Annotated in this window: 60 protein-coding genes (2 of these 60 running past the window's edge); 47 read left to right on the top strand and 13 right to left on the bottom strand. The window is 69.6% G+C overall.

Going from position 1 to position 56,302, the window contains the following annotated elements; all coding sequences use genetic code 11:
• Positions 1–475, bottom strand: partial view of a LuxR family transcriptional regulator gene (locus DMC61_RS04445; RefSeq protein ID WP_016330911.1) — the 5' portion only. It extends 173 nt beyond the left edge of the window; the window shows 475 of its 648 coding nt (coding positions 1–475); the start codon lies at positions 473–475; its stop codon lies beyond the left edge, outside the window.
• 272 nt (positions 476–747) lie between these two features.
• Between DMC61_RS04445 and DMC61_RS04450 the strand changes: the two genes are divergently transcribed.
• The 11 genes from DMC61_RS04450 to DMC61_RS04500 all read left to right on the top strand — a co-directional run bounded on the left by DMC61_RS04450 (position 748) and on the right by DMC61_RS04500 (position 11,284).
• On the top strand, positions 748–1,980 hold the full coding sequence (locus tag DMC61_RS04450; RefSeq protein WP_199749883.1) for a cell wall metabolism sensor histidine kinase WalK: 1,233 nt from the start codon (positions 748–750) through the stop codon (positions 1,978–1,980).
• On the top strand, positions 1,977–2,666 hold the full coding sequence (locus DMC61_RS04455; RefSeq protein ID WP_005167072.1) for a response regulator transcription factor: 690 nt from the start codon (positions 1,977–1,979) through the stop codon (positions 2,664–2,666). Before DMC61_RS04450 ends, DMC61_RS04455 begins: the two co-directional genes overlap by 4 nt.
• Positions 2,667–2,928: 262 nt before the next feature.
• Positions 2,929–3,918, top strand: a complete 990-nt coding sequence (locus DMC61_RS04460; protein WP_125686959.1) for a Ppx/GppA phosphatase family protein — start codon at positions 2,929–2,931, stop codon at positions 3,916–3,918.
• A 105-nt stretch (positions 3,919–4,023) separates the two neighbouring features.
• On the top strand, positions 4,024–5,571 hold the full coding sequence (locus DMC61_RS04465) for a hypothetical protein (RefSeq protein WP_125686961.1): 1,548 nt from the start codon (positions 4,024–4,026) through the stop codon (positions 5,569–5,571).
• A 22-nt stretch (positions 5,572–5,593) separates the two neighbouring features.
• Positions 5,594–6,391, top strand: a complete 798-nt coding sequence (locus DMC61_RS04470; protein ID WP_125686963.1) for a sugar phosphate isomerase/epimerase — start codon at positions 5,594–5,596, stop codon at positions 6,389–6,391.
• A gap of 141 nt (positions 6,392–6,532) precedes the next feature.
• Positions 6,533–7,363 carry a thioesterase family protein gene (locus DMC61_RS04475; RefSeq protein WP_125686965.1) on the top strand — a complete coding sequence of 277 codons (831 nt, stop codon included), beginning with the start codon at positions 6,533–6,535 and terminating at the stop codon, positions 7,361–7,363.
• Positions 7,364–7,387: 24 nt separating this feature from the next.
• On the top strand, positions 7,388–8,203 hold the full coding sequence (gene proC, locus DMC61_RS04480) for a pyrroline-5-carboxylate reductase (RefSeq protein WP_125686967.1): 816 nt from the start codon (positions 7,388–7,390) through the stop codon (positions 8,201–8,203).
• A gap of 193 nt (positions 8,204–8,396) precedes the next feature.
• Positions 8,397–8,612, top strand: coding sequence for a helix-turn-helix domain-containing protein (locus DMC61_RS04485; protein WP_016330918.1), 216 nt, complete (start codon positions 8,397–8,399; stop codon positions 8,610–8,612).
• 145 nt (positions 8,613–8,757) lie between these two features.
• Positions 8,758–8,859 carry a 30S ribosomal protein bS22 gene (locus tag DMC61_RS04490; RefSeq protein WP_007030867.1) on the top strand — a complete coding sequence of 34 codons (102 nt, stop codon included), beginning with the start codon at positions 8,758–8,760 and terminating at the stop codon, positions 8,857–8,859.
• A gap of 287 nt (positions 8,860–9,146) precedes the next feature.
• Entirely contained in the window at positions 9,147–10,196 is a 1,050-nt protein-coding gene (locus DMC61_RS04495) for an NAD-dependent epimerase/dehydratase family protein (RefSeq protein WP_125686969.1), read from the top strand.
• Complete coding sequence (locus DMC61_RS04500; protein ID WP_016330920.1) at positions 10,193–11,284, top strand: lysophospholipid acyltransferase family protein; 1,092 nt, start codon at positions 10,193–10,195, stop codon at positions 11,282–11,284. The genes DMC61_RS04495 and DMC61_RS04500 overlap by 4 nt, the downstream gene beginning before the upstream one ends.
• 74 nt (positions 11,285–11,358) lie before the next feature.
• Here the strand turns inward: DMC61_RS04500 and DMC61_RS04505 are convergent, their stop codons facing one another.
• The 3 genes from DMC61_RS04505 to DMC61_RS04515 all read right to left on the bottom strand — a co-directional run bounded on the left by DMC61_RS04505 (position 11,359) and on the right by DMC61_RS04515 (position 14,264).
• Entirely contained in the window at positions 11,359–12,261 is a 903-nt protein-coding gene (locus DMC61_RS04505) for an HAD family phosphatase (RefSeq protein WP_016330921.1), read from the bottom strand.
• Between the two features lie 96 nt (positions 12,262–12,357).
• Positions 12,358–13,446 (bottom strand): DUF5667 domain-containing protein, encoded by a 1,089-nt coding sequence (locus tag DMC61_RS04510; RefSeq protein ID WP_125686971.1) that lies wholly within the window; start codon positions 13,444–13,446, stop codon positions 12,358–12,360.
• 110 nt (positions 13,447–13,556) lie between these two features.
• Positions 13,557–14,264, bottom strand: a complete 708-nt coding sequence (locus DMC61_RS04515; protein WP_125686973.1) for a sigma-70 family RNA polymerase sigma factor — start codon at positions 14,262–14,264, stop codon at positions 13,557–13,559.
• 292 nt (positions 14,265–14,556) lie between these two features.
• Here DMC61_RS04515 and DMC61_RS04520 point away from each other — a divergent pair, with 292 nt between their 5' ends.
• The 8 genes from DMC61_RS04520 (at position 14,557) to DMC61_RS04555 (ending at position 23,256) form a co-directional block, all read left to right on the top strand.
• Positions 14,557–16,041: an AMP-binding protein gene (locus DMC61_RS04520; RefSeq protein WP_125686975.1), complete on the top strand. Its 1,485-nt coding sequence runs from the start codon at positions 14,557–14,559 to the stop codon at positions 16,039–16,041.
• A gap of 49 nt (positions 16,042–16,090) precedes the next feature.
• On the top strand, positions 16,091–16,327 hold the full coding sequence (locus DMC61_RS04525; protein ID WP_038520134.1) for a glutaredoxin family protein: 237 nt from the start codon (positions 16,091–16,093) through the stop codon (positions 16,325–16,327).
• Between the two features lie 58 nt (positions 16,328–16,385).
• The gene (locus DMC61_RS04530; RefSeq protein ID WP_125686977.1) at positions 16,386–17,921 is read left to right on the top strand and encodes a molybdopterin-dependent oxidoreductase; all 1,536 of its coding nucleotides are present in this window, start codon (positions 16,386–16,388) and stop codon (positions 17,919–17,921) included.
• Positions 17,922–18,099: 178 nt separating this feature from the next.
• The gene (locus DMC61_RS04535; protein WP_370456384.1) at positions 18,100–18,927 is read left to right on the top strand and encodes a redox-sensing transcriptional repressor Rex; all 828 of its coding nucleotides are present in this window, start codon (positions 18,100–18,102) and stop codon (positions 18,925–18,927) included.
• A 1-nt stretch (position 18,928) separates the two neighbouring features.
• Positions 18,929–20,236: a glutamyl-tRNA reductase gene (locus DMC61_RS04540; RefSeq protein WP_037332986.1), complete on the top strand. Its 1,308-nt coding sequence runs from the start codon at positions 18,929–18,931 to the stop codon at positions 20,234–20,236.
• A gap of 7 nt (positions 20,237–20,243) precedes the next feature.
• Positions 20,244–21,191 carry a hydroxymethylbilane synthase gene (gene hemC, locus DMC61_RS04545; RefSeq protein ID WP_199749884.1) on the top strand — a complete coding sequence of 316 codons (948 nt, stop codon included), beginning with the start codon at positions 20,244–20,246 and terminating at the stop codon, positions 21,189–21,191.
• Positions 21,192–21,251: 60 nt separating this feature from the next.
• The gene (locus tag DMC61_RS04550) at positions 21,252–22,784 is read left to right on the top strand and encodes a bifunctional uroporphyrinogen-III C-methyltransferase/uroporphyrinogen-III synthase (RefSeq protein WP_005151748.1); all 1,533 of its coding nucleotides are present in this window, start codon (positions 21,252–21,254) and stop codon (positions 22,782–22,784) included.
• A gap of 127 nt (positions 22,785–22,911) precedes the next feature.
• Positions 22,912–23,256, top strand: a complete 345-nt coding sequence (locus DMC61_RS04555) for a hypothetical protein (protein ID WP_233594691.1) — start codon at positions 22,912–22,914, stop codon at positions 23,254–23,256.
• Between the two features lie 378 nt (positions 23,257–23,634).
• Here the strand turns inward: DMC61_RS04555 and DMC61_RS04560 are convergent, their stop codons facing one another.
• A complete protein-coding gene (locus tag DMC61_RS04560; protein ID WP_043847868.1) occupies positions 23,635–24,921 on the bottom strand; it encodes an Nramp family divalent metal transporter in 1,287 nt (428 codons plus the stop codon).
• A gap of 121 nt (positions 24,922–25,042) precedes the next feature.
• Here DMC61_RS04560 and hemB point away from each other — a divergent pair, with 121 nt between their 5' ends.
• The 4 genes from hemB to DMC61_RS04580 are packed head-to-tail and all read left to right on the top strand — an operon-like array spanning position 25,043 to position 27,377.
• The gene (gene hemB, locus DMC61_RS04565) at positions 25,043–26,014 is read left to right on the top strand and encodes a porphobilinogen synthase (protein ID WP_125686981.1); all 972 of its coding nucleotides are present in this window, start codon (positions 25,043–25,045) and stop codon (positions 26,012–26,014) included.
• A 10-nt stretch (positions 26,015–26,024) separates the two neighbouring features.
• Positions 26,025–26,576, top strand: a complete 552-nt coding sequence (locus DMC61_RS04570; RefSeq protein ID WP_125686983.1) for a hypothetical protein — start codon at positions 26,025–26,027, stop codon at positions 26,574–26,576.
• Positions 26,573–27,025 (top strand): hypothetical protein, encoded by a 453-nt coding sequence (locus DMC61_RS04575; RefSeq protein ID WP_125686984.1) that lies wholly within the window; start codon positions 26,573–26,575, stop codon positions 27,023–27,025. The genes DMC61_RS04570 and DMC61_RS04575 overlap by 4 nt, the downstream gene beginning before the upstream one ends.
• Positions 27,003–27,377 carry a hypothetical protein gene (locus DMC61_RS04580; protein ID WP_125686986.1) on the top strand — a complete coding sequence of 125 codons (375 nt, stop codon included), beginning with the start codon at positions 27,003–27,005 and terminating at the stop codon, positions 27,375–27,377. The genes DMC61_RS04575 and DMC61_RS04580 overlap by 23 nt, the downstream gene beginning before the upstream one ends.
• On the opposite strand, the gene DMC61_RS04585 is transcribed toward DMC61_RS04580, so the two are convergent.
• Positions 27,374–27,865, bottom strand: coding sequence for a tryptophan-rich sensory protein (locus DMC61_RS04585; protein ID WP_125686988.1), 492 nt, complete (start codon positions 27,863–27,865; stop codon positions 27,374–27,376). The genes DMC61_RS04580 and DMC61_RS04585 overlap by 4 nt on opposite strands.
• Positions 27,866–27,987: 122 nt before the next feature.
• Here DMC61_RS04585 and hemL point away from each other — a divergent pair, with 122 nt between their 5' ends.
• The 7 genes from hemL to DMC61_RS04620 all read left to right on the top strand — a co-directional run bounded on the left by hemL (position 27,988) and on the right by DMC61_RS04620 (position 35,397).
• Positions 27,988–29,292 carry a glutamate-1-semialdehyde 2,1-aminomutase gene (gene hemL, locus DMC61_RS04590; RefSeq protein ID WP_125686989.1) on the top strand — a complete coding sequence of 435 codons (1,305 nt, stop codon included), beginning with the start codon at positions 27,988–27,990 and terminating at the stop codon, positions 29,290–29,292.
• Positions 29,289–29,921 carry a histidine phosphatase family protein gene (locus DMC61_RS04595; protein ID WP_016330937.1) on the top strand — a complete coding sequence of 211 codons (633 nt, stop codon included), beginning with the start codon at positions 29,289–29,291 and terminating at the stop codon, positions 29,919–29,921. The genes hemL and DMC61_RS04595 overlap by 4 nt, the downstream gene beginning before the upstream one ends.
• Positions 29,918–30,499: a TlpA disulfide reductase family protein gene (locus DMC61_RS04600; RefSeq protein ID WP_125686992.1), complete on the top strand. Its 582-nt coding sequence runs from the start codon at positions 29,918–29,920 to the stop codon at positions 30,497–30,499. Before DMC61_RS04595 ends, DMC61_RS04600 begins: the two co-directional genes overlap by 4 nt.
• A 174-nt stretch (positions 30,500–30,673) precedes the next feature.
• A complete protein-coding gene (locus DMC61_RS04605) occupies positions 30,674–31,447 on the top strand; it encodes a cytochrome c biogenesis CcdA family protein (RefSeq protein WP_016330939.1) in 774 nt (257 codons plus the stop codon).
• Positions 31,444–33,024 carry a cytochrome c biogenesis protein ResB gene (locus DMC61_RS04610; protein WP_125686994.1) on the top strand — a complete coding sequence of 527 codons (1,581 nt, stop codon included), beginning with the start codon at positions 31,444–31,446 and terminating at the stop codon, positions 33,022–33,024. The genes DMC61_RS04605 and DMC61_RS04610 overlap by 4 nt, the downstream gene beginning before the upstream one ends.
• 5 nt (positions 33,025–33,029) lie before the next feature.
• Entirely contained in the window at positions 33,030–34,001 is a 972-nt protein-coding gene (ccsB, locus tag DMC61_RS04615; protein WP_016330941.1) for a c-type cytochrome biogenesis protein CcsB, read from the top strand.
• Positions 34,002–34,080: 79 nt separating this feature from the next.
• The gene (locus tag DMC61_RS04620) at positions 34,081–35,397 is read left to right on the top strand and encodes a MinD/ParA family protein (RefSeq protein ID WP_125686996.1); all 1,317 of its coding nucleotides are present in this window, start codon (positions 34,081–34,083) and stop codon (positions 35,395–35,397) included.
• On the opposite strand, the gene DMC61_RS04625 is transcribed toward DMC61_RS04620, so the two are convergent.
• Together DMC61_RS04625 and DMC61_RS04630 are read right to left on the bottom strand one after the other, a co-directional pair.
• Positions 35,394–35,576: a hypothetical protein gene (locus DMC61_RS04625; protein WP_016330943.1), complete on the bottom strand. Its 183-nt coding sequence runs from the start codon at positions 35,574–35,576 to the stop codon at positions 35,394–35,396. The genes DMC61_RS04620 and DMC61_RS04625 overlap by 4 nt on opposite strands.
• Positions 35,577–35,725: 149 nt before the next feature.
• A complete protein-coding gene (locus tag DMC61_RS04630) occupies positions 35,726–35,938 on the bottom strand; it encodes a BldC family transcriptional regulator (RefSeq protein ID WP_016330944.1) in 213 nt (70 codons plus the stop codon).
• A gap of 247 nt (positions 35,939–36,185) precedes the next feature.
• Between DMC61_RS04630 and DMC61_RS04635 the strand changes: the two genes are divergently transcribed.
• The 3 genes from DMC61_RS04635 to DMC61_RS04645 are packed head-to-tail and all read left to right on the top strand — an operon-like array spanning position 36,186 to position 38,028.
• Positions 36,186–36,659, top strand: coding sequence for an Lrp/AsnC family transcriptional regulator (locus DMC61_RS04635; protein WP_016330945.1), 474 nt, complete (start codon positions 36,186–36,188; stop codon positions 36,657–36,659).
• Positions 36,660–36,670: 11 nt separating this feature from the next.
• Positions 36,671–36,949 (top strand): DUF4229 domain-containing protein, encoded by a 279-nt coding sequence (locus tag DMC61_RS04640; RefSeq protein ID WP_016330946.1) that lies wholly within the window; start codon positions 36,671–36,673, stop codon positions 36,947–36,949.
• Positions 36,946–38,028, top strand: a complete 1,083-nt coding sequence (locus DMC61_RS04645) for a PLP-dependent cysteine synthase family protein (protein WP_125686997.1) — start codon at positions 36,946–36,948, stop codon at positions 38,026–38,028. Before DMC61_RS04640 ends, DMC61_RS04645 begins: the two co-directional genes overlap by 4 nt.
• Positions 38,029–38,342: 314 nt before the next feature.
• Here the strand turns inward: DMC61_RS04645 and DMC61_RS04650 are convergent, their stop codons facing one another.
• The 4 genes from DMC61_RS04650 to DMC61_RS04660 all read right to left on the bottom strand — a co-directional run bounded on the left by DMC61_RS04650 (position 38,343) and on the right by DMC61_RS04660 (position 41,651).
• Positions 38,343–39,212 (bottom strand): 1,4-dihydroxy-2-naphthoate polyprenyltransferase, encoded by an 870-nt coding sequence (locus DMC61_RS04650; RefSeq protein WP_016330948.1) that lies wholly within the window; start codon positions 39,210–39,212, stop codon positions 38,343–38,345.
• A gap of 84 nt (positions 39,213–39,296) precedes the next feature.
• Positions 39,297–39,455: a hypothetical protein gene (locus DMC61_RS41345; RefSeq protein ID WP_167337758.1), complete on the bottom strand. Its 159-nt coding sequence runs from the start codon at positions 39,453–39,455 to the stop codon at positions 39,297–39,299.
• A 62-nt stretch (positions 39,456–39,517) separates the two neighbouring features.
• Positions 39,518–40,642, bottom strand: a complete 1,125-nt coding sequence (gene menE / locus DMC61_RS04655; RefSeq protein WP_199749885.1) for an o-succinylbenzoate--CoA ligase — start codon at positions 40,640–40,642, stop codon at positions 39,518–39,520.
• An 85-nt stretch (positions 40,643–40,727) separates the two neighbouring features.
• Positions 40,728–41,651 carry a 1,4-dihydroxy-2-naphthoyl-CoA synthase gene (locus tag DMC61_RS04660; protein WP_007030899.1) on the bottom strand — a complete coding sequence of 308 codons (924 nt, stop codon included), beginning with the start codon at positions 41,649–41,651 and terminating at the stop codon, positions 40,728–40,730.
• 57 nt (positions 41,652–41,708) lie between these two features.
• On the opposite strand from DMC61_RS04660, the gene menD reads away from it, so the two are divergent.
• The 3 genes from menD to DMC61_RS04675 all read left to right on the top strand — a co-directional run bounded on the left by menD (position 41,709) and on the right by DMC61_RS04675 (position 45,483).
• Positions 41,709–43,385: a 2-succinyl-5-enolpyruvyl-6-hydroxy-3-cyclohexene-1-carboxylic-acid synthase gene (menD, locus tag DMC61_RS04665; RefSeq protein ID WP_199749886.1), complete on the top strand. Its 1,677-nt coding sequence runs from the start codon at positions 41,709–41,711 to the stop codon at positions 43,383–43,385.
• A 108-nt stretch (positions 43,386–43,493) separates the two neighbouring features.
• A complete protein-coding gene (locus DMC61_RS04670; protein WP_125687001.1) occupies positions 43,494–45,008 on the top strand; it encodes a M1 family metallopeptidase in 1,515 nt (504 codons plus the stop codon).
• Between the two features lie 22 nt (positions 45,009–45,030).
• On the top strand, positions 45,031–45,483 hold the full coding sequence (locus DMC61_RS04675; protein ID WP_125687003.1) for a DUF3592 domain-containing protein: 453 nt from the start codon (positions 45,031–45,033) through the stop codon (positions 45,481–45,483).
• Between the two features lie 179 nt (positions 45,484–45,662).
• On the opposite strand, the gene DMC61_RS04680 is transcribed toward DMC61_RS04675, so the two are convergent.
• Positions 45,663–46,493, bottom strand: a complete 831-nt coding sequence (locus tag DMC61_RS04680) for an inositol monophosphatase (RefSeq protein ID WP_043847870.1) — start codon at positions 46,491–46,493, stop codon at positions 45,663–45,665.
• A gap of 110 nt (positions 46,494–46,603) precedes the next feature.
• On the opposite strand from DMC61_RS04680, the gene DMC61_RS04685 reads away from it, so the two are divergent.
• The 11 genes from DMC61_RS04685 to nuoF all read left to right on the top strand — a co-directional run.
• Positions 46,604–47,722, top strand: coding sequence for a glycosyltransferase family 1 protein (locus DMC61_RS04685; protein WP_199749887.1), 1,119 nt, complete (start codon positions 46,604–46,606; stop codon positions 47,720–47,722).
• Positions 47,723–47,724: 2 nt separating this feature from the next.
• A complete protein-coding gene (locus tag DMC61_RS04690; RefSeq protein ID WP_125687005.1) occupies positions 47,725–48,828 on the top strand; it encodes a glycosyltransferase family 1 protein in 1,104 nt (367 codons plus the stop codon).
• Between the two features lie 69 nt (positions 48,829–48,897).
• A complete protein-coding gene (locus tag DMC61_RS04695; protein WP_063272803.1) occupies positions 48,898–49,668 on the top strand; it encodes an AfsR/SARP family transcriptional regulator in 771 nt (256 codons plus the stop codon).
• A gap of 68 nt (positions 49,669–49,736) precedes the next feature.
• A complete protein-coding gene (locus DMC61_RS04700; protein WP_063272804.1) occupies positions 49,737–50,435 on the top strand; it encodes a class I SAM-dependent methyltransferase in 699 nt (232 codons plus the stop codon).
• A 2-nt stretch (positions 50,436–50,437) separates the two neighbouring features.
• On the top strand, positions 50,438–51,724 hold the full coding sequence (locus DMC61_RS04705) for a geranylgeranyl reductase family protein (RefSeq protein ID WP_125687007.1): 1,287 nt from the start codon (positions 50,438–50,440) through the stop codon (positions 51,722–51,724).
• A gap of 507 nt (positions 51,725–52,231) precedes the next feature.
• Positions 52,232–52,639, top strand: a complete 408-nt coding sequence (locus DMC61_RS04710; protein WP_037335926.1) for an NADH-quinone oxidoreductase subunit A — start codon at positions 52,232–52,234, stop codon at positions 52,637–52,639.
• Positions 52,640–52,645: 6 nt separating this feature from the next.
• On the top strand, positions 52,646–53,194 hold the full coding sequence (locus tag DMC61_RS04715) for an NADH-quinone oxidoreductase subunit B family protein (RefSeq protein WP_005151847.1): 549 nt from the start codon (positions 52,646–52,648) through the stop codon (positions 53,192–53,194).
• Positions 53,195–53,199: 5 nt separating this feature from the next.
• Positions 53,200–53,964 (top strand): NADH-quinone oxidoreductase subunit C, encoded by a 765-nt coding sequence (locus DMC61_RS04720; protein WP_016330961.1) that lies wholly within the window; start codon positions 53,200–53,202, stop codon positions 53,962–53,964.
• The gene (locus DMC61_RS04725) at positions 53,961–55,331 is read left to right on the top strand and encodes an NADH-quinone oxidoreductase subunit D (protein ID WP_016330962.1); all 1,371 of its coding nucleotides are present in this window, start codon (positions 53,961–53,963) and stop codon (positions 55,329–55,331) included. The genes DMC61_RS04720 and DMC61_RS04725 overlap by 4 nt, the downstream gene beginning before the upstream one ends.
• Positions 55,328–56,200 (top strand): NADH-quinone oxidoreductase subunit NuoE, encoded by an 873-nt coding sequence (nuoE, locus tag DMC61_RS04730; protein WP_038520068.1) that lies wholly within the window; start codon positions 55,328–55,330, stop codon positions 56,198–56,200. Before DMC61_RS04725 ends, nuoE begins: the two co-directional genes overlap by 4 nt.
• Positions 56,200–56,302 carry the 5' portion of an NADH-quinone oxidoreductase subunit NuoF gene (nuoF, locus tag DMC61_RS04735; protein WP_016330964.1) on the top strand. It continues 1,178 nt past the right edge of the window, so only the first 103 of its 1,281 coding nucleotides appear in the window; the start codon lies at positions 56,200–56,202; its stop codon lies beyond the right edge, outside the window. Before nuoE ends, nuoF begins: the two co-directional genes overlap by 1 nt.

The following is a 56,302-nucleotide window of genomic DNA, read 5'->3' on the forward strand; positions in this document are numbered from 1 at the left end:
CCTCCATCCGGATGTCGGCGAACCGCGCGTCGAACGTCTCCAGGGTGGTGGACGCGCGCCAGGCGGTTTCGAACAGCGACAGGATGCCCTGCACCAGCTCGGGGCGCGAGATGACGCTGTACGAGCGCACCGCCTTGCCCTCGTCGCCCGCCATGATCGCGACCCGCTCGTCGAGCAGGATCGTCTCGTTGATCTCCTCGGTGCCGATCCGGATCTGCGCGCCGAGACCGGACAGATGGTGCAGGTGCTGCGCGGTCTGCTCGTTCAGCAGGACGCCGGGGCGGTACAGCTTGCGGATCCGCTTGTCGTGCACCAGCCGTTCGCCCTGCCGCGTGAGCGACGGCCGCGAAAGCGCCCAGGTGTAGAGGTCGTCGGCCGCGCACGCGATGTCGGTCGCCGCGACGAACAGATGAGCCGTCCGGTCGAACAGCTCTTCTTCTCCGCGAATCAGGGAGATGTCACTGACGAGTTCCACGGCGACAGTCTTCCAACATTCCCCTGGGGCCGTGACGGGAACGTCGCTATTCGCCCGCGGATAATCACGACGAAAGTCGGGATCCGGGCATCACACGGCGACGATGTCCCCGGTTCGGGTGACCCGCCTCACCCAGGAGATCTCGGCCAGGGATCGGCCACGTGAACGGGGGCTGACCTGCAGGCGAACAGGGTGTCCCCAGGTGTCATAGGCATCACGAGTACGCGGCCGGGACTAGGCCAAAAGACTACCCGCGCGCTTACGATTCCCCTGTGACCACGCCTGTTGCACTCGCCCTGGCCGTCGGCGGACTGATCGTCGGTGTGGTTTTCGGCTTCCTGATCGCGAGGGGCCGCGCCCGCCGCGAGGAACGACGACCGACCGGTCCCACCGTGGCCGAGCTGCTCGAACGCCTCGTGCGGTCCAGCAACAACGGCGTCGTCGTGCTCAACAAGTTCGGCGACATGGTCCTGCACAACCCGCGCGCCTACGAGCTGGGACTGGTGAAGGTCAACCAGGCCGATCCGCGGGCCCGCAAGGCCGCCGAGCAGGTGGTCGAGACCGACGAGCCGATGGAGATCGACCTTTCCCCGCTGGAGGCGAGGGGCCGCCAGCCCGAGGCCGTCACCGGCGAGGTCCGCCCGCTCGGCGACGGGTTCACCGTGGTCGAGGCCGTCGACCATTCCGAGGCGATCCGGCTCGAAGCCGTCCGGCGTGACTTCGTCGCGAACGTGAGCCACGAGCTGAAGACGCCGGTGGGCGCGATCGCGCTGCTCACCGAGGCCGTCCTCGACGCCGCGGAGGACACCGAGGAGGTCCGCCGCTTCGGCGGCAAGATCCTCCGCGAATCGACCCGGCTCGGCCAGCTGGTCACCGAGCTGATCGCGCTGTCGCGGCTGCAGGGCGCCGAGCGGCTGCCCGACCTGAACGTCGTCGAGGTCGACGCCGTGGTCCGCGAAGCGCTCGGCCGGACGACGCTTTCGGCGGAATCCGCCGAGATCACCATCACCACCGACGCGGCCAGCGGGCTGCTCATCGAGGGCGACCGGACGCTGATGGTCACCGCGCTGTCGAACCTGCTGGAGAACGCCGTCGCGTACTCGCCGGCGGGCAGCCCGGTGTCGATCAGCAGGCGGCTGGTCGACGGCAAGGTCGAGATCGCGGTGACCGACCGCGGCATCGGGATCGCCGAGGACGAGCAGCAGCGCGTCTTCGAGCGGTTCTACCGCGCGGACAAGGCGCGGTCGCGGGCGACCGGCGGCACCGGGCTGGGCCTGGCGATCGTCAAGCACGTGGCCGCCAACCACGGCGGTTCGGTCGGCCTGTGGAGCCGTCCCGGCACCGGATCGACCTTCACCCTGCGCATCCCCGCGCACATCCCCGCCGAACCGGCCGCGCCCGTGAAACAGGCTCCGCCGGTGTCACGGCCGGAGAAGACCCCCGAGCGGACACCCCGTCTCGTGGCAACAGGGCAAGAAAGCCCCGACCATGGAGGAAACCTGTGACGAGGGTTCTCATCGTCGAGGACGAAGAGTCGTTCGCCGACCCGCTCGCGTTCTTGCTCCGCAAGGAGGGCTTCACCGCCGCCGTCGCCGTGACGGGGCAGCAGGCGCTCGAGGAGTTCGACCGCAACGGCGCCGACATCGTCCTGCTCGACCTCATGCTCCCCGGCATGAGCGGCACCGACGTCTGCAAGCAGCTCAGGCAGCGTTCCGCGGTGCCGGTGATCATGGTGACCGCGCGCGACAGCGAGATCGACAAGGTCGTCGGGCTGGAACTGGGCGCCGACGACTACGTCACCAAGCCGTACTCGGCCCGTGAGCTCATCGCGCGGGTGCGGGCGGTGCTGCGCCGCGGCGGCGAGCCGGGCTCCGAAGGCGACCTGGCCCCGCTCGTGCTGACCGCCGGGCCGGTGCGGATGGACGTCGAGCGGCACGTGGTGACCGTCGACGGCCAGGAGGTCTCCTTGCCGCTCAAGGAGTTCGACCTGCTCGAGTACCTGCTGCGCAACGTGGGCCGTGTGCTCACCCGCGGGCAGCTGATCGACCGGGTGTGGGGCGCGGACTACGTCGGCGACACCAAGACGCTCGACGTCCACGTGAAGCGGCTGCGGTCGAAGATCGAGCCGGATCCGGGCTCGCCCCGGCACCTGGTCACCGTGCGCGGCCTGGGCTACAAGTTCGAGACGTGATTCGCCGGCCGACGGCCTTGGGCTGACCCGGCCACGAGGTCTTCCCAAGGGCGCTCCGCGCCCGGCGAAGACTTCACCGTCGAGCGCCCTCTTTGGGCCGGAGGCCACGGAAACCTGATGAAGGGGCGCGCCCGCACACCTGGCTTGACCTGGTGCGCGGTCCGGCGCCCCTTCGGCAGGTTTCCGTCAGCGCTCGACCGAGAGACACAGATCACGGTTACGGTTTCGTGACCTGATGTGGGGGCGGGTACCGTAGACGCTCGTGCGCCTAGGGGTACTCGACGTCGGTTCCAACACCGTCCACCTGCTCGTGGTCGACGCCCACCGTGGCGCCCACCCGACCCCGATGCATTCCGAAAAGGCCGTCCTCCGCCTCGCCGAGCAGATCACCCGCAACGGCGACCTGAGCCGCGCGGGCGCGGACAGCCTCGTCCGCGCGGTCGAGTCGGCGAAGGCGGCCGCGGCCCGGCTGGGCTGCGAAGAGGTCATGGCGTTCGCCACCTCCGCGGTCCGCGAAGCCAAGAACGCCCCGAAGGTGCTGGCGAAGGTCCAGGAACAGACCGGAGTCGAACTCCAGGTGCTTTCCGGGATCGACGAGTCCCGGCTCACCTTCCTCGCCGTCCGCCGCTGGTTCGGCTGGTCGGCGGGCAAACTGCTCGTGCTCGACATCGGCGGCGGCTCGCTCGAGGTCGCGATGGGCCGCGACGAGGAGCCGGACCTGGCCGAATCGTTGCCGCTGGGCGCGGGCCGGACCACCCGGACGCGGTTCCAGCACGACCCGCCGTCCCGCTCGGAGCTCATCGCGACTTCGGTGTGGCTCGAAGAACAACTCGCCCCGCTCGCGAAGAAGGTCGCCAAATTGGGTGAACCCGATCGTGTCGTGGCGACCTCGAAGACGTTCCGGTCGCTCGCGCGGCTGACCGGAGCGGCGCCGTCGGCCAGCGGGCCGCATGTGCGCCGTACCCTGACCGACACCGCGTTGCGCCAGCTCATCGCGTTCATCTCTCGGATGACCGCACACGACCTGGCCCAGCTCGAGGGGGTCAGCGCGAGCAGGTCGCATCAGCTGGTGGCCGGCGCGCTCGTCGCACAAGCCACCATGCGGGCGCTTTCCCTGGAAGAACTGGAGATCTGTCCGTGGGCGCTGCGAGAAGGTGTCATCCTTCGACGGCTGGACCATTCGAACGGTGCGGACGAGACTGTGGGCGGCAGCGCCCGACTGGACTTAGTCGACGGAGAACGGGCACGGTGAAGAGGTGACGGAAATGCGGATGACGGTGGATAGCGCGCGCGACGCCGCCGATGCCCCGTCGCGTGCCGGTTCGCAACGGCTGGAGCGCGCATTGGACAGCACGGTATGACGGACGAGACAGAGAGCGGCCAGCCACAGAAGACCGTGGCGGAGCTGCTGGCGCAGCATGGAGCCCAGCCCGAAGGCGGGCGCCGCAGGCGACGCCGCGCGGCCGACGACGAGGACGACGCTCCCGAGACCACTCGCGGACGGCGCGCGCCGTCGGTGAGCGACACCGCGCCGCAGGCGATCATCGACAGGGTGTCCGGCGACACCCCGCCGCCTGCCAACCGTCCTCCGCGCCGGGCGCGCCCGCAAGACTCCGGCGCGCGTCCGCTCCCGCAGCCGCAGCAGGACTCCGCGCCGCTGCCGGTGCCGCCGAACGCCCCGACCAGGCAGACGCCGCCGGTGCGCCCGCCGCAGGAGCAGAGCGGTTATCAGCAGCGCCCGCCGCAGCAATCCGGTCAGTTCGCGCGGCCGACGCCGCCGCAGGAGCAGAGCGGTTACCAGCAGCGTCCGCCGCAGCAGTCGGGTCAGTTCGTGCGGCCGACGCCGCCGCAGGAGCAGTCCGGCTACCAGCAGCGTCCGCCGGACTCGGAGGGCCTGCCCCCGCGCGGCCGTCCGCGGCCGCCGGGCCCGGAGGAGACCCGCGGCGCGGTGCCGCCGGTCCGCCGCCGTCCCGAACCACCTGGCCCCCCGACAGCGTCTCCAGCGGGGCTCTCCGCGAGGCTCGACGGTGGCCTCGAAGCCCCGGCAGAAGACGTCCAGGACCAGCCGGGACCGATGGCCAGCGGTGCTTTCGCGACGCCGCCCGCCCAGCCGGCGCGGCGCCGTCGTCCGGCCGCCCGGCCACCCCAGCCGAAGGCCGAGCCGAGCACCGAGCAGTTCGCCGCGGTCGGCGAAGAGGCCGCGCCCGAACCCGAGGCGCCCGTGGAATCCTCGGCGCCGGCGGCACCGCCCGCCGGGCTCGCCGGCTGGCGCAAGCGCAGGCAGAAGGTGCAGTCCGAGGACACCGAGATCGGCGGGATCCCGCCGGTGCCGCCCCCGGTCGCGCCCGTCGAGCCGGACCCCGAGCCCGAACCGGACCCGTTCGACGGCGGCCCCCCGACCATGGGGCATCCCGCGCCGATGCCGTTCGTGCCGCCGCACTCCCTCGACGACCGTGACCGTCAGGACAACCTCGACGAGTACGAGCGCGAGTTCGCCGACCCGGCGTATCCGGACGGCGGGCCGGACTTCGGCCGCGACGACTACGGCTACCGCGCCGACGAGTACGAGGACGACTACGACGACGACCAGGCCGAGGAGGTCGCGGAGGACCACGAGCCCGCGGCGCCCGCCGAGAAGGCCTCGCCGGGGAAGCAGTGGCTGGCGCTGGCCGGTCAGCTCGCGCTCGGCGTCGTCGGCGGCGCCGGGGTCTGGCTGGGCTTCAACTGGCTGTGGGTGAACCTTCCCGCCGCCGCGCTGGTCGCCGCGTTGCTGGTGATCGTCGCGCTGGTGTGGATCGTCCGGAAGATCCGCAAGGCGGAGGACCTGCAGACCCTGGTGCTCGCGGTGCTGGTCGGACTGGTGGTGACGGTCTCACCGGCCGCACTCCTGCTGGTCGCCCGGTAGCGGCCTCGGGAAGAATGCCGGGATGGTTCAGCAGGTTCCGGTAGGCCTCTCGACGGCGTCCGTCTGGCCGTTGCGGGCGGGAGTGGCGTTCGAGCTGGCCGCCGACCTCGGCTACGACGGTGTCGAGGTGATGGTCTGGGCCGATCCGGTCAGCCAGGACGTCTCCGCGTTGCGCCGGTGGTCGCGCCGCACCGGGGTGCCGGTGCTGTCGATCCACTCGCCGTCGTTGCTGATCACCCAGCGCGTGTGGTCGCCGGACCCCGTGGTGCGCCTGCGGATGTCGGTGGAGGCCGCGCAGGAGCTGGGCGCGCGCACGGTCGTGGTGCATCCGCCGTTCCGGTGGCAGCGCCGCTACGGCGACGCGTTCGGGGACCTCGTCGACGAGCTCGAAGAAGCCAGCGGCATCGAGATCGCGGTCGAGAACATGTTCAAGGTCCGCCCGCCCGGTGGCTCGCGGACGTCGCGGGTGTCGGCGTTCCGGCCCTCGATCGACCCTACGGACGTAGGGTTTCGCCACTACACGCTCGACCTGTCCCATACAGCGGCAGCCGGGATGGACGCCCTCGCGCTCGCCGACCGGATGGGTTCCGGGCTCGCGCACGTCCATCTGGCGGACGGCACCGGACTCCCGAAGGACGAGCACCTGGTGCCCGGACGCGGCATCGAACCCTGCGCCGAACTGCTGGAAAAGCTCGTGAGCAGCGATTTCTCCGGGCAGGTCGTGCTGGAGATCAACACTCGGCGGTCGCCGAGCGCGGCGCGACGGTCGCGAGACCTCGCGGAGTCACTCTTGTTCGCGAGGCTGCACCTCGGTCAGTGACAAAGATCGTCTCCAGGTGCGGAGATTCATTCCTCCCTGCGCTCGAGGCGCTGGTACACGTAAAGTTCCGACCGTGAACCAGCTGCGCTTGTTGATCTCCCGCACCCCGATGGATCGGCTCGTGGCCTGGGTCAGTGCTCGGTGAGCGCGACCGACGAAACGAGCACCTCCTTCGACGAGGCATGCGCGACGAGATCACTGGGTGACGGCACGTTCACGGCGGTACTCCGAACCGAATGGTCGATCGGTGGACACCCGCACGGCGGCTTCCTGATGGCCCTCATGGCACGGGCCGCCCTCTCGTTCCTTCACGAACGCGGAGAGCCGCCGTCCGAGCCGCTCGCGATCAGCGCGGAGTTCCTGCACCCGCCGGCGGTGGGGCCGGTGTTGCTGCGCATGGACGTCCGGAAGGTCGGCAGGCGCGCCTCGGTCGTCGGGGTCCTGCTGGAGCAGCGGGGCCGAAGCTGTGTCGAGGCCAGGGTGACCACCGGACGGCTGCCGATGCGGCGGCCGGAATGGACCGACGTCCCGGCCATGGCCGCCGAGCCGCCGCTCGGCGCGGTGCCCGTGACCGGTGAGACCTCCGAAGGGCTTTTCAATCTCGCGAAGGGCTGCGAGGTCCGGCTCGACCCGGCGAGTGTCGGCTACCTGCACGGCCGGATCGGCGATCCGCCGCGGATACGGCTGTGGGTCCGGCCCCGGCACGGGCTCGCGGACCCGTACTTCGCCCTGCTCGCGAGCGACGTGAACCCGCCGGTGGTCTACAACCTCGGCCGGGTCGGCTGGGCGCCCACCGTGCAGCTGACCGCGTTGCTGCGCACCCGGCCGGCGCCGGGCTGGCTGCGGGTGATCGTCCAGAGCCAGTCGGTGCACGAGTCCTGGTTCGATTCGGACGCCCTCGTGGTCGACTCGCAGGGCAGGCTGGTCTGCCAGGCGCGGCAGCTGGCGCTCGCCCCGGCGCCTGGAGCCTGACGGCCGTTTGGCACGCTGAACGGCATGAGCGTGATCGCGGTCCTGGGTGCCGGGAAGATCGGGGAGGCCCTGCTCTCGGGCCTGTTGCACGGCGGGCACAGCCCGGACGACCTCCTGTTCACCGAGCGGTATCCGGCGCGCGCGGCCGAGCTGACCGAGCGCTACGGCGTGCACGGGGTCAGCGTCGCCGTCGCCGCCCGCCGGGCCGACGTGCTGGTCGTCGCGGTCAAACCGCAGGACATCGAGCCGGTGCTGGACGAGCTCGCGCCGCTGCTCGGCGAGGACTCCCTGGTGGTCTCGCTGTGCGCGGGCCTGCCGACCGCCCTGTACGAGCGCAGGCTGGCCGACGGCGTCCCGGTGGTGCGGGTCATGCCGAACACCCCGATGCTCGTCGGAGAGGCGATGAGCGCGGTCTCCGCGGGCGCGCACGCGACCGCCGAGCACATCGCGGTGGTGAAGGATCTGCTCTCGCACGTGGGGCAGGTCGTCGAGGTGCCCGAGTCGCAGCAGGACGCCGTCACGGCGCTGTCCGGCTCCGGGCCCGCGTACTTCTTCTACCTGGTCGAGGCCATGATCGACGCCGGGATCCTGCTCGGCCTGCCGCGGGCGCTCGCCGGGCAGCTGATCATCCAGTCGGCGGTCGGGGCGGCGAAGATGCTCGCCGAATCCGACGAGCACCCGGTGCTGCTGCGCGAGGCCGTCACTTCGCCCGCCGGCACGACCATCAACGCCATCCGGGAGCTGGAGAAGCACGGCGTCCGCGCGGCGCTCCTGGCCGCCATCGAGGCCGCGAAGGACCGCTCGACCGAGCTGGGCCGCGCCCACGAACCCCGCGTTTAGTCCTCTGGATGCGGTGGTTCGCCGTCGAACCACCGCATCCAGAGGACGAAATGCGTAGTCGGACGGGCCCATCCCGGTGACTCGCGTCGCTTTAGCCACACGTGTCCCGCTACTCTCAGGAGAGCACGTGCGTGTCGATACCACAGGTGGGGAAGCCTCGTGGCGCGACACGTGTCGAAGGACACGGTGAATCATGCCGCCGAACAAGAAGGATGATCTGCCCTCAGTGGGCCAGGTCCAGTTCCTGACGGTCGCCGAGGTGGCCACGCTGATGCGGGTCTCCAAGATGACCGTCTACCGCCTCGTTCACTCGGGCGAGCTGCCCGCGGTGCGCGTCGGGAAGTCGTTCAGAGTGCCCGAAAAGGCCGTACACGAGTATCTGCAGGGCGCGTACTTCGACGTGGGCTGAGGCTCGGTCCGCGGAGCACAACGTGCCCGCCCGAGGGCGTCTTCCGGGGCGCGAGTACCCTGGAAGACCGCTCGTGCCTGTGCGCTCCACCCGTTGGACGCTGCGCCGGGCAGCGTGACCGACGACGAAGGAAGGAGCGCTCACGATGGGCTCTGTGATCAAGAAGCGCCGTAAGCGCATGTCGAAGAAGAAGCACCGCAAGTTGCTGCGCCGGACGCGCGTTCAGCGTAGGAAGGCCGGCAAGTAAGACACAGCCGGTGAGTGGCCCGTCCAGGTTCTGGACGGGCCATTCCCATTTCGTGGGCGGATTCCGCCCATTCGAGTGAGACGTGCATCCCCTCTGCGAGCAGCGGGTTAATAGCATGTAAGCGACGACTCGACTACCCCTAATGAGCGGTAACATCTCAAGGGCAGCCGCGCGATGCTTCCAACGAGTGCAGGTTCGCGCACACACGGTCGATGGACCAGCGCTCAAGGTCATCAGGACCCCGTGATCGAAAGTCCGAGAACCGCCCAAAAGCCGCAGGGAGTCCTATGCCGTCGAACATCGTGCTCGTGACCGGGGTCGGGGGAGACCTTGGCGGGAAGCTGCTCGCCAGACTCGGCAACAATCCGGGGTTCGAGCGGGTGATCGGCGTGGACACCACGCCCCCGCAGAAGTCGGTACTGCAGCGCATGGGGCACGCTGAGTACGTCCGCGCCGACATCCGCAATCCGCTGATCGCCAAGGTGATCAGCACGGCCAAGGTCGACACCGTGGTGCACGCCTCGTGCACCGCGCATCCGGCGGGCCCGGCTCGCCGGACGGCGATCAAAGAGGTCAACGTCATCGGCACGATGCGGCTGCTGGCGGCCTGCCAGCGTTCGCCGCTCGTGCGCAAGCTCGTGGTGAAGTCGACGGCCGCCGTCTACGGCGCCGGCGCTCGCTCGCAGGCCGTGTTCACCGAGGATTCGGAGCTCATCCCCACCTCGGCCAGCGGCTACGCGAAGGACGCCGTCGAGATGGAGGGGTACGTCCGCGGGCTCATGCGCCGCCGTCCCGACATCACGACGACGCTGCTCCGGTTCGCCAACATCATCAGCCCGGAGATCGACACGGTGCTCTCGCGCTACTTCGCGCTGCCCGTCGTCCCGACCGTCTTCGGCTACGACGCGCGCATCCAGCTGCTCCACGCCTCGGACGCGCTGGCCGTCTTCGAGCAGGCGACGCTGAACGACGCGCCCGGCGTGTTCAATGTCGGATCCGAAGGGGTACTCACCCTCTCTCAGGCGATCCGGCGAGCCGGGCGGGTCGAGCTGCCGATGCCCAGCGGCGTCGTGCCGTCGGTCGGCAAGGTGCTGCGCGGAGCGCGGGTGGTCGACTTCTCGGCCGACCAGGTGCGGCTGCTGAACTTCGGCCGCGTCGTGGACATCACGAAGCTCAAGAAGGAGTTCGGCTACACCCCGCGTTGGACGACGCGGGAAGCGTTCGACGACTACATCACCGGCCGCGGGCTCCGGCCCGTGGTGGACGGCGGCAAGCTCGCCGGATTCGCGGGCAAGGTGCTGGTGGCCGCGGCGACCGGGCAGGCGGCGCACCGATGAGCAGGCCACACGAGAACTCTCACGAAGGCGAGGCGGAAAACGTGAGCGGCGCTGAAGCGCAGGTCATCCCGTTGCACGGCCCCGGCAGAGAGAAGCCGGACCCGGCAGCCCAGGCGGAACGGGATCTTCGCGAGTCGGAAGAAGCTCAGGAACATCTGGACTCCGAACGCCGGGCTGACGCGCCCGTCGTCGAGTTCCCCGGGGCGGCGCGGGTCTCGCCCGCCCGGACCCGGCCCGCCGACGCGGACCTCCTCCCGGATTCGCTCAGGACGGCGTTGGCGTTCGTTCGTGACCGGCTGACGGGTGACTACACCGTCGACGAGTTCGGCTTCGACGCCGAGCTCACCGAGACCCTGCTGTTGCCGCCGCTGCGCGCGCTGTACGAGAAGTGGTTCCGGGTCGACACGTTCGGCGTCGAGAACCTGCCCGCCGACGGCGGCGCGCTGCTGGTGTCGAACCACTCCGGCACGGTGCCGCTCGACGCGCTGATGACCGCCGTCGCCGTGCACGACCACGTCCCCGGCGGCAGGCACCTGCGCGGCCTCGGCGCGGATCTGGTGTTCCAGCTGCCGCTGATCGGCTCCTTCGCCCGCAAGTCCGGGCAGACGCTCGCCTGCAACGCCGACGCGGAACGCTTGCTGCGCAAGGGAGAACTCGTCGGCGTCTGGCCGGAAGGGTTCAAGGGGATCGGGAAGCCGTTCTCTTCGCGGTACAAGCTGCAGCGGTTCGGCCGCGGGGGTTTCGTCTCCGCCGCGCTGCGGACCGGGGCGCCGATCATCCCCGTGTCCGTCATCGGCGCGGAGGAGATCTACCCGAAGGTCGGGGACATCAAGCTGCTCGCGCGGGTGCTCGGCCTGCCGTACTTCCCGGTGACGCCGTTCTTCCCGCTGCTCGGCCCGCTCGGCGCGATCCCGCTGCCGACGAAGTGGAGCATCGAGTTCGGCGAGCCCATCCGCACGGACACCTACGACGCGGACGCCGTGGACGACCCGATGCTGGTGTTCACCCTGACCGACCAGGTGCGGGAGTCGATCCAGCAGTCGCTGTACAAACGCCTTTCGCAGCGGAAGAGCGTCTTCAAGGGCTAGACCCCCTCACGCGTTTCGTCCTCTGAATGCGGTAGTTGCACGCGCAAGGACCGCATTCAGAGGACTAAATGCGGTCAGCGCTTGCGGTAGGCCATGCCCGCCGCGACGGCACCGGCCACGGCACCGACGCCGAGCACCGAGGGCACGCCGATCTTCGCGGCCTTGCGTCCGGTCCGGAAGTCACGGATCTCCCAGCCGCGTGCCCGTGCGACGTCGCGAAGACCGCCATCGGGGTTCACCGCGACCGCGGTCCCGACGACCGACAGCATCGGGACGTCGTTCTGCGAGTCCGAATATGCCGTGCAGCGCTTGAGATTCAGCCCTTCGCGTGACGCCAGCGCGCGCACGGCGTGGGCTTTCGCACGGCCGTGCAGCAGGTCGCCGACGAGACGGCCGGTGTAGACGCCGTCCTTGGTCTCCGCGACGGTGCCCAGCGCGCCGGTGAGGCCGAGGCGCCGCGAGATGATGGCCGCGAGTTCGATCGGGGTCGCGGTGACCAGCCAGACACGCTGTCCGGCGTCGAGGTGCATCTGCGCGAGCGCCCTGGTGCCGGACCAGATCTTGTCCGCCATCAGCTCGTCGTAGATCTCTTCGCTGATGTCGGTCAGTTCCTGCACGGTGCGACCGGCCACAAAGGACAGAGCGCGCTCGCGGTGGGTCTTGATGTCCTCCTTGTTCTCCCGGCCGCCGAGCCGGAATTTCACCTGCTGCCAGACGAATCCGGCCAGATCGGCGGACGTGAAGAACTTGCGCGCGGCCAGCCCGCGGGCGAAGTAGAAGATCGACGCGCCCATCATCATGGTGTTGTCGACGTCGAAGAACGCGGCCGCCGTCAGGTCCGGCGGAGCGGGCGGCGCGGGCGGTTCGAGGGCTTCGGCGGACGCGGTCGCCATGGCGGCCTCGGCCGACGCCTCGCCCGCGAGCTCGGCCAGCCGTTCGAGCTCTTGACTCTTATCCCTGCCCCGCCAAACTGACACGCACACCGCCTCCGGAATCCCAGGTGCCTGTGCACAGCGTAGCGAGCGGCCGACCACGCTGTCCCGGGTGTGGCGCCTGCCTCACGTGACACCGAGTCAGCCGATGATTATCGGCGGTAACCCCGGGATGAGCGGCGGAATCGAAACCAGCGGCGGCTTCGGCGTGGTGGTGGTCGTCGGCAGCGGCGGCAGGGTCGTGGGGCCGGGGACGGGGGCCACCGGCGGCGGCGTGCCTCCGGTCGGCGGCGCGATCGGTCCGGTCGGGGCCGCGGTGTCCACACCGGACGACGGTGGAGCGGAGGTCACCGGCGGCGGTGACCCGGTCGGTGCCGACGAGGGCGGGGAAGAGGTCACCGGCGGCAGGACCGCGTGGGGGGAATCGGGATCGCGGACGCAGTCGCCGGCGGCCGGGACCGCGCCCAGTTCGTCGGAAGAGCCCGTGGTGATCGTGTAGCAGACCAGTCGCGAGCCGAGATCCGTCGTGCGTTCCTGGACCTTGTCGAGCAGGGCACGGGCCGCGGAGAACTTGTCGCGCGCCTCGGCGGGCGCGTGCTCGACCTGGAGACCGAGCCGGTCGGACTGATCCCGCGCCCAGGAGCGGAGTTCGGCCAGCCGGGTCTGGCCACCCTGATCGGTGACGAGCGCCGTCAGTTGCGAGACGCCGGCGCGGAGATCGGTCTCGAAATCGGCGAGCCCGGTGAAATACGCGGCGGTGGGCGCGCCCTGCCGGGTCAGCTCGTCCAGTTCGCCGACGCGGCTCGCGGCGAACTCCAGATGCTTTTTCGCCTTGTCGTGCTCGTCGAAGGTGAGCCCGAGCGAGGCCGATTCACCCGCTCGTTTGATCCCGTAGAGCGGATCGCCCGGCAACGCGTCCTTGGACAGCAGCAGGGTGATCCCGCCGAGGGCCAGCACGAGCGCGACGGCGGCCGCGGCGAGATTGGCGACGGCGTGACCACGTCGCTTCGGCGCGGCTTCGGCTTCGGCGAGACGTCCGGCGATCTCGTCGCGGATCCGCTGCCGGGTCTCCGCGTCGGGCGCGCCACCGGCGCCGAGTTCGCGCAAGCCGCCGACGAGCGCGAGTTCGTGGGCGAACTCTTCGCCGTCCGGGGATTCGGTGCCGTCGACAAGGTCGGCGAAGCGGTCACCGTCCGCCCGCTCCCGCGCGAACCATCCCGGCACGCCCACGGCGAAGTCTCCATCTGATCAGCCCGGTCCTGACCACCGGTCTGGCAGTGAAAACGAGCGGAGACGCCCAAGGGTTACGGCAAGGCCCGGTGAGGGACAAATATGGAACTTTAACGCAGTCCCGTGGGCAGAAGTTGTGCCAATCGGCGTACCGCGCGGTGCTGAAGCGCCTTGATGGCGCCCTCGTTGCGCTTCATGATCGCGGCGGTCTCGGCGACCGAAAGCCCCTGCATGAACCGCAGCACGATGCACTCGCGCTGGTCCTCGCCGAGTTCGGCGACGCAACGCAGCAGTTCGGCGCGGGTGGCGCGGCTGATGGCCTGCTGTTCCGGGCCCGCGACGGCCTGCACGCCGACGTTCCCGATGGGCGCCCCGTTGGGCTCGGCGACCTCGTCGGTGACGACCTCTAGGCGGAACCGGCTCGACTTCACGTGGTCGAGGATGATGTTGCGCGCGATGGTGACGAACCAGGCGCCGACGTCACGTCCCTGGTAGCTCACCGACGTGATGCGGCGCAGCGCCCGGAGGAAGGTCTCGCTGGTGACGTCCTCGGCGAGGTCCCGGTCGCCGAGGCGGAACAGGACGTAGCGGTAGACGACGTCCACATAGCGGTCGTAGAGCCGTCCGAACGCGGAGGTGTCGCCACCCTGTGCGGCGCTGACCAGCTCCCACGCTTCGGCCTTCGCGGCTTCGGCGGCGGCATCGGTCTCGGCGGTGTCGCTGACCTTGGGCCTGGGCGACGGCGCCGCGGGGAAACCGCTCCGGCGGAGGATGTGGCCCGCCAGCATCGAGACGGGGTTCGGCGCGGGAAGAGTCACGGTCCACCTCCCGTTCCGGACAGGGAGGACCGGCCCGCATGTCCCACCGCCGCGTGGGCCTGCAAGATCTGCACGTCCGGACTCCCTTTCTCACCATCGAGTGATCAACACCACTCGACGACGCACAGCAGCATACGTGTAGTTACCGCGAAGTAGGTAGCGGTGCCGGGGTTACGGAACTGCGACGAAAGCGAGTGACCCCCATGACGGTGGCCGGGATGACAAACTGGCAACGCCGTTCACCGAGGGAAGAGGTTCGCAGTTGAGCGCGGAGCAGGTTGCCGATGCAAGTGTGCCCACTTTGCTCGCCGAGGCCGCTCGTCAGTGGCCGGGCAAGGTGGCCGTCCAGGAGACCGGCGGAGGGGTCGCGCTGACCTGGTCGGAACTCGACAACGCCGCCCACACGCTGGCCCGCGCCCTGCTCGACGCGGGAATCGAGCGCGGTGACCGGGTGGCGTTGCGGCTGCCGACGTCGGCCGCGTTCGCCGTCTCGCTGTTCGGGGCGCTCCGGGCGGGCGCGGTGGTCGTCCCGGTCTCGCCGCAGGGGCCGGCCGCGGAGCTGACCGGGCTGCTGGAGCACAGTGGCGCACGGCTCGTCCTGGAACGCGAACCCACCGAGGAACTCCCCGAGGGGGTGACAAGCCTCTCACCGGCCGTTACCTCGGATGGAGCAGCCGAACCGGTCGACGCGTCCGGCGCCGGTGAGGACATAGCGGTCATCTCGTACACCTCCGGCACGACCGGCCCGCCGCGCGGCGTGATGCTGTCGCACCGGGCGCTGCTGGCGAACCTCGACCAGCTGAGCCGGATCGTCCCGGCGCCGCTCGTCCACGGCGACCGCGTGCTCATCACCATCCCGCTGTTCCACGTCTACGGCCTCGGCCCCGGCCTGCTGCAGACCACGGCGGTCGGCGCGACGGCGATCCTGTCCGAACGGTTCCTCGCCGAGCGCACCCTCTCCGACTGCACCGAGTACCGGGTGACGTCGATCGCCGGCGTACCCGCGATGTACGCCGAATTCGCCGCGATGGACCCCGAAGAGCTCGGGCAGGGCCTGTCCACCGTCCGGCGGATGACCTCGGGCGCGGCGCCGCTGCACCCCAAGATCCTCACCGCCCTCCGCGGCGCCACCGGCCTCGACGTCTACGAGGGCTACGGCCTCACCGAATGCGCGCCCGTGGTCACCACGACCCTGGTCACCGGCTACCCGAAGCCGGGCTCGGTCGGGCGGCCGCTGCCCGGTGTCGAGCTCCGGCTGGTCGACAGCGACGGCGACGCGGAGCCGGTCCCGCTCGACCCGGACGACCTCGGTGACGCCTTCGACGAGGACGGCGGCACCGGTCTGGTGTCGATCCGCGGCGCGAACCTGTTCTCCGGCTACTGGCCAGACGGCTCGCACGGCCCCGACGAGGACGGCTGGTTCCGCACCGGCGACGTCGGCTACCTCGACACCGACGGCGACCTGCACCTGGTGGACCGGGCCAACGACCTGATCATCGTCAACGGTTTCAACGTCTTCCCGCACGAGGTCGAGAACGTGATCTCGATGCTGGACGAGGTCGTCGAGGCCGGTGTCGTCGGCGTCGTCGACGAGCGGACCGGTGAGGCGGTGAAGGCCGTCGTCGTCCCCGCGCCCGGCGCTTCGCTGTCGGAACAGCAGGTCGTCGAGCACTGTGCGGAGCATCTGGCGGGGTACAAGGTGCCGCACACCGTCGAGTTCGCCGAGTCGCTGCCGCATTCGGCCACTGGAAAATTACGGAGGATGCGACTGCGCTGATGAGCCCTCGGCGGGAAAGAGTGCCTCGGACTAGGTAAGGATTGATGGCATGGCGCATCACGTGACCGTCATGACCCGCACGGGTTGCCACCTGTGCGAGGTCGCGGAACAGGACATCGAGCGGATCTGCGGCGAGCTTGGCGTCGCCTGGTCGGCCCAGGACGTCGACAGCGATCCCGAATGGCGGGCCGAGTACGGCGACCGCGTGCCGGTGATCCTCGTCGACGACGCCGAGCACGGCTACTGGCGCGTCGAAGAGGACAGGCTCCGGAAAGCCTTGGCGTAACACACTCGTAAGGGGCGATCGGCCACCCCGACGGCCGATTCGCTCCGAAGATGGAGTCGTGGACGACGAACGCAGGCTCACCTTCCCGCAAGCCGCGCTGACCGGGCTCCTGTCCCTGGTGGCCGCCCTCGGCGTGGGCCACCTCGTCGCGGGTTTCGTCGGGTACACGGCCTCGCCGTTCGTCGCCGTCGCGAACTTCGTCATCGACCACAGCCCGCACGCGGTGGTCGCCTGGGCCGAGCAGACGCTGGAGACCTGGGACAAGTTCGTCCTGAAGATCGGCCTCGCCGTGGTGCTGGTGCTGTTCGCGCTGCTCTCCGGGCAGCTCTCGCGCCGCACTCCGGTGCCGGGCCAGGTGATCGTCGGCGTTCTCGGTGCGGCGGGCGTCGCCGCGGTCTTCGTGCGCACCGACCTCGGGCAGATCGCGCTGCTGGCGCCGGTGATCGCCACCGTCGTCGCGCTCGTCGTGTTCACCCGGCTGCATTCGTTCTTCCGCCCGAAGGTGTTCTTCGACGAGCGCGAAGGCGAAGGCCCGGACCGGCGGAAGGTGCTGATCACCGGCGTGTCCGTCGCGGCGGGAGCCGGCGTCGCCGCGCTGACCGGCCAGATCGTCGGGACCAGGAAGAACGCGGAGGAGTCGCGGGCCGCCGTCGGCAGGCTCGTCGCGGCGAGGACCGCGCCGCCGATCCCGCCCGACGCGGATTTCGCGAAGCTCGGCACTCCGCCGTATCTCACTCCTTCGAAGGATTTCTATCGGATCGACACGGCGCTGGTGGTCCCGCAGGTCCGCACCGAGGACTGGAGCCTGCAGATCCGCGGGATGGTCGACCGCGAGGTCACCTATCGGTATGAAGATCTGCGGTCGCGGCCGCTGATCGAACGCGACGTCACCCTGTGCTGTGTCTCCAACGAGGTCGGCGGCCCGTACATCTCCAACGCGCGCTGGATCGGCATCGACCTGCGGGACCTGCTGAACGAGGCGGGGGTGAAACCCGGCGCCGAGCAGATGTTCGCGACCAGCGTCGACGGCTGGACCTGCGGAACCCCGGTCGAAGCCGCCCTGGATCCGCGACGCGGCGCGATGCTCGCCCTCGGCATGGACGGCGAACCGCTCCCGATCGAGCACGGTTTCCCCGCGCGGATCGTGATCCCCGGGCTCTACGGCTACGTGTCCGCCACGAAATGGGTGACCGAACTGGAGATCACCACCTGGGCGGAGCGCAAGGCGTACTGGCTCGACCGCGGCTGGGCCAGGGAAGCGCCGGTGAAGACGCAGTCGCGGATCGACGCGCCGGGTTCGGCGGTGAACGCGGGCAAGGTCGTGGTGTCGGGGACCGCGTGGGCGCAGCACACCGGCGTCGCGAAGGTCGAGGTCCGGGTCGACCAGGGGCCGTGGAAAGAGGCCGTCCTGTCGGCGGAGACGTCGAAGGACACCTGGCGGATGTGGTGGACAGAGGTCGACGTCGCCGCTGGTCAGCACGAGATCGCCGTGCGGGCGACGGACCAGTCCGGCTACACGCAGACCGAGGAGATCGCCGGAACAGTCCCGGATGGAGCCACCGGCTGGCACAAGGTGACGGTCAACGCGCGCTAGAGAGACTGACCACAGCACCTACCAGTGACTTTGTGCCTGCGTTCACAAGTGGCTACCGTAGATACGTCGCCTCCGAAAGCGCCCGGCATCGAACCGGACTCAGCGCGGCGGGTCAAGAGCCGTTTTCCAGGTTCGGGCGATTCATGTCGTCAGCAGGGACCAGAGGGAGCGGACAAGCGTGGTGTCGCAACGAGGCCGGCGCACCCGGGTGACACCGGACGCCGACAACGCGCCCACCGCGGAGATGCCGGCCGTCGAGGCCACCTCCGAGCCCGAAGCGGTCCGCGCGAAGTCGATCCCCGAAGCCGCCGTCGCCCGCCTCGCCGTCTACCTCCGTGTCCTCTCCGGGCTGGCCGAGCAGGGCGCGACGACGATCTCCAGCGAGGAGCTCTCGCAGGCCGCGGGCGTCAACTCCGCGAAACTGCGCAAGGACCTGTCCTACCTCGGCTCGTACGGCACCCGCGGCGTCGGCTACGACGTCCAGGTGCTGGTCAGCCAGATCGAGCGCATCCTCGGGCTGACCCGCAAGCACAAGGTCGCCGTGGTCGGGATCGGTAACCTCGGGCACGCGCTGGCCAACTACGGCGGGTTCCCCGGCCGCGGTTTCCCGGTCGAGGCGCTGTTCGACCTCGACCCCGATCTGGTCGGCGTCCCGGTCGGCGGCCTCCCGGTCTCGCATCTCGACGAGATCCCCAAAGTCTGCGCCGAACGGCAGATCTCCATCGGCGTCATCGCCACTCCGCCCACCGCCGCGCAGTCGGTCTGCGACCGGCTCGTCGCAGGTGGGGTGCAGTGCATCCTCAATTTCGCCCCGGTGGTGCTGCAGGTTCCGGCACATATCGAGGTTCGCAAGGTCGATCTCGCGGTCGAGCTGCAGATCCTGTCATTCCACGTCGCTCGTCGCGCCGATCTGGCCGCTAACGGCAACGGCGGAGCAGACGGTGGCCCCGGGGGCGCCGAGAATGGCAGCGTGAACGGCCACGGCAACGGAATGGTGGTGCGCTGAAATGAGCGTGTTGGCGGTCGGGCTCTCGCACCGCAGCGCCGAGCTGAACACCCTGGAGCGCGTCGCGGTCCCCGCGACCGACGTGACCAAGGTGCTCCACGAGCTGCAGCAGGCCGAGCACGTCAGCGAGGCGATCCTCGTCTCGACCTGCAACCGCATCGAGGTCTACGCCGTCGTCGAGACCTTCCACGGCGGCCTGAACGACGTCTCCGACGTGCTCGCCCGCCAGGCCGGGATGCAGCCGGCGGACCTCTACGACTCGCTGTACGTGCACTACGCGGGCGCCGCGATCGAGCATCTGTTCTCGGTCACCTCGGGGCTGGACTCGATGGTCGTCGGCGAGACGCAGATCCTCGGCCAGATCCGCTCCTCCTACGCCACCGCGCGGGAGGCGGGCACCGTCGGCCGCACGCTGCACGAGCTGATCCAGACCACGCTGCGCGTCGGCAAACGCGTCCACACCGAGACCGGGCTCGACCAGCTCGGCGCGTCGGTGGTCTCCGAGGCGCTCGCCGCGGCCGGCGACATCGCGGGCAAGCACGCGCTGATCATCGGCGCCGGTTCGATGGGCGCGCTGACCGCGTCCCAGCTGCGCAAGTCCGGGATCGGCGAGATCACCATCGCCAACCGCACCGAGGCAAGGGCCGCCCGCCTCGCCGCCGCGAGCGTCGAGCAGGGAGTGCCCGCCAAGGCCGTCCAGATGAGCGGGATCGCGGACGCGGTCGCCGAGGCGGACGTCGTCGTCTGCTGCACCGGCGCGCAGGCCGCGGTCTTCACCGCCGCACACGTCCCGGCCCGTGCCGGGCGCCCGCTGGTCGTCTGCGACCTCGGCCTCCCGCGTGACGTCGACCACGACGTCGCCGCGCTGGCCGACGTCACCGTGGTCGACCTCGAAACCATCCAGCGCCGCATGCGGGAAGCGGGCACCCCGACCACCGAACGGCAGACCGCGAAGGCCACCGGCATCGTGCTCGACGAGGTGCGCGAGTACCTCGCCGGTCAGCGCAGCGCCGAGGTGACCCCGACGGTGACGGCGCTGCGGCGCCGGGCGGCCGAGGTGGTCGACGCCGAACTGCTGCGGCTGGACAACCGCCTGCCGGACCTCGACGCCGGGGTCCGCGAGGAGGTCGGCCGCACGGTCCGCCGCGTGGTCGACAAGCTGCTGCACGCGCCGACGGTGCGGGTCAAGCAGCTGGCCGCCGAGACGGCCGACACCGACTACGCCAACGCGCTGCGCGAGCTGTTCTGCCTCGACCCGCAGGCGCCCGCAGCCGTGGCGAGTCCCACCGCAACGCCGAAAGACGAGTGATCATCCAGTGAGCAGAGTCATCCGCATCGGGACGCGCGGCAGCAAACTCGCCCTCGCGCAGACCGGCACCATCGCCGACGCCCTGCGGGCCACCGGGGCCGAGGTCGAGCTCGTCACCGTGACGACCCCCGGTGACAGGTCGTCCGCGCCGATTCCCACGATCGGGGTCGGCGTCTTCACTTCCGCGCTGCGCGAAGCCTTGCTGCGCGAGGAAGTCGACGTCATCGTGCACTCGTACAAGGACCTCCCGACGAAGCCGGAGCCGGGCATCACGCTCGCCGCCGTGCCGCGCCGCGAGGACCCGCGTGACGCGCTGATCGCCCGTGACGGGCTGACGCTGGGTGAGCTCCCGCCCGGCTCGACCGTCGGCACCGGCTCGCCGCGGCGGACCGCGCAACTGCGCGCGCTCGGTCTCGGTTTGGAAATCGTGCCGATCCGAGGCAATATCGACACCCGCATGCGCAAGGTGAGCGACGGAGAGCTCGACGCCGTCATCCTGGCGCGTGCCGGACTGGCCAGGATCGGCCGGGCGGAGGAGATCACCGAGACCCTCGACCCGATCCAGATGCTGCCCGCACCCGCGCAGGGTGCGCTGGCGGTGGAGTGCCGGACCGGTGACGTGGACATCGAGCACCTGCTCGGGTCCACAGTGGACGATGAAGGCACCCGTGCCGTGGCGACCGCCGAGCGCGCGTTGCTCGCGGCGCTGGAAGCCGGGTGCAGCGCACCGGTCGGAGCGCTGGCGGAGATCGTCGAGGACCTGGACGCCGAAGGGCGGGTCGTCGAGCGGATCTCGTTGCGGGGCACCGCCGCCGTCGAAGGGGACGGGGACGCGGTCGACATGGTGCGCGCGTCCGCGCTCGCCGACAAGCACGAAGCCGATCAGCTCGGCCGGACACTGGCCGCCGAGCTGCTCGACCTGGGGGCCGGTGCGCTGTCCGGCCCCGCCCAGTGAGTCAGAACGTTGAAGGTAGGGCCGCGCTCGACTGCGGCCGCTCAAGAGGAGAACGCACAGATGACCCCCGCGCGTAAGACCACCGGGCGTGTCGCCTTCGTGGGCTCGGGCCCCGGTGACGCCGGTCTGCTGACCGTCCGCGCTCAGGAGCTGCTCGCCAAGGCCGAGGTCGTGGTGACCGACCCGGACGTCCCTTCGGGCGTCCTGGCCTTCGCCGCCGAGGGCGCCGAAGTGCGCCCCGCCGTCGGCGAGGCCACCGAGGTCGCCAAGGACCTGGTGAACGAGGCCAAGGCCGGACGCCTGGTGCTCCGGCTCATCGCCGGTGACCCGCTGACCCAGCCCGCCGTCGTCGCCGAGGTGCAGGCCGTTTCCCGGACCAGCGCCGTGTTCGACATCATCCCGGGCGTCTCGCCCGGCGCGGCCGTCCCGGCGTACGCCGGTGTCGCGCTCGGTGGCACGCACACCGAGGTCGACGTCCGCGGCGACGTCGAATGGGCCGCGCTGGCCGCCACCCCCGGCCCGATCGTGCTGCACGCGACGTCGGCGCACCTGGCCGAGGCCGCGTCCGCGCTGACCGAGCACGGGCTGGCGCCGACCACCCCGGTCGCGGTGACCTCCAACGGCACCATCAACACCCAGCGCACCCTGGACACCACGCTGGCCACCGTCGCGAACGAGGCGGGCGAGCTCGTCGGCCCGCTCATCGTGACCATCGGCCAGGCCGTCGGCCAGCGCTCGAAGCTGTCGTGGTGGGAGTCGCGCGCGCTGTACGGCTGGAAGGTCCTGGTGCCGCGCACCAAGGAGCAGGCCGGTGAGATGGCGGAGCGGCTTCGCGGCCACGGTGCCACCTCGCACGAGGTCCCGACCATCTCGGTCGAGCCGCCGCGCAGCCCCGCGCAGATGGAGCGTTCGGTCAAGGGTCTCGTCGACGGCCGCTACCAGTGGATCGTCTTCACCTCGACCAACGCCGTCCGCGCGGTGTGGGAGAAGTTCGAGGAGTTCGGCCTCGACGCCCGCGCCTTCTCCGGCGTGAAGATCGCCTGCGTCGGCGAATCGACCGCCGCGAAGGTGCGCTCGTTCGGCATCATCCCCGAGCTGATCCCGGAGGGCGAGCAGTCCTCGGAGGGTCTCCTCGCCGAGTTCCCGCCGTACGACGACGTCCTCGACCCGGTCGACCGCGTGCTGCTGCCGCGGGCGGACATCGCCACCGAGACCCTTTCGGCCGGCCTGCGCGAACGCGGCTGGGAGATCGACGACGTGACCGCGTACCGCACCGTGCGGGCCGCGCCGCCGCCGGCCGAGACCCGCGAGATGATCAAGACCGGCGGTTTCGACGCGGTCTGCTTCACCTCGTCCTCGACCGTGCGGAACCTCGTCGGCATCGCCGGCAAGCCGCACACCCGCACGCTGGTCGCGTGCATCGGCCCGAAGACCGCGGAGACCGCCGTGGAGTTCGGGCTGCGGGTCGACGTCCAGCCCGAGAAGGCCGACGTCCCGCACCTGGTCGACGCGCTCGCCGAGCACGCCGCCCGGCTCCGTGCCGAAGGTGCGCTCCCGCCGCCTCGCAAGGCGAAGCGGGCCCGCCGCTCCTGATCCGCGAAAAGCCCCCTTCCCACGGTTCGCGTGGGAAGGGGGCTTTTTCGTTCCTCAGTGAAACTTTGTCGTACGGGTAGCGGCCGGCCATAGCCTCGGTGGTTCCGACTATCACTGGGGAGTGATCATGAAATCTCTCGTTCTCGTCGCCGCTCTGGGCGCGGTGGCCCTCGGCTTTCCGGGTACGGCGGCCGCCGCCACCTCCTTCGAGGTCTGCACTCCGGCCGGTTGCGCGGTCCAAAGCGTTCGGGGCACCGTCGATCGGGGAACGGTGGTGGCCACGGTTTCCGACAGTTCGCCGGGCTCGGCGCTCACCGCCGAGTTCACCGTGTCCCCGCCGGGCGTGCGGACGCGGGTCGTCGTCGACGACGGCGTGAAGCGTGCCATGTTCAGGCTGCCGGTCGGTGCGGAGCAGTTGATCGTGACGGCCTGCGGGGCCGGAGGCTGCGCCAGCAAGACCATTCCGCTGTAAGCCCTTCGGAGCACGGGCGTGGCGTGAGCGAAGGCGTGACTCGCGTGATCAGGGACGTGACTCGCGTGATTGGAGGCCGCACTCGCGAGTTCCGCCTTCAATCACGCGAGTTCCGCCTCTGATCACGTGAGTGCGGTGCCACGTCCGCGTGAGTGGCGATTCGGGTTTGAACCGAGGGTGCCGTGAAGGCCTCCTTGCCTACTCTGAAGGTAGGCAAGGAGGCCTTCACTACCCCTCAGGGGTTCGTCACCTGCACCAGCAACCACAGAAGTCACAACGGCGGCGCGTGAAGGCCCCCATCACTCGGCTCAGCCGAAGATTGCCAAGTACATGAAGGGGGCCTCCATGTACTTAGGCATCGCGCCCTTCAGGTACCCGTCACGAGAAGAACTTCACGACCTCCGTGTACGCCAGGTAAGCGAACATCGCCAGGCAGATGCCCAGCAGCCCGTTCGACAGCCACCGCGAACGCCCTTCCCGAGGCACCCGCGACGTGTTCAGCAGCACCAGCAACGTCGCCGCCAGGAACGGCATGAACAACGCGCCCAGCACGCCGTAGATCACGGTGAGCTGGAACGGCTGGTCCAGGAACAGCAGCGCCATCGGCGGGAAGGTCAGCCACAGCACGTATCCGCGGTACGCGACACTGCGTTCCCCGGCCTTTTTCTCATACGCCTCAACGCTTTCCGTCGTGTTCGCGGGCAGCCGCAGGATGCGCCACCAGTCGGCGAAGAGCAGGCTCACGCCGTGCCAGACGCCGATCACCGACGTGAACGACACGGCGAAGAAGCCGATGAGGAACGGGATCCGCGCCCACTGCCCGTAATCCGCGGCGAGGGTGTCACCGAGGAACAGCAGGCCCTTGTCGCCCGAGATGATCTTCTGGCCCAGCAGCAGTTCCGCGCCGACGATCAGCATCGCGATCACGAAGATCCCGGTCATCACGTAGCCGACGGCGTTGTCGGTGCGCATCATCGGGAGCCACTTCGACGAACGCCAGCCCTTCGCGAGCGTCCAGTAGCCGTAGGCCGCCATGGTGATCGTGCCGCCGACGCCGCCGACCAGGCCGAGGACGTAGACGAGCGAGCCGTCGGGCAGGGTCGGGACGGCGCCCTTGAACAGTTCGGCGAAGTTCGGCACGACGAGGATCGCGGTGCCGACCACGGTCACGAACATGACGCCGACGAGCACCGTCATCAGTTTCTCGATGATCGCGTAGCGCCCGAACCACACCAGCGCGAAGCCGAGCAGGCCGCAGATCATCGCCCAGTACCGCACCGAAATCGCGGGGAAGAGCGCGTTCAGCGGCAGGCCCGACGCGGACATCGCGGTCGCACCGTAGACGAAGCCCCAGATCACCGCGTAGATCCCGAAATAGATCAGCGCCCAGATCCCGAGCGTCCGCCAGCCGGACAGGATCGTCCGGCCCGAGGTCAGATGCCAGCGGCCGACGGCTTCGGCCAGCGCGAGTTTGAAGATCGTGCCGACGAGCACCGCCCACAGCAGCGTGTACCCGAAACGCGATCCGGCCACCATCGTCGCGACGAGGTCGCCCGCGCCGACCCCGGTCGCCGCGGCCATGATCCCTGGCCCGACCTGGCGCAGCCGTGCGCGCCAGCCGACGGGCGGTTCTTCCAGTTGGTCGGTCACCGTTGAGCTCGACATGCCGTGGAAGGTAACCCACGTCACATCCCGACGGAATCGGACAAAGGCGACTCTTTACCGTTCCTTAGGAAAGGTTCGGCCGTTCACCGCCTCTCAAGCGGGCGGGAGTACCGTCGTGAGGGTGTTTCCCGAACATCGTCCCCGCAGGCTCCGTACCACTCCGGCGATGCGCAGGCTGGTCGGTGAGACGACGCTGCGCCCACGTCAGCTGATCCTCCCGATGTTCGTGGCCGAGGGCGCCGAAGCGCCCCGCCCGATCTCCAGCATGCCCGGGGTCGTCCAGCACACCCGCGACACGCTGCGCAAGGCCGCCGTCGAGGCGGTCAACGCCGGTGTCGGCGGGCTGATGCTGTTCGGCATCCCGAAGACGCGGGACGCCGAGGGCTCCGGCGCGATCGACCCGGACGGCATCCTCAACGTCGCCCTGCGCGACCTGAGGTCCGAGCTCGGCGACGCGACGGTCCTGATGGCGGACACGTGCCTCGACGAGTTCACCGACCACGGCCACTGCGGCGTCCTCGACGCCGACGGCGGTGTCGACAACGACGCGACGCTGCGCGTGTACGCGGAAATGGCCTTGGCGCAGGTGGAAGCGGGCGCGCATCTGCTCGGTCCGAGCGGCATGATGGACGGCCAGGTCGGCGTCATCCGCAGCGCGCTGGACCGCGCCGGGCACACCGACGCCGGGATCCTCGCGTACTCGGCCAAGTTCGCCAGCGCGTTCTACGGTCCCTTCCGCGAGGCCGTCGATTCGCAGCTGAAGGGCGACCGGAAGACCTACCAGCAGGATCCGGGCAACGTGCGCGAGGCGCTGCGCGAGATCGAGCTGGACATCGCCGAGGGCGCCGACATGGTCATGGTCAAGCCCGCGCTGTCCTATCTGGACGTCATCAGGGCCGCCGCCGAGGCGTCGCCGGTTCCCGTCGCGGCGTACAACATCTCGGGCGAGTACGCGATGGTCGAGGCCGCCGCGGCGAACGGCTGGCTCGATCGCGAGCGCACGATCCTCGAGGTGCTGACCTCGATCCGCCGCGCGGGCGCGGACATGATTTTGACCTACTGGGCCGCCGAAGCCGCAGCTTGGCTGGACTAGGCTGCCTCGCGTGAGCGACAGCAAAGCCGGTGAAACGGACGACGAGCGCCGCAAGCGCGGGATGTCCCCGGATCCGATCCTGCCGGGCCAGAAGCCGCCGAAGATCGTGGTGCCGAAGCCGGTCGCGATCTCGTTCTGGCTGTGGATCGTCGCCGGCGTCGTCCTGGTGGCCGGGCAGATCGCCCTGCTGGTGCTGAAAGACGAACTGACCGAGGGGATCCTCAAGCAGATCAGGGAGAACCCGGTCCCCGGCCAGCCCGCCGATCCGGCGCAGGTCGCTTCCGGCGTGAACACCCTGCTGTGGATGCTGTTCGGCGGTGCGCTCACCTTCGCCGTCCTGTTCGCGCTGTTCGCGTATAAGGCCCGTGAGGGAACGCGGTCGGCCAGGACGGTCCTCACCGTGGGGGCGGTCTTCCTGGTGCTGGTGGAGCTGCTGATCCTTCGCGGTTCGCTCAACGTGTTCCTGCTGGTGTCCACGTTGCTGGTGGCGATCGCGCTGGTCCTCATGTACCTGCCCAGCGTCTCCGACCATTTCCCGAAGGTCGGGCGCACGCTGCCATGACGCCCGAGCCGCCCCGCTACGACGAACCCGGCGTCGGCTGGACGGCTTTGCTGTGGGCGCCGCTGTTCGCTCTCGCCGGGCTGCTCGCCGAACTGGCGACCGGCGGCCCGGTCCATTGGCTCGCCTGGATCCTCGTCGCGGTGGGGCTGGTGGCGATCACCGTTCCCTGGGTCTACGCGCGCCGCCGGTACCTCTCGCTCGAAGTCACGTCGGACGGCTATCGGCAGGGCAAGGAAACCCTGGAGGCGGCCCAGATCGCCGAAGTCCTCGAAGACGAAGCTCCGGTCGGCTCGCGTGTCCTCGGCGGCGGCTGGACGATTCCCAAGAAGTTCGGCGAAGTCGGCTTGAAGCTCGAAGACGGTGTTTTCGTGCGCGCTTGGGCGAAGGATCCAGACGCCCTTCGCGAGGCTCTCGGGGATTTGGTGCGTGCTCGCACCACAGAGTCATGAGAAACTGCTCACCGTGATCGACCTTCCCCAGCCGACCGGCGCCGATCTGTGGCCACCGGAGGACAGCAGGCCCGCGGCCCGGCTGCACAAACCCCTTCGCGCCGTGGTGGGGGCCGTCGAACTGGTCCTCGCCGCGCTCGCGGTGTGGGGTGCCTTCGCGTGCTGGAAGGCCGGTGTCGTCCCGGTCGTGATCACCTACGGCGAAGCGACGACGCTCGAATCGCAGCGGTACTTCGGCGGCCCGCTCGCCGGCGCCATCGGGCTGGGTGTGCTGGCCGCGATCCTCGTGGTGGACGCGATCCGCCAGTTCCTGCTCGCCGTGCGCGCCAAGGGCCGCAAGCGCAAGGACTAATTGAGCCAGACGACGGCGGCGTTGACCGCGGTCGAGTACAGCAACCACAGCAGATACGGCACCAGCAGCCACGCGGCGAGCTTCGACCGGCGCCCGAACTCCATCATCGTGACGGGCACCATGAAGTCCAGGACGACGACGTCGGCCAGGGCCAGCGCGTGCGCTCCGCCGGCGAAGAACAACGGCGTCCACAGCAGAGTCAGCAGCAAGCAGACGCCGTAGAAGGCGAAGGCGCGCGTCTCACCGTCGGTCCGCCAGTAGCACCAGCCCGCGATGGCGACCAGGAGGAGCAGGGCCGTCCACGTCGGACCGTAGAGCCAGCCCGGCGGCGCCCACGAAGGACGGACCCACGCGTTGTGCGTCTCGGAACGGGTGGCCACGGCCAGCGCCGCCACGACGCCGACGATCGCCGACATGGCGATGAATCCGGCCAAGGCCTGCCAGCGCAGGCGACGATGGTGGGTCGGTGGTGGCGGCACCGTGGACACGTGGATTCCTCCGCGAGGGTTTCGGCGGGAGTGCTTCCCACCCTAGTGGGCCTGGTCACGCCATGCCCGGAACCGCGAGGACTCGGCGGCGGGTGTCATCCGGGATTTGCGAGACTGGGGACGTGACTACCGGAGTCGATCAGTCCAAGGCATGGTTCGAACGAGCGAAGGCCGCGATCCCGGGCGGGGTGAACTCCCCGGTGCGGGCCTTCAACTCCGTCGGCGGCACCCCGCGGTTCATGGTGCGCGGTGAGGGGCCGTATCTCTGGGACGCGGACGGCGCCCGCTATGTCGATCTCGTCTCCTCGTGGGGGCCGATGATCCTCGGGCACGCCCATCCGGACGTCGTCGCCGCCGCGCGCGAAGCCGCTGTCGACGGGCTGTCGTTCGGCACCCCGACGCGCGGCGAGGTCGAGCTCGCCGAGGAGATCATCGCCCGGGTCGAGCCGGTGGAGCGGGTGCGCCTGGTCAACTCCGGCACCGAGGCGACGATGAGCGCGATCCGGCTGGCCAGGGGATTCACCGGCCGGTCGAAGATCATCAAGTTCGCGGGCTGCTACCACGGCCACGTCGACGCGCTGCTCGCCGAAGCGGGCTCCGGTGTCGCGACCCTCGGCCTCCCGACCTCGCCCGGTGTCACCGGCGCGCAGGCGGCCGACACGATCGTCCTGCCCTACAACGATCTCGACGCGGTCCGGAAGTCCTTTGTGGACAATCCGGACTCGATCGCCGCGATCATCACCGAAGCCGCCGCCGGCAACATGGGCGCCGTCGCCCCGATCGACGGTTTCAACGCCGGGCTCAAGGAGATCGCGCACGAGCACGGCGCGCTGCTGATCATGGACGAGGTGATGACCGGCTTCCGCGTTTCGAAGGCGGGATGGTTCGGCCTCGACGGGGTCGCCGGCGACCTGTACACCTTCGGCAAGGTGATGTCCGGCGGCTTGCCCGCCGCGGCCTTCGGCGGCCGTGCCGACGTGATGGCGAAGCTGGCCCCGGGCGGGCCGGTGTACCAGGCGGGAACCCTGTCCGGGAATCCCGTCGCCGTCGCCACCGGGCTCGCGACGCTGCGCGCGGCCGACGACGCCGTGTACTCGGCCCTCGATGCCAACGCGAAGCGGCTCGGCGACCTGTTCGGCCGGTCGCTGACCGAGGCGGGCGTCACGCACACCGTGCAGTACGCGGGCAACCTCGTCAGCGTGTTCTTCAGCGAGAACCCGGTGACGAACTACCCGGGCGCGCAGGCCGCGGAGACCTGGCGGTTCCCGGCGTTCTTCCACGCGCTGCTGGACAACGGCGTGTACGCGCCGCCGAGCGCGTACGAGGCTTGGTTCGTCAACGCGGCCATGGGCGACGCCGAGTTCGAGATCATCGAGTCCGCGCTTCGCGTGGCCGCCCGCGCCGCCGCCGAGGCGGTCCAGGCGTGAGCGCGACGACGATCGTGCACCTGCTCCGCCACGGCGAGGTGCACAACCCGGACAAGATCCTGTACGGCCGCCTGCCCGGCTTCAAGCTCTCCGACCGCGGACAGCGCCAGGCACTGACGGTCGCCGAGGCCGTCGCGACGCACGACATCACGCACGTCGTCGCTTCGCCGCTCCAGCGCGCGCAGGAGACCGCCGCGCCGATCGCCGCCGCGCACCGGCTCGACGTCGAGACCGACGAGCGGCTCATCGAGGCGGACAACCAGTTCGAGGGCGAGCGGGTCGCCGTCGGTGATGGCGCGCTTCGCGAGCCGAAGCACTGGCCGAAGCTGGTCAACCCGTTCCGGCCGTCGTGGGGCGAGCCGTACGTCGAGATCGCGCACCGCATGCTCGGCGCGATCCACCGCGCGCGGCGGGCGGCCGAGGGCCACGAGGCTTTGTGCGTCTCGCACCAGCTGCCGATCTGGACCGTGCGGCGGTTCCTGGAGGCGAAGCGGCTCTGGCACGACCCGCGTAACCGGCAGTGTTCGCTCGCTTCGCTGACCAGCCTGGTCTTCGAGGGCGAGGAACTCGTGCGGATCGTCTACAGCGAACCCGCGGGCACGACCGACCCGAAGGTGACCGGGGCATGAAGCGCGTGCTGGCCGCCATGGCGGTGCTGATGCTCGTCGTCACCGGCTGCACCACCGGCAAGGACGCCGTCGTCACCGGCGGCTCGTTCAACTTCGTTTCGCCGGGCGGGAAGGTCGACATCACCTACGACGTCGCGGAGCGCCAGCCGTCGCCGACGCTGTCCGGCGACGACCTGATGAACGAGGGCAAGCAGCTCTCGATCGCGGACTTCCCCGGCAAGGTCATCGTGCTGAACCTGTGGGGCCAATGGTGCGGGCCGTGCCGGGTCGAGGCGCCGGAGATGCAGAAGGTCTACGACCAGACCAAGGCGTCCGGTGTCCAGGTGGTCGGCATCGACCTCCGGGACAACGACCGGGCGCCCGCGCAGGACTTCATGCGGGACCGGAAGCTGACGTACCCGTCGATCTACGACCCGTCGGGGCGGACGCTGCTGCAGCTCTCGGGTTATCCGCGCAACATCATCCCGTCGACGATCGTGCTGGACAAACAGCACCGCGTCGCGGCCGTGTTCCTGCGGGAACTGCTGGCGTCGGACCTGCTGCCGGTCGTGCAGCGCCTGGCCGCCGAACCCGCCTGACCCCCCTCCCGCGTTTCGTCCTCTGAATGCGTTCCTTGCGCGTGCAACGACCGCATTCAGAGGACGAAACGCGCGTGAAGGGGGCGGGACCAAGGTCCTGACCGGGTGCGACGTAGGTCCCGTTGGGCCAGCCCCGGCGTTTTCACTCCGATCACACTGCCTACGCTCAGCCGGGTGAACTCCGTTACCGAGCTGGCCCTCTCGGGGCCGCTGCTGCTCGCGGCGGGTGTGGCGCTGCTGGCCGGGACGATCTCCTTCGCGTCGCCGTGCGTCGTGCCGCTGGTGCCCGGGTATCTCGCGTACCTGGCGGCGCTGGTCGGCGCGGACGCTCCCGCGGTCAGCGCCGACGAGGAGCGCAAGAAGGGCCGCTTCGCCGTCGTCGGCGCGGCGGCGCTGTTCGTGCTCGGGTTCACCGTCGTCTTCGTGGTGACGCTGGGGACGCTGGTGTGGATCGCCGACGTCGTCCAGCTCAACATGGACCTCATCCAGCGCCTCGGCGGCGTGCTGACGATCGCGATGGCGCTGGTCTTCCTCGGCTGGATCCCGGGGCTGCAGCGCGAGTTCCGCTCGCACCACGTGCCGCGCGGCGGACTGTGGGGCGCGCCGGTGCTCGGAGCGGTGTTCGGGCTCGGCTGGACGCCGTGCATCGGGCCGACGCTGTCCGCGGTGATGTCCATGGCCAGCGCCACCGGCGGCGCGGCGGCGCGCGGCTACGTGTTGATCCTGGTCTACTGCCTCGGCCTCGGCCTGCCGTTCCTCCTCATCGCGTTCGGTGCCCGCTGGGCCGTCCGCGCCACCGACTGGCTGCGCCGCCACGGCCGTCAGGTGCAGGTCTTCGGCGGCGTCCTGCTGCTGGTCGTCGGCGTCCTGCTGGTGACCGGGCTGTGGGGCGACATGACCGGCTGGATCAGGAACACCCTCGTGACCGACATCAGGCTGCCCTTGTGACCACCACCGAATACCGTCAGACGCCGTTGAAGCGCGTCCTCGCCTTCCTGCGCAACACCTGGCGCGGGCTGACGTCGATGCGCACCGCGCTGGTGCTGCTGTTCCTGCTCGCGCTCGCCGCGATGCCCGGCGCCCTGCTGCCGCAACGGAACCTCAACGTCGCCAAGACCGACGAGTACATCGCCGCGCACGGCTGGTGGGGCGAACTGCTCGACCGCCTGCAGTTCTTCGAGGTCTACGGCAGCGTCTGGTTCTCGGCGATCTACATCCTGCTGATGGTCTCGCTCATCGGCTGCCTCGCGCCGCGCAGCTTCGAGTACGCGAAGGCGATGCGCGCGAAGCCGGTGCTCACGCCGCGCAAGCTCTCGCGGATGCCGCATCACGTGTCCACCACGACCGACCGGACCCCCGAGACGGTCATGACCGACACGCACACGCTGCTCAAGGGCTGGCGCCGCGTCGAACGCGAAGAGGCCGACGGAAGCCGGAGCATCTCCGCCGAACGCGGATACCTCCGCGAGACCGGCAACCTCGTCTTCCACTTCGGCATGCTCGGCCTGATCGTCTTCTTCGCGCTGGGCAAGCTGTTCGGCTACGAAGGCCAGGTCATCGTCCAAGCCGACGGCAGCCCGTGGTGCAACTCCGGCATCCTCGGCTACGACACCTTCAACGCCGGGCTGCGCGTCGACGGCACCGACCTCAACGGGTTCTGCATCCGGCTGAAGGACTTCGAGGCGCGCTACACCGAGACCGGGCAGGCGAACTACTACCACTCCAACATGGAGTACCAGTCCGGCGACGACCTGCAGACCGGCGCGTGGAAGCCGTACGGACTCGAGGTCAACTCGCCGCTGCGCACCGCGGGAGACCGCGTCTACCTGCTGAACTTCGGCTACTCCCCGAAGTTCACGGTGACCTTCCCCGACGGCACCGTGCGCACCAACATCACGCCGTGGCGTCCCGCCGACGAGCCGACGAAGCTCTCCGAAGGCGCGACGAAGATCGACCAGCCGGGCATCGCCGACCCGATCGAACGCCGCACCCGTCAGCTCGCGATCACCGGCCTGCTCGCCCCGACCGCGTTCCTGCACGGCAACGTGCTGACGTCGTCGCGGCCCGAGGCGAACAAGCCGGCGGTGGCCGTCGACATCTACCGCGGCGACCTCGGCCTCGACGCGGGCCGCGGGCAGTCGATCTTCCAGATCGACCAGTCGCTCGTCGCGGACGGCAGGCTCAAGAAGCTCACCCGGCAGAACCTGGACCAGGGGCAGGAGACCGTGCTGGACGACGGCACGAAGGTCCGCTTCGACGGTGTCCAGGAATGGGTCGCCATCCAGGTTTCGCACGACCCCGTGCAGGGCTGGGTGCTGGTCTGCGCGGTCGCGATGCTGATCGGGCTGGCGGGATCGCTGCTGGTCAAACGGCGCCGGGTGTGGGTGCGGGTGACCCCGGCGCGTGAAGGTGAGACGGGTACCGTGATCGAGGTCGCCGGGCTGGCGCGCACCGATCAGGCGGGCTACGGCGAAGAGTTCCAGCGGATCAGCGACAAGCTGCTCCAGGGGCAGAGAGGCAACTAGAGGTCATGCCGATCAACGAGACGCTGTCCCAGTACAGCGACTACTCCTACACCACCGCGGCGGCGATCTACGTCCTCGCGCTGATGTTCGCCCTCATCGAGCAGGGCTTCGGCGCGAAGGGCCGTCTGGCGGCGCAGCGCAGCATGCAGCGCTCCCGCGAACTGGTCGGCGCGGGCGGTCCGCCGCCCGCCTACGGCACGCCCGTCGAGACGCCGCGCGAGGTCGGCCGCCCCGAGCGGATCGGCCGCATGGGCGCCGCGCTGCTGGTGCTGGCCGCGCTGCTGCACCTGGCCGCGATCGTGCTGCGCGGGTTCGCCGTGCACCGCGCGCCGTGGGGCAACCTCTACGAATACGGCATGGCCACGACCTTCATCGCCGTCGTGACCTGGCTCGTCATCATGCGGAAGTTTCCGGTCCGCCACCTCACCGGCTTCCTGCTGCTGCCGGTCGTGATCCTGATGTTCGTCAACGGCACGATGCTGTACACGACGGCCGCGCCGGTGCAGCCCGCGCTCCAGTCGTACTGGCTGATCATCCACGTCTCCGCGGCGATCATCGGCTCGGGCGTCTTCCTGGTGCCCGGCGTCGCGAGCGTCCTTTACCTGTTCCGCGCCGCGCACGACGACAACCCGGCGAAGTTCGCCAAGTTCGCCCCGAAGCTGCCCGCTGCGGACGTGCTCGACCGCATCGCCTACCGCACCACCATCTTCGCCTTCCCGATCTTCACCTTCGGCGTGCTCTGCGGCGCGGTGTGGGCCGAGGCGGCGTGGGGCCGGTTCTGGGGCTGGGACCCGAAGGAGACCGTCGCCTTCGTGGCGTGGGTCGTCTACGCGGCGTACCTGCACTCCCGTGCCACCGCGGGCTGGCGCGGGAAGCGGGCCGCGATCATCAACATCGTCGGCTTCTCCGCGACGATCTTCAACATGTTCTTCGTGAACCTGGTGACGTCGGGGCTGCACTCCTACGCCGGGGGCTGACCGTCGCCGCTGCGCGCGACCCGGCTACCGTCAATACTGAGGTAGTGGGGGAAGACGTGCGCGGAGGAGGAATTCAGCGGTGACCGGACCCAGCGAAGAATCGGCTCCTGGCCACCCCGAACCGACCGAGAGCGCCCAGCCCTCGGAGATGTTCTCCGAGGACAGGACGGACTCGGCGCCGCATCCGGCCGCGACCGGTTTCGAGGCCGAGCCGACCCAGGTCGTCCAGCCGCAGTACCCGCAGCAGGGGCAGTACCCGCAGCAGCAGCCCGCTCCGCCGTTGCCGCAGCCTTCGCAAGGGCAGCAGTATCAGCAGCCCTACGACCAGAACCTGCCTCCGCTGCACCCTCAGCCGCAGCAGGCTGCCCAGTACCCGCCGCCTCAGCAGCAGTACGCGCCGCCGCCGCAGCAGCAGCAGGCGGTGCCGGGGCTTCCGCAGCCGCAGGGCAGGCACGCGCTCCCGGACGAACTCGCCACCGCGAGCCTGGTGAAGCCGCAGAAGCGCAAGCCGCAGTCGGGCTGGCGCAGAGCGCTTTACGTGGGCACCGGCAAGCTCGTCAACCCGGGGGAGAGCCCCAAGGACACGCGCAAACGCGAACTGATCGCGCAGATCAACCAGCCGCTGCGCGGGTGCTACAAGATCGCGATGCTGAGCCTCAAGGGCGGCGTCGGCAAGACCACCACGACGACCACGCTGGGCTCGACGTTCGCTTCGCTGCGCGGTGACCGGGTGGTCGCCGTCGACGCGAACCCGGACCGCGGCACGCTGTCGCAGAAGATCCCGATCGAGACCACCGCGACCGTGCGGCATCTGCTGCGGGACGCGGACAAGATCACCAGGTACAGCGACGTCCGCTCGTACACGTCGCAGGGCGGGAGCAGGCTGGAGATCCTCGCCAGCGAGCAGGATCCGGCGGTTTCGGAAGCGTTCTCCGAGGACGACTACCGGCGCACGGTCAACCTGCTGGAGCACTTCTACAACATCGTGCTCACGGACTGCGGGACCGGTTTGATGCACTCGGCGATGAAGGGCGTCCTGGACGTCGCGGACGCGCTCGTGGTGGTCTCGTCAGGCTCCGTCGACGGGGCGCGCAGTGCGTCGGCCACCCTCGACTGGCTGGAGGCGCACGGCTACGGCGACTTGGTCAAACGATCCGTCGCGGTGATCAACTCGGTGCGGCCGAAAGGCGGCTCGGTCGATCTCGACAAGCTCTCCGCGCACTTCGGCGCGCGTGTCCGCTCCGTGTGCCGTATCCCGTTCGACCCGCACCTGGAAGAGGGCGCGGAGATCGAGCTGGACCGGCTCGGCGAGGACACGCGGCTGGCGTTGCTGGAACTGGCGGCCACCGTCGCGGACGGCTTCGGCGGCCAGCAGTACCAGCCGATCCAGCCCTAGTCCTTGTCCTCGTCTTTACCTTTGCGCTGCTGCTCACCGAGCTTGCGCAGGAAGTCGGGGTCGTCGTCCGGGGCCAGTGTCGGTCGCGACGAGGGCACCCCGACACGCTCGATCCCGAACGCGCGCCACAACACCACGGCGACGGTGAGCGCTCCGATGGCCGCGAGCAGATAGATCATGCTCGGTCCCTTTCCGCGTGGAGGACGTTGCTCAGTCCCACGAGGCTAGCCTCTTTGCCGCGTGCGGGGGGACTCATGGATACCCCAATGTGACGAAGGGCGGTTACGAGCCCTTCGTCACTGGAGTCCTTTTCAGGGGAAATGCCTGGTCAGACCTTGCGAGTGGGCTCGCTGGCGTCGGTGGTCAGCTCGGCGAGGAGCTCGTTCACCTCGGCCTCGCGGAACCGGCGGTGCCCGCCGGGAGTACGGATCGAGCCGATCCGGCCCGCGGTCGCCCAGCGGGTCACGGTCTTGGGGTCGACCCGGAACAGGGCCGCCACTTCGCCGGGGGTGAGCAACCTTCCGCCCATGGTCGCGGTCATTTTCCGCCTCCTTCACGGTTTCGGTGCTAAACCGGAGGCGGGTCCGATGCCCGTCGTGCCGGGTAGCCAACACGGCAATCGTTGCATCTCACCCGTCAGGTACTCGAACGGTTGTCCATAGGTAAAGAGCCCTTAAAGGTCAAAACCGACAACCGCGACATGCGTGTATCGGCGCCCGGTCTTGTCACGGATGTATGAAAACGCGCCCTGATCTCGCGAATCGGGGCGTGGCACCTAAGGTGTAGCGGTGGACCAGGTGGATCGGAAGATCATCGCGGCATTGCGGGAAAACGGGCGGGCTACCTACGCCGACCTCGGCCGGTCTGTCGGGCTCTCGGCTTCATCAGTGCACGAACGGGTCGGCAAGCTCGAAGCCGCCGGCGTGATCACCGGCTACCACGCCATGGTCGACCCCAACACGGTCGGACTCGGGGTGACGGCGCTGGTCGGCATCCACCCCACCGACACCGCGACCGAGGACGACGTCGCGGAGGCACTCGGGGCCCTGGACGAGGTCGAAAGCTGCTACGCCGTCGCGGGTGACGAAGCCTTCGTCGTCAAGGTGCGGGTGGCGACCGTCGACGATCTGGAGAAGACGCTCGGCAGGCTGCGGCGGATCCCCGGCGTCGGCCGGACGAACACCACCGTCGTGCTCTCCACCCGCTTCGAAGGGCGGCCCAACAACGCGGGCCTGGACGAGGGCCGCAACGGCGACGCGTAGCCTGCGTTGATGTGAGCGATAATCACCTGCCCCGTGACCTGACGCTGTACGTACTGGCCAGGTTCGTCCTGGTCGGGGTCATCGCGGGGGGCTTGCTGCTGGTCAACGTCCCGCTGCTGGTCGCGTTGCTGATCGGCCTGGTCGTGGGGCTGCCGCTGGGTCTGCTGCTGTTCCGCCCGCTGAACGCGCGCGTGACCGCCGGACTCGCCCGCCGCAACGAAAAGCGCGCTCGCGCCCGTGCCGAACTGCGCTCCCAGCTGCGCGGCGACCGAGCGGACGGCGCCGCGTGAGCCGTCTGCACAGCCGGAGCTGGGTCCGCGAAGCCGTCCGCATCATCGAGGCCGACGCGAACCGCAGCGCCGACACACACCTGCACGTCTTCCCGCTGCCGGCCGAGTGGGGCATCGACCTTTACCTGAAGGACGAGTCCGTCCACCCGACCGGCTCGCTCAAGCACCGGCTCGCGCGTTCGCTGTTCCTGTACGGCCTGGTGAACGGCCAGATCGGGCAGGACACCGTGCTCGTCGAGGCGTCCAGCGGCTCGACCGCGGTTTCGGAGGCGTACTTCGCGCGGATGCTGGGGCTGCGGTTCATCACCGTGGTGCCGCGCAGCACGTCGCCGGAGAAGATCGCGCTCATCGAGTTCTACGGCGGCGAATGCCACTTCGTCGACCGCGCGCCGGACATGTACCCGGAGGCCGAGCGGCTCGCCTCGGAGTGCAACGGCCACTACCTCGACCAGTTCACCTACGCCGAGCGCGCGACGGACTGGCGCGGGAACAACAACATCGCCGAATCCGTGTACGCGCAGATGCAGTCCGAGCGGCACCCCGTGCCGACGTGGATCGTCGTCGGCGCCGGAACCGGCGGCACGAGCGCCACCTTCGGCCGCTACGTGCGCTACAAGCGGCACACCACGAAGATCGCCGTCGTCGACCCGGAGAACTCGTCGTTCTTCGGCGCTTGGCAGACCGGGGCGCTCGACTACAGCACCGGCATGCCGTCGCGGATCGAGGGCATCGGGCGGCCGCGCGTCGAACCGTCGTTCGTGCCCGGCGTGATCGACGAGATGCTCCAGGTGCCGGACGCCGCTTCGCTGGCGGCCATCCGCGTGCTGCGCGAGCGGACGGGGCACTGGGCGGGCGGCTCGACCGGGACGAACCTCTTCGGCGCGTTCACGCTGATCTCGCGGATGGTCTCGGAGGGGCAGGCGGGCAGTGTCGTCACGCTGCTGTGCGACGGTGGGGAGCGGTACGCGAACACGTACTACGACGATGCTTGGCTGGCGCAGAAGAACATCGACATCGCGCCTTATCTGGACAAGTACCGGGAGTTTTTGGTGAGCGGGAAGCTCGCTCCGGAGGCCTGAGGGGCTTCGGCCGGGCCGGCACTTCTCGGGGTGTTGCGAAAGCCACTTTCGCAACCTTCAGCGTTGCGAAAGTGGCTTTCGCAACGCCGGGTGGGCGGTCTACCTCAAGTTCGCCGGATCGCCAAAGGGAGCAAGGGACCTTTGCTACCACTTGGGCTACATGTAGTGACCGTCCAGTTCTCGGTCCCCAACCGATGGTGGCCCAAAGCGAAAAACTCAAGGTATGAACGGTCCGTTCACACCCACTGTGTGGATTTCGGGTCATCCAACGACCCGAAATCCACACAGTCCCGCATCAAAAGTCCGGTGACGGCTCAGAGCGCCAGCGCGACCGCACTCAGCACCGCCCACCCCAGCATCGCGAACCCGGTGTCCCGCAGCGCCGGGATCAGCGCCCGCCCCTGCGCGCCGCCGCCGACGGCCTTGACCGACTTCAGCAGCAACGGCGCGGTCACCAGGCCCAGCAGCGCCCACGGCGTCACGAAGGCGAGCAGCACGCTCACGACGTACGGGACGGCCACCAGCGTCAGGTAAAGCCGGCGGGTGCCGCCATCACCGAGCCGGGTGGCGAGGGTGCGCTTGCCGGACTCGATGTCGGTGGGGATGTCGCGGAGGTTGTTGGCGGTCAGCACACCGGTCGAGAACGAGCCGACGGCGACCGCGCAGCCGAGCGCGGCCCAGCTCAGCTGTCCGGCTTGGACGTACACGGTGCCGAGCACACCGGCCAGCCCGAAGAAGACGAAGACCGCGATCTCGCCGAAACCGTAGTAGCCGTAAGGCTTTTTGCCGCCGGTGTAGAACCAGGCGCCCAGGATGCAGACCGCGCCCATCGCCAGCAGCCACCACAGTCCGCTGATCGCGACGAGCACGAGCCCCAGGACTCCGGCGAGCCCGAGTGCGACGAGAGCGGCCGCCAGGACGGCCTTCGGCTTCGCGACCCCGGAGCCGACCAGCCGCAGCGGGCCGACGCGGTTCTCGTCGGTGCCGCGGATGCCGTCGGAGTAGTCGTTGGCGTAGTTGACGCCGACGATCAGCGAAAGCGAGACGAGCAACGCGAGAATCGAGCGCGGCCAGGAGAAGCCGTCGAGCGCGACCGCCGCACCGACTCCGGCGACCACCGGCGCCACCGCGTTGGGCAGCGTCCGCGGGCGCGCCCCTTCGATCCATTCACCAGCAGTCGCCATGCCGCCATTCTGGCCCTGGCCACTACCGGCCGGTATGCGGGGCTCGTCACCTGCCCGGCCATCGCGGGCAGGTGACGAGCGGCCCTACTTCAGGTCGTCGATCGCGTCTTCCAGGGTCCAGGTGAGCGTGCCGCTGTTCGGAACGGCGGTCTCCGGTTCGTCCGCCAGCGCGGGCCCGGCCAAAGCGACCAGTCCCATCGTGACGGCGGTGCAGGCCAATACTGTGCGTGTCCAGCGCGTCATAGGTAGACGTAAACCCGCGGGTAATGTTCGTGTCAACAACGTCCCGGTAATCGGTGGGGAATTCACGACCTTCGTAGGAGATTCCTGACGGCCGTCCTGTCGACCTTCCCGGGGCCCCGTAGAGGGAGTTCTTCGGCGAATTCGACCCGCTTCGGAGCGGCCGCCGCGCCGGCCTCCGCACGGCACGCGGCACGCAGCGATTCGACGTCGCAACCAGCGCCGACGACGAGTGCGACGACGGCTTCACCCCACTCGGGGTCGGGTACTCCGACCACGCACGCGTCCCGGATTCCGGGCTGCGCGGTCAAGATCCGCTCGACGGCCGCGGCGGCCACCTTCACCCCGCCGGTGTTGATCATGTCGTCGATCCGCCCGAGGATCTCCAACCGCCCGTCGGCCGTCCACCGGCCACGGTCGGACGTGCGGAACCGGCCGCCCTCGAAGGCCTCCGTGGTCAGGCCGGGTCGCAGCCGGTAGCCGTGCGCGAGGACGTCACCCGTGATATAGACCCGCTCGTCTTCGAGGTCGACGTGTACTCCGTCCAGCGGTACGCCGTCGTAGACGCAGCCGCTCGCGGTCTCGCTCATGCCGTACGCGGGCACGATCTTCACGCCGGCTTCGGCCGTGCGCTCGCGGAGTTCGGCGGTGGTCGCCGCGGCGCCGACGATGATCGCGTCGAACGCGCGGGCCGCCGCGAGCCCCGGGCCGCCCGCGTCGAGCAACCGCCCGAGCTGAGTCGGCACGAGCGCGGTGTAGCGCGGGCCGTCCAGGGACAGCAGCGGAGCGGCCGCCTCGGCGAAGGCGTCCGGCCGGAAACCGGAGCCGTGCAGTACGGCGGGCGTCGTTCCGGCCAGCAGCGAGCGGACCAGCACCTGCAACCCGCCGACGTACTGCGCCGGGGTCGCGAGCAACCAGTGCCCCGGCCCGCCGAGCCGTTTGTGGGTGGCATGAGCCGACGCGGTCAGCGCCGACGCCGACAGCAGCACACCCTTGGGTTCGCCGGTCGACCCGGAGGTGGCGATGATCACCGCCGTCCCCGGCTCGGCCGGGCGCGTCGGCTCCATCGCGTCCCGCAGGGCCTCGGACGAGTAGGGGAGGACGGGCGGGCCGCCGTCGAGCGCCCCGGCCAATGCCGCGGTCAGCTCGACGATCGACTCCGGACTCCCGTCCACCCCTACCGCACGCATCCCGCCACCCTACGTCCGCGTTTCGTCCTCTGAATGCGATCGTTGCGCACGCAACTACCGCATTCAGAGGACGAAATGCGGGAGGTCAGTAGTAGTACGGGAACGCCGACCAGTCGGGGGAGCGCTTCTCCAGGAAGGAGTCGCGGCCTTCGACGGCCTCGTCCTGCATGTACGCGAGCCGCGTCGTCTCGCCGGCGAACAGCTGCTGGCCGACCAGGCCGTCGTCGGTGAGGTTGAACGCGTACTTGAGCATCCGCTGCGCCGTCGGCGACTTGCCGTTGATCGCCCACGCCCAGTCCAGCGCCTCGGCCTCGAGCTTCGCGTGCGGGACGGCGGAGTTGACCGCGCCCATCGCCTGCATCTGCTCGGCCGTGTACTCGCGCCCGAGGAAGAAGATCTCCCGCGCGAACTTCTGCCCGACCTGCTTGGCCAGGTACGCCGAGCCGTAGCCGCCGTCGAAGGAGCCGACGTCGGCGTCTGTCTGCTTGAACCGCGCGTGTTCGGCCGAAGCCAGCGTGAGGTCGCACACCACGTGCAGCGAATGCCCGCCGCCCGCCGCCCACCCCGGGACCACGGCGATGACCACCTTCGGCATGAACCTGATCAGCCGCTGGACCTCGAGAATGTGCAGCCGGCCCGCCCTGGCCGGATCGATCGTGTCGGAGGTCTCCCCGTCCGCGTACTGATACCCGGAGCGTCCGCGAATACGCTGGTCACCACCGGAGCAGAACGCCCAGCCGCCGTCCTTCGGCGACGGGCCGTTGCCGGTGAGCAGGACGCAGCCGACGTCCGAGCTCATCCGCGCGTGGTCGAGCGCGCGGTACAGCTCGTCGACGGTGTGCGGGCGGAAGGCGTTGCGGACCTCGGGACGGTCGAACGCGACACGTACGACACGTTTGCCTGAGCGGCTCTCAGAGGAGCGGTGATAGGTGATGTCGGTGAAGTCGAAACCTTCGACCTCGGTCCATAAGGCCGGGTCGAACAGCTCGGAAACCTGGGCGTCATCCACGTTTGGGAGAATAGGACGTGTGGCCGTGAGTCGTAGTGTGAAACCCGAGGTCTGCCGGTGAATCCTTCCACCGCGCAGGCCAGGGTCATCGTCGACGAACTCGTCCGCAACACCGTCTCGCACGTCGTCCTCTGCCCGGGCTCACGCAACGCCCCGCTGTCGATCGCGCTGTACGACGCGGCGGCCGCCGGACGCCTCCAGCTGCACGTCCGCATCGACGAACGCGGCGCCGCCTTCCTCGCCCTCGGCATCGCCGCGCGCACCGGCCGCCCCGTCGCCGTGCTGTGCACCTCGGGCACCGCGGCCGCGAACTTCCACCCCGCCGTGCTGGAGGCCGATCGCGCGGGGGTCCCGCTGATCGTGCTGACCGCCGACCGGCCGCCCGAGATGCGGGCCGCCGGCGCGAGCCAGGTCATCGACCAGCACCAGCTCTACGGCAACGCCATCCGCTACTTCGACGAGCTCGCCGTCGCCGAACGCCGTGCCGGGCAGAACTCGTACTGGCGCGGCCAGATCTGCCGCGCCTGGAACGCCGCGTACGGCGAATGGCGCTGCGGGCCGGTGCACCTGAACATCCCGTTCCGGGAGCCGCTCGTGCCGGACATCGATGATGACGGCGAGTGGTACGAGTCACTCGAAGGGCGTCCCGACGGCGCTCGCTGGACCGAGCTTCCCGACTTCGGCGCGCTTCCCTCGTTCGTGGTGCCCTCGGCCCGGTCCGGCCTGGTCATCGCGTGCGACACCGGCGTGCAGGCGGCCAGCGAATGGGCCGAACTGCACGGCTGGCCGGTCGTCTCCGAGACCGGCGGCATCGGGATGGCCGGCGCGACGGCGATCTCGTCCGGCGCGTGGCTGCTCGGTGTCGAGGAGTTCATCTCGCGGCACAAGCCCGAACAGGTCCTCTGCATCGGCCGCCCGACGGTGTTCCGGCAGGTCCAGCGGGTGCTGTCCGATCCCGACGTCGAGGTGCTGCTGGTCCGGCCCGATTCGGACTGGCCCGCGCCCGCGCACAACGTCCGCCAGGTCGGCCAGTGGTTCGACGAGCCGTCCAAACCGGCCGACCCGGAATGGCTGGCGAGCTGGCAGCGCGCGGACAAGGCGGCGTCGGCGGCGGTGACCGAAGCACTGGCCGCGGAGCCGTGGCCGAGCGGGCTGCGCCTGGCGACCGAACTCGTCGACGCGGTCCCGGAAGGGTCGCTGCTGGTCGTCGGCTCGTCCAACCCGACGCGTGACGTCGCGCTCGCCGGACGGCTGCGGCCCGACGTCCTCGTGCACCGCAACCGCGGCGTCGCCGGGATCGACGGCATGGTCTCGACCGCGATCGGTGCCGCGACCGTCCACAGGGGACATTCGTACGCCCTGCTCGGCGATCTGACGTTCCTGCACGACGCGAGCGGCCTGCTGACCGGGCCCGCCGAACAGCGTCCCGACCTGACGATCGTGGTGCTCAACGACGACGGCGGCGGCATCTTCTCCCTGCTGGAGCAGGGGGCGCCGGAGCACAACGCCGGTTTCGAGCGCGTCTTCGGGACGCCGCACGGCGCCGACCTGGGCGCGCTGTGCGCCGGCTACCGCGTGCCGCACGTCGTCGCCGAGACGCTCACCGAGTTCCGCGAGGCGCTCAAGCCCGCGCCGGGGCTGCGGGTGGTGGAGGTCCGCGTGGACCGAACGCGTCACCGCGAGCTGCACGCGCGGCTCCGTACGGCGGTTTCCTCCGCGGTGCGGGCTGTCTAGCCGTTTTTGATCTCAGTCCAGGGGTTAGGAACCCCTCCTTTGGACGTGTCTGGAGCATGATCGGCTGGCTACGTTCGAGCGCGCTGACAAATCCTGGGAGGATTCGCAATGCGCTTGAAGACTCGCGCCGGCTTCGCCGGATTGACCGCGGGCGTCGTCTCGGTGCTGCTCGCCGGTTCCGCGGCGGCCGCACCCGCGCCCGGCTCGATCGGCATCGGCGACCCGTACTACCCGCACGCCGGTAACGGCGGCTACGACGTCGGGCACTACGACCTGCGGCTGACCTATCAGCCCGCGACCGACCTGCTGTCCGGGGCCACGACGATCCTGCTCACCGCGACGCAGGACCTCTCGGCGTTCAACCTCGACTTCGGCCTGAAGGTTTCGAGCGTCCGCGTGAACAACCGGCCCGCGAAGTTCGCGACGTCGACCGACGGCACCGGCGAGCTGACCGTCACGCCCTCGGCTCCGCTGAAGAAGGGCCAGACGGCCACCGTCGTCGTGGCCTACGCGGACACGCCGTCGAAGGTGAAGATCGACGGGTTCACCGCGTGGAAGAAGACCCCGGACGGCGCGCTCGCCGTCGACGAGCCGCAGAGCGCGGCCTGGTGGTTCCCGTCCAACGACCACCCGACCGATCTGGCTACGTACGACATCTCGGTCGAGGTCCCTAACGACGTCGCGGCGCTGTCGAACGGCACGCTCGTGCGCAAGACGGTGCAACGGCCCGGCTGGACGCGCTGGAACTGGCGCAGCACCAAACCGCAGGCGACGTACCTCACGTCGTTGGAGGTCGGCAAGTTCGAGGTGAACCAGCAGACCACGCCGGACGGTCAGCCGTTCATCACCGCGTACGGCGCCGACCTCGGCGAATCGCTCGGCGCGGCCAAGGCCAGCATCGAGCGGACGCCGGAGATCACCGAATTCCTCGCCTCGAAGTTCGGGCCCTACCCGTTCGAGGCGCAGGGCGGCGTCGTCACCACCGGCATCACCTTCGCGCTGGAGAACCAGACGCGGCCGGTCTACGGCGCCAGGGCCTTCCGGTCCGGCTCCAACACCTCGATCGTCGCGCACGAGCAGGCGCACCAGTGGTTCGGCGACAGCGTCACGCTCGGCAAGTGGAGCGAAATCTGGCTGAACGAGGGCTTCGCCTCCTACGGCGAGTTCCTGTGGTCGGAGGAGACCGGCGAGGGCACCGCCGACGAACTCGCGCAGTACATCTACGACTCGGTGCCCGCCGAGGACCCGTTCTGGCAGGTCCTGCCCGCCGACCCGGGTGCGGAGAACCAGTTCGACGCCGCCGTGTACGACCGCGGCGCGCTCGCCGTGCACGCGTTGCGCAAGACCGTGGGTGACGACACGTTCTTCCGGATCCTGCAGACCTGGCAGCAGGTGAAGAAGGCCAAGTCGGCGGTGATCGGAGAGTTCATCGCACTGGCGGAGAAGATCTCGGGCAAACCGCTGTACGACCTGTTCCAGACGTGGCTGTACACCAAGGGCAAGCCCGCGGTGGGCCCGAACGGTGCGCAGGCTTTCCGGGCCGCTGTGGCCCCGGTCGCACCGAAGTCCTACCCGCAGATCAAGGCGACGCACGAATTCCTCGCCGCGCGACACGCCCACTGACGGGTAGCGATACGCTCGCGGCGTGACGGCCAAAACGGAGCGGGTGAGGCGCATCGGGTGGTATGCCGCCCTCGTTGTCGCCTCACTCGTCACCGTGCTCGGCGTCTCGCTGCTGTTCGCCGCCATCCGCAACGACAGCGCGATCGAAGCGGAGCTCGGGCAGGCCACGGCCCAGGTCGAGTCGGTGGCCTTCGACCGCACGATCATCAACTACGCCACCCCCGACGGCATCATCCACAGCCCGGCCAACGGCGTGCTCTACCCGTCGGGGCTGGCCGCCGGGCAGCTGGTGAACATCGAGTACGACATCGGCGACCCGGAACTCGCGCGGGTGGCCGGGCGCTCGGCGGCGAACACCCTGCTTCCGCTGGGCAGCATGATCTTCTTCACCTGGCTGATCGCCGGTCCGCTGCTGTGGTGGATCCGGCGGCAACGGCTGGCTTACCGGCGCTCGCTCGCCGAGTCCGCCGCCTGATCACGCGAGTTACGCCTTCAATCACGCGAGTCGCGCCCCCAATCACGCGTGTCGTCCGTCTGATCACGCGAGTCGTCCGATGCGGCACGCCGGCTTGACGTGCGGAAACGGCGAACTCGCGTGATTGAAGGGACGACACGCGTGATCAGAGGCGTAACTCGCGTGATTGGGGGCGGAACTCAGCCGACCGACTCCCGCCACCAGCCCAGGACCTCGTCCGCCACGCCGGGGGCAGCGACCAAGAGGGCGTCGACGGGTAGGGCGGTGTCCTCGCCGTGCCGGTCCAGGACCACGGCCCCGGCTTCGATGGCCAGCGCGACCGAGCCGGCGACGTCCCACTCGCGGTAGCTGTGCAGCACCGCCGCGGCGGCGTGCCCCAGCGCGACCTGCGCGATCGCCAGCGCCGCCGAGCCGAGCACCCGGACCCCGGCGTGCGCGGCGGCGGCCCGTTCGATGAACTGGCCCATCCCCGGCCAGACGCCCTTGCGCGTGAGTTCGGTGCAGACGATCGCCCCGGCGGTGCCGCAGCGGTCGGTCAGCGTGATCGGCTTGCCGTTCGCCCGGGCGCCGCGGCCGCGCGCGGCGGCGTAGATCTGGGCGCGGTACGGGTCCGCGACCACGCCGACCACCGGGCCGGAAGCGTCGATCAGGGCGAGGCTGTACGCGCACCACGGCACCCCGGCGACGTAGTTCGCGGTGCCGTCGACCGGGTCGACCACCCAGCGGTATTCGGCGACGTCGGCACCGTGGTCGGCACCGAATTCACCGCCGACGACGGGGATGCCGGGGAATTCCGCGGTCAGCACGCGGCGGGTGTGGCGTTCGAGGATCCGGTCGGTGTCGGTGACCCAGTCGAAGGGTGAGTCCTTCGGATCGGGCTGGGCGCCCCGGCCGGCGGTCGCGGTGATCACGTCGGTCGCGTCGTTGGCCAGCCGCCCGGCCACTTCGAGGGCCCTCGACACCAGCCCGGGCTCGACGGGCTGAGGCGGCCTAGACGACAGGAGGGTCATGCCTGCCTAGTGTGGCCGAGCCTGGTTTACGGAACACGACCTTGAGATGACATGTCGTCTGTTCCGTTTTTGTTGGCGTGGCCGTCACAACCGGATGCGACAGTGACCGCGTGCGAGTCGCGATAGTCACCGAAAGTTTCCTGCCCCAGGTGAACGGCGTGACCAACTCCGTGCTCCGCGTCGTGGAACACCTCCGCGACCGCGCGCACGACGTGCTGATCATCGCCCCGGGGCCGGGTCCCGTGGAGTACCTCGGTGCCCCGGTCGTGCGCATTCCCGCCCTCGATTTCCCCGGCGTGAACTCCCTCCCGGTCGGCGTCCCGACCAGGACGGTGCTCACCGCATTGGCCGATTTCGGTCCGGACGTGGTGCATCTGGCGTCGCCGTTCGTGGTCGGCGCCCGAGGGCTCGCCGCGGCCCGGCGGCTGCGGGTGCCGTGTGTCGCGGTGTACCAGACCGACATCGCCGGATTCGCCGCCGCGTACGGCTTCGGTATCGCCGCCCGCGCGGCCTGGCGCTGGGTGCGCCGCCTGCACTCGCGCGCCGACCGCACGCTCGCGCCGTCGACGGATTCGGTGGAACAGCTGAAACTGCACGGGATCCCGCGGGTGCACCGCTGGGCGCGCGGCGTCGACATCGAGCGGTTCTCGCCGGTCCACGCCGATCCCGCGTTGCGTGCCGAGCTGGCGCCGAACGGTGAACTGCTGGTCGGTTTCGTCGGCAGGCTCGCACCCGAGAAGGAGGTCGAACGGCTGACCGCGCTCGCCGGGGTCGACGGGATCCGGGTGGTCGTCGTCGGTGACGGACCGGAGCTGCCGATGCTGCGCGAACGCATCCCAGGCGCTGCGTTCCTCGGCGCCCGCTACGGCGAAGAGCTTTCCGCCGCGTACGCGAGCCTCGACGTCTTCGTCCACACAGGACCGCACGAGACGTTCTGCCAGGCCATCCAGGAGGCGATGGCGTCCGGCCTCCCGGTGCTGGCCCCGGACGCGGGCGGGCCGAAGGATCTGGTCCTGCCCGGCCGCACCGGCTATCTCCTCCCCGCCGACCGGGCAGGGTTCGCGACGGCGCTGGTGGACAAGGTGAACGACCTGCGCGACGAAGCGCTCCGGGCCAGGCTGGGGGAGAAGGCGCGCAAGGTCGTTCTGGGCCGCACCTGGCCCGCGGTCTGTCACGAACTGGTCGGCCACTACGAGGCCGTCCAGGGCAAGATCGCTCGCGCGGCGTAAAGATGCACATCGTCCAGCTGGCCAACTTCTACGGACCACGCTCGGGCGGGCTGCGGACGGCGCTGCATCACCTAGGCGCCGGTTACGTGGCCAGCGGTCATCAGGTGACCCTCGTGGTGCCCGGGCAGCGCTACGCGGACGAGACGCTGCCCTCGGGCGTACGCCGGTTTTCCCTTCCCGCGCCACAGATTCCCGGTACGGGCGGCTATCGCGCGGTCGATCCGCATCGGGTGCGCGCGGTGCTGAAACGCCTGGAGCCGGACAGGCTCGAAGTGTCCGACCGGCTCACCCTGCGCGGCATGGGTGTCTGGGCGCGGCGCAACGGCGTGCCCAGCATGGTGATCTCGCACGAGCGCCTCGACCGGCTGCTGGAGCAGTTCCTGATGCCCGAACCTGTCGCGCGGCGCGTCGCGGACGTCGCGAACCGGCGGATGGCGCGGCACTACGACACGGTGGTCTGCACGACGGCGTTCGCCCGCGCGGAGTTCGACCGGATCGCCGCGCCGAACGTGCGGCGCGTGCCGCTCGGCGTCGACCTCACGACCTTCGCCCCGGCCCGGCGCGACGACGGCTGGCGGCACGCGCTGACCGGGAACGCCGACGCGCTGATCGTCCACTGTGGACGACTGTCACCGGAGAAGCACGTCGAGCGCAGTGTGGACACCGTCGCCGAGCTCACCGAGGCGGGGCACCGCGTACGGCTCGTCATCGCGGGCGACGGGCCCCGCCGCCGGGCGCTGGAACGCCGGGCACGCGGGCTTCCGGTGACCTTCCTCGGCTTCCTCTCCGGACGCGGCGACGTCGCCCGGCTGCTGGCCAGCGCCGACGTCTCCCTCGCGCCCGGTCCACACGAGACGTTCGGACTCGCGGCGCTGGAGGCGCTCGCTTCGGGCACGCCGGTGGTGGTCTCGGCGTCGTCGGCGCTGCGGGAGATCGTGCGGCCCGGCTGCGGTGAGGCCGTCGACGATCGCGCACCCGCGTTCGCGGGTGCGGTCACCGGGCTGCTGGAGAGCCCGGAGGACGCGCGACGTGCGGCGGCGCGGGCCCGCGCGGAGGAATTCGCCTGGCCGAGGGCGGTGCGGGGAATGCTCTCCGCGCACACTTGATCACTTTGTATCTTCTTTGTACAACCGGCATTCATCGTCCCCTCACGCCATCGAGCGAGAGGACGGCACGTGAGGTTCGAAGTACTGGGAACGTTCAGCATCTCTTCCGGTTCGGGGTCGGTCCCGCTGCACGGCCGGATGCGGAGAACGCTCCTCGGCGTGCTGCTGGTCCGGGCGAACACCTTCGTCCCGGTGAATGTGCTCACCGAGGCGCTGTGGGACAGCAAATGGGAGCCGCGGGCGGTGCCGAAGCTGCACTGGCACGTCCACAAGCTGCGGCAGGCCTTGCCCGAGGGCGACCGGCTCGTCTTCGACAACGGCGGCTACCGGCTGGAGGTCCATCCCGGCGAACTCGACGTCGAGACCTTCGAGACGCTGGCGGGCCAGGCGTTGAAGGCCGCGGACCCGGCGCAGCGGGCCTCGCTGATCCGGCAGGCCCTCACGCACTGGCACGGCGCGCCCTACGAAGGCCTCGACGTCCCCCTGCTCTCGGACGAGACGATGCGGCTCTCGGAGCACCGCCTGGTCCTGCTCGAAGAGCTCTACCAGGCGGAACTCGACCTCGGGCGGCACGCGAGCGCGGCCGTCGAGCTGGCCGATCTGGTGCGGCGGCACCCCTTGCGGCAGCGTGCCCAGTACCTCCTGATGGACGCCCTGTGGCGAGCCGGCCGCACATCCGACGCGCTGGCGGCGTACCGGCGTGCGCGCCGGATCTCGGTCGATCAGCTCGGCCTCGAACCGGGGCCGGAACTGCGGTTGCTGGAGCGGAGGATCCTCGCCGGCGAGGTCGCGGGGGCCGGTGCGCACCGTGCCCCGGCGTTGCTTCACCGGGCCAGGTGAACCTACGGGCTGTCGCTTTGCTCCCGCTTGGGTGACCTGTCTCAGGGCCTCGGGGTTAGTGTTCGGGTATGTCCCGAGCGAGTCTTGACAAGGATCCGCACGAAGTCGCCGCCATGTTCGACGACGTCGCGGACGGCTACGACCGCGCGAATTCGTTCATGACCTTCGGCTTCGACCGCCGCTGGCGCACCATCACCGGCCGGGTGCTGGACGCCAAACGCGGGGAGAAGGTGCTGGACCTCGCGGCGGGCACCGGCGTGTCCACCGTCGAGTACGCGCGCAACGGCGCGTGGTGCCTCGCGGCGGACTTCTCGGTCGGCATGCTCAAGGCGGGCAAGCATCGCGGCGTCCCGATGGTGGCCGCCGACGCGATGAAGCTGCCGTTCGCCGACGGCAGCTTCGACGCGGTGACCATCTCGCTCGCGCTGCGGAACTTCGTCGACACCAAGGCCGCGCTCACCGAGATCGCGCGGGTGGTCAAACCGGGCGGCCGTCTGGTGATCTGCGAGGTGTCGACGCCCACATTCCCGCCGATCCGCTTCCTGCACCGGAAGTTCATCGCGAAGCTGCTCACCTGGGTCGGCGCCAGGACCTCGTCGAACCCCGAGGCCTACTCCTACCTGGCCGAATCCATGCTGGCGTGGCCGGATCAGCGGACGCTGGGCGAGATCATCGCGAGCGCCGGGTGGACCGAGGTGGAGTGGCTGAACCTCACGTTCGGCGTCGTCGCCATCCACCGCGCCAAAAAGCCCTCTGTAGATTCTTAGACATGACCCGTCGCAACGCAGACCACGACGCCGAAGTCATCGTCGTCGGTGCCGGACCGGCCGGCTCCACCGCCGCCACGTACCTCGCCCGCGCGGGCGTCGACGTGCTGCTGCTGGAGAAGACCGAGTTCCCGCGCGAGAAGGTGTGCGGCGACGGCTTGACCCCGCGCGGCGTCAAGCAGCTCATCGACCTCGGGATCGACACCAGCGAGGACGCAGGCTGGGTGCACAGCCGCGGCCTGCGAATCCTCACCGGCGAGCTCACGCTGGAGCTCGACTGGCCGGACCTCACGAGCTACCCGCCGTACGGCGTTTCGCGGACCCGGCAGGACTTCGACGACCTACTCGCGAAGACCGCGGTGAAGGCGGGCGCGCGGCTCTACGAGCGCACGACCGTCACCGGCGCCGTGACCAGCCCGACCGGTCGCGTGATCGGCGTCGAGGCGAAGGTCGGCCCGGAGAAGACGCCGGTGAGCTACCGCGCTCCGCTGGTGCTGGCCTGCGACGGCGTCTCCGCGCGGCTCGCGCTGAGCGTCGGCATCCAGAAGAACGAGAAGCGCCCGATGGGCGTCGCGGTGCGGCAGTACTACAAGAGCCCGCGTCACGACGACCCGTTCATCGAGGGCCACCTGGAGCTGTGGGACCGCTCGGACCCGCGCGACCCGAAGCTGCTGCCCGGCTACGGCTGGGCGTTCCCGCTGGGCGACGGCACGGTGAACGTCGGCCTCGGCATGCTGTCGACGTCGGCCGCGTTCCGCAGCACCGACTACCGCGCGCTGCTGCGCCAGTGGCTCGACGGGACGCCCGAGGAATGGGGCTACCGCGAGGAGAACGCCATCGGCAAGGTCGGCGGCGCCGGTCTCCCGATGGGCTTCAACCGCACCCCGCACTACCGCGACGGCCTGCTGCTGCTCGGCGACGCGGGCGGCATGGTCAGCCCGTTCAACGGCGAGGGCATCTCGGCCGCGATGGAGTCGGCGCAGCTGGCGTCGGAGTTCGTCGTGCAGGCGCTGGCGCGGCGCGAAGGACCTTCGCGTGAGCGTGCCCTTGAGGGCTACCCGCGCGCCGTCGCGGAGCTCATGGGCGGCTACTACCGGCTCGGCAACGTGTTCGCGAAGCTGATCGGGAAGCCGAAGGTCATGCACGCCGCGACGAAGTACGGCCTCCGGATCAACTCGATCCTTCCGTTGGTGTATAAGGGACTTTCGGGTTGCTACGACGCCAAGGGCGGGGACGGCGTCGACCGCCTCATCGCTGCTCTGGCGCGGGCGACTCCCTCCCCACGCTGACGCCACGCATTTCGTCCTCTGAATGCGGTAGTTCGCCCTCCGAACCACCGCATTCAGAGGACGAAATGCTGTGCGCCACGGCCCGCCACCACACGTCTGGACCAGTCACGGGTACTCCGCGCAGTGGTATCGGTCACAGGACAAATGCGGTCAAACAGCCCCCTGAAGCCGATCTTGAGAACGACGTCGCAGGTCACCGGTACCGCACGCCGGAACTAACCGTACTGGCCGTGCGGTCAAGTTAGGGCAGCCTTATAGCACGGGGCCTAGGGACAAGAATGTGAGTCACGTCCTACACTCGCCCCATGCTTTGTGAATCGCTTCACATCCTCGACGGGAGGCTTGTGAACTATTTCACAAGCAAGGAGGCCGTCATGCACGGCCCGTAAGGGTTGCCTAACCCTCGGCGGTGTGACCCAGGTGACTTAGGGTGCCGACCGAGGGAAGCGGTGAACCCCGACTCGAAAACCGCAGCGGCGCGGAAAGGATGGCGAAAACCCCGTGCTGATGTTGCCCGTGCTGGCCCAGGCGGACACCTCGAAGGTGCCCAACCTGGACATGTACCTCCCCCTGGTCCTCCTGTTCGTCCTCGCTCTCGCGTTCGCGGTGCTTTCGGTGCTGCTCGGCCCGCTCGTCGGCCCGAGCCGGGCCAACAAGGCGAAGCTCGCGGCCTACGAATGCGGTATCGAACCGTCGCCGCAGCCGGTCGTCGGCGGCGGCCGGATGCCGGTCGCGTACTACATCACCGCGATGCTGTTCATCCTGTTCGACATCGAGATGGTCTTCCTCTACCCGTTCGCGGTCTCCGCGGACGCGCTGGGCATGTTCGGCCTGGTGGAGATCGTGCTGTTCATCGCGACGGTCGGTTTCGCGTACGCCTACGTGTGGCGTCGCGGCGGCCTGGATTGGAACTAGAGAAGCATGGGCCTCGAAGAAAAACTCCCCAACGGCATCCTCCTGGCCAGTCTCGAAGGCCTGGTGAACTGGGCCCGCAAGAACTCCATGTGGCCCGCCACCTTCGGTCTCGCCTGCTGTGCGATCGAGATGATGACCGTCGGCGGTTCCCGCTACGACATCGCGCGCTTCGGCATGGAGCGCTTCAGCGCGACGCCGCGCCAGGCCGATCTGATGATCGTCGCCGGCCGTGTCACGCAGAAGATGGCGCCGGTGCTCCGCCAGATCTACGACCAGATGGCCGAGCCCAAGTGGGTGCTGGCGATGGGCGTCTGCGCCTCGTCCGGCGGCATGTTCAACAACTACGCCGTGGTGCAGGGCGTCGACCACATCGTCCCGGTCGACATGTACCTCCCCGGCTGCCCGCCGCGCCCCGAGATGCTGCTCGACGCGATCCTGAAGCTGCACGCCAAGATCCAGGACGAGCCGATCAACGCCCGCCGGGCCGCGATCCGCGCCGCCAGCGGTGAGCGCACCGAGCTGATCGCCTCCTCGATCAAGTACGCGAAGAAGTGAGCGACGTGCCCGAAGAAAACTCCCCCGAAACCCCGGAAACCGGCGGCGAGCAGTCCAGCGCCGAACGGCCCGCAGGCGGCCTCGAACCGCAGGGCACCCGCCCGGCCGAGCCGGTCGTCACCGGTAAAGAGCGCCAGGGCATGTTCGGCGTCCGCGGCACCGGTGACACCTCCGGTTACGGCGGCGTCCGCCTCCCCGCGTACAGCCCGCCCCCGGCGGAGCGCCCGTACGGCGGCTGGTTCGACGAGTTCGCCGACGAGTTCTACGCGGCCTTGGCGGACAACAAGATCCCGGCGAACGCGATCCAGCAGACGACGGTCGACCGCGGCGAGATCACCTTCTACGTCTCCCGCGAGCACCTCGTCGAGATCGCCAAGGTCCTGCGCGACGACGCCGGTCTCCGCTTCGAACTGCTCAGCTCGGTGTCCGGCGTCGACTACGGCGTCGACGTGCCGCAGCGGCTGCACTCGGTCTACCACTTCACGTCGATGACCTACCGCCGCCGCATCCGGCTCGAGGTGACCCTCGACATCGAAGACCCGCACGTCCCGTCTCTGGTCGGGGTCTACCCGACGGCCGACTGGCAGGAGCGGGAGGCCTGGGACATGTTCGGCATCGTCTACGACGGCCACCCGGCGCTGACCCGCATCCTCATGCCGGACGACTGGGACGGTCACCCCCAGCGCAAGGACTACCCGCTCGGCGGGATCCCGGTCGAATACAAGGGCGCGGAGATCCCGCCGCCGGACCAGCGGAGGTCGTACTCGTGAGCACCGAACACCTCTCAGACGTCACCACGGGCACCGACACTTCGCCCGAGGGCAGCGACAGCGTCGAGTACGCCGACTCCCGCGAGACCACCGAAGGCCGCGTCTACACCGTCTCCGGCGGTGACTGGGAAGACCTCATCGAGGACTCCCGCCACGACGAGCGCATGGTCATCAACATGGGCCCGCAGCACCCGTCGACGCACGGCGTGCTCCGGCTCGTGCTGGAGATGGAGGGCGAGACCGTCACCCAGCTCCGCTCGGTCATCGGCTACCTGCACACCGGGATCGAGAAGAACTGCGAGTACCGCACGTGGACCCAGGGCGTCACCTTCGTGACGCGCATGGACTACCTCGCCCCGCTCTCGACCGAGATGGCGTACTGCCTCGGTGTCGAGAAGCTGCTCGGCATCCAGGCCCCGCGCCGCGCCGAACTGCTGCGCGTGATGCTGCTGGAGATCAACCGCATCGGCTCGCACCTGGTCTACATCGCCACCGGCGGCATGGAACTCGGCGCCACCACGGCGATGACGCTCGGTTTCCGTGAGCGCGAAGAGGTCCTGCACCTGCTGGAGCACCTAACCGGTCTCCGGATGAACCACGCGTTCATCCGTCCCGGCGGGCTCGCGCAGGACATGCCCGCCGACTACCACGAGGTGGTCAGCCAGTTCGTCAAGACGATGGACGAGCGGCTTCCCTTGTACGACAAGCTCTTCACCGGGCAGCCGATCTGGCGCAACCGGCTCAAGGGCGTCGGGTACCTGCCGGTCGACGCGTGCCTCGCGCTCGGCGTCACCGGCCCGGTGCTGCGCAGTGCGGGTCTCCCGTGGGACATGCGCAAGACCGAGCCGTACTCCCGTTACGAGGAGTTCGAGTTCGACATCCCGACCTCGACCGAGGCGGACTGCTGGGCGCGCTACCTGCTGCGTGTCGAGGAGATGCACCAGAGCCTGCGGATCATCAAGCAGTGCCTGAAGAAGCTCGAGCCGGGCCCGGTCATGGTCGAGGACAAGAAGGTCGCCTGGCCGGCGCAGCTCTCGATCGGCAGCGACGGCATGGGCAACTCGCTCGAGCACGTCCGCAAGATCATGGGCCAGTCGATGGAGTCGCTGATCCATCACTTCAAGCTGGTCACCGAGGGCTTCAAGGTCCCGCCGGGCCAGACCTACACCTCCGTGGAGTCGCCGCGCGGTGAACTCGGCGTGCACCTGGTCTCCGACGGCGGCACCAGGCCGCTGCGGGTCCACGTGCGCGAACCGAGCTTCGTGAACCTGCAGTCGATGCCCGCGATGGCCGAAGGCGGCCTGGTGGCGGACGTGATCGCCGCCATCGCCTCGATCGACCCCGTCATGGGGGGAGTGGACCGTTGAGCACCCAGCCCGAAACGACACCGACGCCCGAGCCCGGCACCAGCCTGGCCGAGCAGACCCACATCGCCGCCGGTGGCGACGTCGACGTGATCGCGATCGCGCCGGATCCCGCCGAGGCGGAAGGGATCCTGGAGAACGCGAAGCTCGAAGACATCTTCGACGCCGACACGTACGCCAAGGCGCAGAACCTGATCGCGCGGTACCCGCAGTCGCGGTCGGCGCTGCTGCCGATGCTGCACCTGGTGCAGTCGGTGCAGGGTTACGTGAGCCAGGAGGGCATCGCCTTCTGCGCGCAGAACCTGGACCTCTCCGACGCCGAGGTCAGCGCGGTCGCGACGTTCTACACCATGTACAAGCGCCGCCCGTGCGGCGAGCACCTGGTGAGCGTCTGCACGAACACGCTCTGCGCGGCCATGGGCGGCGACGCGATCTACAAGAAGCTCCAGACGCATCTCGGCTCCGACGAGAAGCCGTTGGGGCACAACGAGACCGCGGGCACGCCGAACGAGCCCGGCTCGATCACGCTGGAGCACGCCGAATGTCTCGCGGCCTGTGACCTCGCCCCGGTCATCCAGGTCAACTACGAGTACTTCGACAACCAGACCGAGGACAAGGCCGTCGCGCTGGTCGACGCGTTGCAGGCGGGCAAGAAGCCCGCCCCGACGCGCGGCGCGCCGCTGACGAACTTCAAGGGTGCCGAACTGCAGCTCGCCGGGTTCTTCCCGGAGGACGCGCAGCAGTACCGCACGGACGTCGACGGTCCTTCGCAGGCCGTCGAAACCCTGCGGGGCGCGCAGGTCGCGCAGGATCGCGGCTGGACCGCGCCCGCGATGAAGGACGTCCCACTGCCCGAAGTGGAGAAGAAGTAATGGCCGATCCCATCACTCCGGTCCTCACGAAGCGCTGGCTTTCGCCCAACTCCTGGACGATCCAGTCCTACGAAGCCCTCGAGGGCTACACCGCGATCCGCA

The organism is Amycolatopsis sp. WAC 04169, from assembly GCF_003947535.1.
GTDB classification, from domain to species: Bacteria; Actinomycetota; Actinomycetes; order Mycobacteriales; family Pseudonocardiaceae; genus Amycolatopsis; species Amycolatopsis keratiniphila.

Excerpts from the sequence above, each read along its gene's own strand:
- DMC61_RS04465 (WP_125686961.1), top strand. The coding sequence starts at position 4,024 with ATGACGGACGAGACAGAGAGCGGCCAGCCACAGAAGACCGTGGCGGAG.
- DMC61_RS04470 (WP_125686963.1), top strand. The coding sequence starts at position 5,594 with ATGGTTCAGCAGGTTCCGGTAGGCCTCTCGACGGCGTCCGTCTGGCCG.
- proC (WP_125686967.1), top strand. The coding sequence starts at position 7,388 with ATGAGCGTGATCGCGGTCCTGGGTGCCGGGAAGATCGGGGAGGCCCTG.
- DMC61_RS04485 (WP_016330918.1), top strand. The coding sequence starts at position 8,397 with ATGCCGCCGAACAAGAAGGATGATCTGCCCTCAGTGGGCCAGGTCCAG.
- DMC61_RS04490 (WP_007030867.1), top strand. The coding sequence starts at position 8,758 with ATGGGCTCTGTGATCAAGAAGCGCCGTAAGCGCATGTCGAAGAAGAAG.
- DMC61_RS04495 (WP_125686969.1), top strand. The coding sequence starts at position 9,147 with ATGCCGTCGAACATCGTGCTCGTGACCGGGGTCGGGGGAGACCTTGGC.
- DMC61_RS04500 (WP_016330920.1), top strand. The coding sequence starts at position 10,193 with ATGAGCAGGCCACACGAGAACTCTCACGAAGGCGAGGCGGAAAACGTG.
- DMC61_RS04525 (WP_038520134.1), top strand. The coding sequence starts at position 16,091 with ATGGCGCATCACGTGACCGTCATGACCCGCACGGGTTGCCACCTGTGC.
- DMC61_RS04540 (WP_037332986.1), top strand. The coding sequence starts at position 18,929 with ATGAGCGTGTTGGCGGTCGGGCTCTCGCACCGCAGCGCCGAGCTGAAC.
- DMC61_RS04550 (WP_005151748.1), top strand. The coding sequence starts at position 21,252 with ATGACCCCCGCGCGTAAGACCACCGGGCGTGTCGCCTTCGTGGGCTCG.
- DMC61_RS04555 (WP_233594691.1), top strand. The coding sequence starts at position 22,912 with ATGAAATCTCTCGTTCTCGTCGCCGCTCTGGGCGCGGTGGCCCTCGGC.
- DMC61_RS04560 (WP_043847868.1), bottom strand. The coding sequence starts at position 24,921 with ATGTCGAGCTCAACGGTGACCGACCAACTGGAAGAACCGCCCGTCGGC.
- DMC61_RS04575 (WP_125686984.1), top strand. The coding sequence starts at position 26,573 with ATGACGCCCGAGCCGCCCCGCTACGACGAACCCGGCGTCGGCTGGACG.
- DMC61_RS04600 (WP_125686992.1), top strand. The coding sequence starts at position 29,918 with ATGAAGCGCGTGCTGGCCGCCATGGCGGTGCTGATGCTCGTCGTCACC.
- ccsB (WP_016330941.1), top strand. The coding sequence starts at position 33,030 with ATGCCGATCAACGAGACGCTGTCCCAGTACAGCGACTACTCCTACACC.
- DMC61_RS04625 (WP_016330943.1), bottom strand. The coding sequence starts at position 35,576 with ATGATCTATCTGCTCGCGGCCATCGGAGCGCTCACCGTCGCCGTGGTG.
- DMC61_RS04630 (WP_016330944.1), bottom strand. The coding sequence starts at position 35,938 with ATGACCGCGACCATGGGCGGAAGGTTGCTCACCCCCGGCGAAGTGGCG.
- DMC61_RS04650 (WP_016330948.1), bottom strand. The coding sequence starts at position 39,212 with ATGGCGACTGCTGGTGAATGGATCGAAGGGGCGCGCCCGCGGACGCTG.
- DMC61_RS41345 (WP_167337758.1), bottom strand. The coding sequence starts at position 39,455 with ATGACGCGCTGGACACGCACAGTATTGGCCTGCACCGCCGTCACGATG.
- menE (WP_199749885.1), bottom strand. The coding sequence starts at position 40,642 with ATGCGTGCGGTAGGGGTGGACGGGAGTCCGGAGTCGATCGTCGAGCTG.
- DMC61_RS04670 (WP_125687001.1), top strand. The coding sequence starts at position 43,494 with ATGCGCTTGAAGACTCGCGCCGGCTTCGCCGGATTGACCGCGGGCGTC.
- DMC61_RS04680 (WP_043847870.1), bottom strand. The coding sequence starts at position 46,493 with ATGACCCTCCTGTCGTCTAGGCCGCCTCAGCCCGTCGAGCCCGGGCTG.
- DMC61_RS04690 (WP_125687005.1), top strand. The coding sequence starts at position 47,725 with ATGCACATCGTCCAGCTGGCCAACTTCTACGGACCACGCTCGGGCGGG.
- DMC61_RS04700 (WP_063272804.1), top strand. The coding sequence starts at position 49,737 with ATGTCCCGAGCGAGTCTTGACAAGGATCCGCACGAAGTCGCCGCCATG.
- DMC61_RS04705 (WP_125687007.1), top strand. The coding sequence starts at position 50,438 with ATGACCCGTCGCAACGCAGACCACGACGCCGAAGTCATCGTCGTCGGT.
- DMC61_RS04710 (WP_037335926.1), top strand. The coding sequence starts at position 52,232 with ATGTTGCCCGTGCTGGCCCAGGCGGACACCTCGAAGGTGCCCAACCTG.
- DMC61_RS04715 (WP_005151847.1), top strand. The coding sequence starts at position 52,646 with ATGGGCCTCGAAGAAAAACTCCCCAACGGCATCCTCCTGGCCAGTCTC.